Source organism: Acidovorax sp. GW101-11A03, from assembly GCF_059424825.1.
Window position 1 is genome coordinate 1 of sequence record NZ_JBWKZU010000036.1, and the last position, 55,658, is coordinate 55,658.

49 protein-coding genes (1 of these 49 running past the window's edge) are annotated in these 55,658 nt (G+C 67.2%); 18 read left to right on the forward strand and 31 right to left on the reverse strand.

The window, feature by feature from the left end; all coding sequences use genetic code 11:
* Positions 1–154 precede the first annotated feature (154 nt).
* A complete protein-coding gene (locus AC07Z7_RS15525) occupies positions 155–1,675 on the reverse strand; it encodes an AMP-binding protein (RefSeq protein ID WP_494766793.1) in 1,521 nt (506 codons plus the stop codon).
* A 258-nt stretch (positions 1,676–1,933) separates the two neighbouring features.
* On the opposite strand from AC07Z7_RS15525, the gene AC07Z7_RS15530 reads away from it, so the two are divergent.
* Positions 1,934–3,019: a DUF533 domain-containing protein gene (locus AC07Z7_RS15530; RefSeq protein ID WP_494766830.1), complete on the forward strand. Its 1,086-nt coding sequence runs from the start codon at positions 1,934–1,936 to the stop codon at positions 3,017–3,019.
* 258 nt (positions 3,020–3,277) lie between these two features.
* Positions 3,278–4,648 carry an SPOR domain-containing protein gene (locus AC07Z7_RS15535; protein WP_494766794.1) on the forward strand — a complete coding sequence of 457 codons (1,371 nt, stop codon included), beginning with the start codon at positions 3,278–3,280 and terminating at the stop codon, positions 4,646–4,648.
* On the opposite strand, the gene AC07Z7_RS15540 is transcribed toward AC07Z7_RS15535, so the two are convergent.
* Complete coding sequence (locus tag AC07Z7_RS15540) at positions 4,635–5,423, reverse strand: alpha/beta fold hydrolase (RefSeq protein ID WP_440112936.1); 789 nt, start codon at positions 5,421–5,423, stop codon at positions 4,635–4,637. The two genes, AC07Z7_RS15535 and AC07Z7_RS15540, sit on opposite strands and share 14 nt — an antisense overlap.
* A 16-nt stretch (positions 5,424–5,439) precedes the next feature.
* Complete coding sequence (locus tag AC07Z7_RS15545) at positions 5,440–6,444, reverse strand: M14 family zinc carboxypeptidase (protein WP_440112940.1); 1,005 nt, start codon at positions 6,442–6,444, stop codon at positions 5,440–5,442.
* 204 nt (positions 6,445–6,648) lie between these two features.
* Between AC07Z7_RS15545 and AC07Z7_RS15550 the strand changes: the two genes are divergently transcribed.
* On the forward strand, positions 6,649–6,792 hold the full coding sequence (locus AC07Z7_RS15550) for a hypothetical protein (protein WP_165773957.1): 144 nt from the start codon (positions 6,649–6,651) through the stop codon (positions 6,790–6,792).
* Positions 6,767–6,928, forward strand: a complete 162-nt coding sequence (locus AC07Z7_RS15555; RefSeq protein WP_291470747.1) for a hypothetical protein — start codon at positions 6,767–6,769, stop codon at positions 6,926–6,928. Before AC07Z7_RS15550 ends, AC07Z7_RS15555 begins: the two co-directional genes overlap by 26 nt.
* 30 nt (positions 6,929–6,958) lie before the next feature.
* Here the strand turns inward: AC07Z7_RS15555 and AC07Z7_RS15560 are convergent, their stop codons facing one another.
* Positions 6,959–8,707, reverse strand: coding sequence for a diguanylate cyclase (locus AC07Z7_RS15560; RefSeq protein WP_494766795.1), 1,749 nt, complete (start codon positions 8,705–8,707; stop codon positions 6,959–6,961).
* Between the two features lie 387 nt (positions 8,708–9,094).
* On the opposite strand from AC07Z7_RS15560, the gene AC07Z7_RS15565 reads away from it, so the two are divergent.
* Positions 9,095–9,550 carry an HU family DNA-binding protein gene (locus AC07Z7_RS15565; protein WP_094291543.1) on the forward strand — a complete coding sequence of 152 codons (456 nt, stop codon included), beginning with the start codon at positions 9,095–9,097 and terminating at the stop codon, positions 9,548–9,550.
* A gap of 94 nt (positions 9,551–9,644) precedes the next feature.
* Here AC07Z7_RS15565 and AC07Z7_RS15570 read toward each other — a convergent pair whose 3' ends face one another.
* The 3 genes from AC07Z7_RS15570 to AC07Z7_RS15580 are packed head-to-tail and all read right to left on the reverse strand — an operon-like array spanning position 9,645 to position 13,438.
* Complete coding sequence (locus AC07Z7_RS15570; RefSeq protein WP_494766796.1) at positions 9,645–11,444, reverse strand: feruloyl-CoA synthase; 1,800 nt, start codon at positions 11,442–11,444, stop codon at positions 9,645–9,647.
* 39 nt (positions 11,445–11,483) lie between these two features.
* A complete protein-coding gene (locus AC07Z7_RS15575; protein ID WP_494766797.1) occupies positions 11,484–12,425 on the reverse strand; it encodes a 3-hydroxyacyl-CoA dehydrogenase NAD-binding domain-containing protein in 942 nt (313 codons plus the stop codon).
* A gap of 20 nt (positions 12,426–12,445) precedes the next feature.
* Complete coding sequence (locus AC07Z7_RS15580; protein ID WP_494766831.1) at positions 12,446–13,438, reverse strand: Bug family tripartite tricarboxylate transporter substrate binding protein; 993 nt, start codon at positions 13,436–13,438, stop codon at positions 12,446–12,448.
* Between the two features lie 279 nt (positions 13,439–13,717).
* Here AC07Z7_RS15580 and AC07Z7_RS15585 point away from each other — a divergent pair, with 279 nt between their 5' ends.
* A complete protein-coding gene (locus AC07Z7_RS15585) occupies positions 13,718–14,410 on the forward strand; it encodes a Crp/Fnr family transcriptional regulator (protein ID WP_252659875.1) in 693 nt (230 codons plus the stop codon).
* A 37-nt stretch (positions 14,411–14,447) separates the two neighbouring features.
* On the opposite strand, the gene AC07Z7_RS15590 is transcribed toward AC07Z7_RS15585, so the two are convergent.
* The 4 genes from AC07Z7_RS15590 to AC07Z7_RS15605 all read right to left on the reverse strand — a co-directional run bounded on the left by AC07Z7_RS15590 (position 14,448) and on the right by AC07Z7_RS15605 (position 18,950).
* Positions 14,448–15,254: an alpha/beta fold hydrolase gene (locus AC07Z7_RS15590; protein WP_494766798.1), complete on the reverse strand. Its 807-nt coding sequence runs from the start codon at positions 15,252–15,254 to the stop codon at positions 14,448–14,450.
* On the reverse strand, positions 15,251–16,807 hold the full coding sequence (locus AC07Z7_RS15595; protein ID WP_494766799.1) for a benzoate-CoA ligase family protein: 1,557 nt from the start codon (positions 16,805–16,807) through the stop codon (positions 15,251–15,253). Before AC07Z7_RS15595 ends, AC07Z7_RS15590 begins: the two co-directional genes overlap by 4 nt.
* A 51-nt stretch (positions 16,808–16,858) precedes the next feature.
* Positions 16,859–18,421, reverse strand: a complete 1,563-nt coding sequence (locus AC07Z7_RS15600; RefSeq protein ID WP_494766800.1) for a 3,4-dehydroadipyl-CoA semialdehyde dehydrogenase — start codon at positions 18,419–18,421, stop codon at positions 16,859–16,861.
* Between the two features lie 61 nt (positions 18,422–18,482).
* Positions 18,483–18,950, reverse strand: a complete 468-nt coding sequence (locus AC07Z7_RS15605; RefSeq protein WP_494766801.1) for a DUF4863 family protein — start codon at positions 18,948–18,950, stop codon at positions 18,483–18,485.
* Between the two features lie 199 nt (positions 18,951–19,149).
* Here AC07Z7_RS15605 and AC07Z7_RS15610 point away from each other — a divergent pair, with 199 nt between their 5' ends.
* The 8 genes from AC07Z7_RS15610 (at position 19,150) to AC07Z7_RS15645 (ending at position 29,887) form a co-directional block, all read left to right on the forward strand.
* Positions 19,150–20,085: a helix-turn-helix transcriptional regulator gene (locus AC07Z7_RS15610; protein ID WP_094291550.1), complete on the forward strand. Its 936-nt coding sequence runs from the start codon at positions 19,150–19,152 to the stop codon at positions 20,083–20,085.
* A gap of 188 nt (positions 20,086–20,273) precedes the next feature.
* Entirely contained in the window at positions 20,274–21,944 is a 1,671-nt protein-coding gene (gene boxC / locus AC07Z7_RS15615) for a 2,3-epoxybenzoyl-CoA dihydrolase (RefSeq protein WP_494766802.1), read from the forward strand.
* Positions 21,945–21,988: 44 nt separating this feature from the next.
* Positions 21,989–23,416, forward strand: a complete 1,428-nt coding sequence (boxB, locus tag AC07Z7_RS15620; RefSeq protein WP_252659869.1) for a benzoyl-CoA 2,3-epoxidase subunit BoxB — start codon at positions 21,989–21,991, stop codon at positions 23,414–23,416.
* A gap of 145 nt (positions 23,417–23,561) precedes the next feature.
* A complete protein-coding gene (gene boxA / locus AC07Z7_RS15625) occupies positions 23,562–24,830 on the forward strand; it encodes a benzoyl-CoA 2,3-epoxidase subunit BoxA (RefSeq protein WP_252659868.1) in 1,269 nt (422 codons plus the stop codon).
* A 288-nt stretch (positions 24,831–25,118) separates the two neighbouring features.
* Positions 25,119–25,907, forward strand: a complete 789-nt coding sequence (locus tag AC07Z7_RS15630; protein ID WP_494766803.1) for a DUF3348 family protein — start codon at positions 25,119–25,121, stop codon at positions 25,905–25,907.
* Positions 25,904–28,609, forward strand: a complete 2,706-nt coding sequence (locus AC07Z7_RS15635) for a DUF802 domain-containing protein (RefSeq protein ID WP_494766804.1) — start codon at positions 25,904–25,906, stop codon at positions 28,607–28,609. Before AC07Z7_RS15630 ends, AC07Z7_RS15635 begins: the two co-directional genes overlap by 4 nt.
* Positions 28,606–29,265, forward strand: coding sequence for an OmpA family protein (locus tag AC07Z7_RS15640; protein WP_494766805.1), 660 nt, complete (start codon positions 28,606–28,608; stop codon positions 29,263–29,265). The genes AC07Z7_RS15635 and AC07Z7_RS15640 overlap by 4 nt, the downstream gene beginning before the upstream one ends.
* Positions 29,258–29,887 (forward strand): DUF2894 domain-containing protein, encoded by a 630-nt coding sequence (locus AC07Z7_RS15645; RefSeq protein ID WP_494766806.1) that lies wholly within the window; start codon positions 29,258–29,260, stop codon positions 29,885–29,887. Before AC07Z7_RS15640 ends, AC07Z7_RS15645 begins: the two co-directional genes overlap by 8 nt.
* Before the next feature lie 22 nt (positions 29,888–29,909).
* Here the strand turns inward: AC07Z7_RS15645 and AC07Z7_RS15650 are convergent, their stop codons facing one another.
* Both AC07Z7_RS15650 and AC07Z7_RS15655 read right to left on the reverse strand, forming a co-directional pair.
* Positions 29,910–31,943, reverse strand: coding sequence for a UvrD-helicase domain-containing protein (locus AC07Z7_RS15650; RefSeq protein WP_494766807.1), 2,034 nt, complete (start codon positions 31,941–31,943; stop codon positions 29,910–29,912).
* A 220-nt stretch (positions 31,944–32,163) separates the two neighbouring features.
* Positions 32,164–33,048, reverse strand: a complete 885-nt coding sequence (locus tag AC07Z7_RS15655; protein WP_494766808.1) for a LysR family transcriptional regulator — start codon at positions 33,046–33,048, stop codon at positions 32,164–32,166.
* Between the two features lie 169 nt (positions 33,049–33,217).
* Between AC07Z7_RS15655 and AC07Z7_RS15660 the strand changes: the two genes are divergently transcribed.
* The 3 genes from AC07Z7_RS15660 to AC07Z7_RS15670 all read left to right on the forward strand — a co-directional run bounded on the left by AC07Z7_RS15660 (position 33,218) and on the right by AC07Z7_RS15670 (position 35,305).
* Positions 33,218–33,724 carry a universal stress protein gene (locus tag AC07Z7_RS15660; RefSeq protein WP_094291705.1) on the forward strand — a complete coding sequence of 169 codons (507 nt, stop codon included), beginning with the start codon at positions 33,218–33,220 and terminating at the stop codon, positions 33,722–33,724.
* A gap of 88 nt (positions 33,725–33,812) precedes the next feature.
* Positions 33,813–34,787, forward strand: coding sequence for a TerC family protein (locus AC07Z7_RS15665; protein WP_494766809.1), 975 nt, complete (start codon positions 33,813–33,815; stop codon positions 34,785–34,787).
* A complete protein-coding gene (locus AC07Z7_RS15670; protein WP_494766810.1) occupies positions 34,784–35,305 on the forward strand; it encodes a universal stress protein in 522 nt (173 codons plus the stop codon). The genes AC07Z7_RS15665 and AC07Z7_RS15670 overlap by 4 nt, the downstream gene beginning before the upstream one ends.
* 265 nt (positions 35,306–35,570) lie before the next feature.
* On the opposite strand, the gene AC07Z7_RS15675 is transcribed toward AC07Z7_RS15670, so the two are convergent.
* From AC07Z7_RS15675 to AC07Z7_RS15755, 17 genes are all read right to left on the reverse strand, one after another.
* Positions 35,571–36,569 (reverse strand): NAD-dependent epimerase/dehydratase family protein, encoded by a 999-nt coding sequence (locus AC07Z7_RS15675; protein WP_494766811.1) that lies wholly within the window; start codon positions 36,567–36,569, stop codon positions 35,571–35,573.
* Positions 36,569–37,564 carry a fumarylacetoacetate hydrolase family protein gene (locus AC07Z7_RS15680; protein WP_494766812.1) on the reverse strand — a complete coding sequence of 332 codons (996 nt, stop codon included), beginning with the start codon at positions 37,562–37,564 and terminating at the stop codon, positions 36,569–36,571. The genes AC07Z7_RS15675 and AC07Z7_RS15680 overlap by 1 nt, the downstream gene beginning before the upstream one ends.
* Before the next feature lie 264 nt (positions 37,565–37,828).
* A complete protein-coding gene (locus AC07Z7_RS15685) occupies positions 37,829–38,575 on the reverse strand; it encodes an SDR family NAD(P)-dependent oxidoreductase (RefSeq protein WP_494766813.1) in 747 nt (248 codons plus the stop codon).
* Positions 38,572–39,543 carry a Bug family tripartite tricarboxylate transporter substrate binding protein gene (locus tag AC07Z7_RS15690; protein WP_494766814.1) on the reverse strand — a complete coding sequence of 324 codons (972 nt, stop codon included), beginning with the start codon at positions 39,541–39,543 and terminating at the stop codon, positions 38,572–38,574. The genes AC07Z7_RS15685 and AC07Z7_RS15690 overlap by 4 nt, the downstream gene beginning before the upstream one ends.
* Positions 39,540–40,121 carry a cupin domain-containing protein gene (locus tag AC07Z7_RS15695; protein ID WP_494766815.1) on the reverse strand — a complete coding sequence of 194 codons (582 nt, stop codon included), beginning with the start codon at positions 40,119–40,121 and terminating at the stop codon, positions 39,540–39,542. The genes AC07Z7_RS15690 and AC07Z7_RS15695 overlap by 4 nt, the downstream gene beginning before the upstream one ends.
* Positions 40,122–40,136: 15 nt before the next feature.
* Entirely contained in the window at positions 40,137–40,934 is a 798-nt protein-coding gene (locus AC07Z7_RS15700) for a cyclase family protein (RefSeq protein WP_494766816.1), read from the reverse strand.
* 17 nt (positions 40,935–40,951) lie between these two features.
* Positions 40,952–41,968, reverse strand: a complete 1,017-nt coding sequence (locus AC07Z7_RS15705) for a Bug family tripartite tricarboxylate transporter substrate binding protein (protein WP_494766817.1) — start codon at positions 41,966–41,968, stop codon at positions 40,952–40,954.
* Positions 41,965–43,125: an MFS transporter gene (locus tag AC07Z7_RS15710; protein ID WP_494766818.1), complete on the reverse strand. Its 1,161-nt coding sequence runs from the start codon at positions 43,123–43,125 to the stop codon at positions 41,965–41,967. Before AC07Z7_RS15710 ends, AC07Z7_RS15705 begins: the two co-directional genes overlap by 4 nt.
* Positions 43,126–43,137: 12 nt before the next feature.
* The gene (locus tag AC07Z7_RS15715) at positions 43,138–44,268 is read right to left on the reverse strand and encodes an FAD-dependent oxidoreductase (protein WP_494766819.1); all 1,131 of its coding nucleotides are present in this window, start codon (positions 44,266–44,268) and stop codon (positions 43,138–43,140) included.
* Positions 44,265–44,615, reverse strand: coding sequence for a Rieske (2Fe-2S) protein (locus tag AC07Z7_RS15720; protein WP_094291571.1), 351 nt, complete (start codon positions 44,613–44,615; stop codon positions 44,265–44,267). Before AC07Z7_RS15720 ends, AC07Z7_RS15715 begins: the two co-directional genes overlap by 4 nt.
* A 9-nt stretch (positions 44,616–44,624) precedes the next feature.
* Positions 44,625–45,566 (reverse strand): VOC family protein, encoded by a 942-nt coding sequence (locus AC07Z7_RS15725; RefSeq protein ID WP_494766820.1) that lies wholly within the window; start codon positions 45,564–45,566, stop codon positions 44,625–44,627.
* Between the two features lie 46 nt (positions 45,567–45,612).
* Positions 45,613–46,776 carry an alpha/beta hydrolase family protein gene (locus AC07Z7_RS15730; RefSeq protein WP_494766821.1) on the reverse strand — a complete coding sequence of 388 codons (1,164 nt, stop codon included), beginning with the start codon at positions 46,774–46,776 and terminating at the stop codon, positions 45,613–45,615.
* A 4-nt stretch (positions 46,777–46,780) separates the two neighbouring features.
* Positions 46,781–47,278, reverse strand: a complete 498-nt coding sequence (locus tag AC07Z7_RS15735) for a nuclear transport factor 2 family protein (protein ID WP_494766822.1) — start codon at positions 47,276–47,278, stop codon at positions 46,781–46,783.
* A gap of 19 nt (positions 47,279–47,297) precedes the next feature.
* Positions 47,298–49,697 (reverse strand): efflux RND transporter permease subunit, encoded by a 2,400-nt coding sequence (locus tag AC07Z7_RS15740; protein ID WP_494766823.1) that lies wholly within the window; start codon positions 49,695–49,697, stop codon positions 47,298–47,300.
* Positions 49,694–50,728: a WD40/YVTN/BNR-like repeat-containing protein gene (locus AC07Z7_RS15745; RefSeq protein ID WP_494766824.1), complete on the reverse strand. Its 1,035-nt coding sequence runs from the start codon at positions 50,726–50,728 to the stop codon at positions 49,694–49,696. Before AC07Z7_RS15745 ends, AC07Z7_RS15740 begins: the two co-directional genes overlap by 4 nt.
* 13 nt (positions 50,729–50,741) lie before the next feature.
* Positions 50,742–52,094: a DUF1329 domain-containing protein gene (locus AC07Z7_RS15750; protein WP_094291577.1), complete on the reverse strand. Its 1,353-nt coding sequence runs from the start codon at positions 52,092–52,094 to the stop codon at positions 50,742–50,744.
* A 14-nt stretch (positions 52,095–52,108) separates the two neighbouring features.
* Positions 52,109–53,773: a DUF1302 domain-containing protein gene (locus tag AC07Z7_RS15755; RefSeq protein WP_494766825.1), complete on the reverse strand. Its 1,665-nt coding sequence runs from the start codon at positions 53,771–53,773 to the stop codon at positions 52,109–52,111.
* Between the two features lie 154 nt (positions 53,774–53,927).
* On the opposite strand from AC07Z7_RS15755, the gene AC07Z7_RS15760 reads away from it, so the two are divergent.
* Entirely contained in the window at positions 53,928–54,839 is a 912-nt protein-coding gene (locus AC07Z7_RS15760; protein WP_494766826.1) for a LysR family transcriptional regulator, read from the forward strand.
* A 3-nt stretch (positions 54,840–54,842) separates the two neighbouring features.
* On the opposite strand, the gene glmS is transcribed toward AC07Z7_RS15760, so the two are convergent.
* On the reverse strand, positions 54,843–55,658 hold the final stretch of the coding sequence (glmS, locus tag AC07Z7_RS15765; protein WP_494766827.1) for a glutamine--fructose-6-phosphate transaminase (isomerizing). It continues 1,110 nt past the right edge of the window; 816 of the gene's 1,926 nt are visible here — the last part of the coding sequence; its start codon lies off the right edge, out of view; it ends in the stop codon at positions 54,843–54,845.

Below are 55,658 nucleotides of genomic sequence, written 5' to 3' on the forward strand. Positions count from 1 at the left end.
ACGTAAGATACTCATTCACCTTCGCCAAATCGGTGAAGGCTCAGTGAGCCTCACACACGGAAACTCGGACAGGCCCGGCGAGCCTAGTAGATGAGCGCTAGCTCATCCAGCGAATGGGTGATTTCCAGCCTTCAGCCTTCAAGCGACTCTAGTGCTAGACGTTAGCCCCCATCCCCCGCAGCTCCGTCTTCAACACCTTCCCATAACTGTTCTTCGGCAGCGCATCCACCCACCAGTATTCCTTAGGCCGCTTGAACCGCGCAATGTGATCCGTGCACAGGGCATCCAGCACCACATCGGCCACCGCCCCGCCCTCCCCCGCGACCAGGTAGGCCACCACAACCTCGCCCCACTCCGCATCGCGCTGGCCCACCACGGCGACCTCGCGCACCTGGGGGTGGAGCAGCAGCACCTCTTCCACCTCGCGCGGGTAGATGTTGGAGCCGCCGGAGATGATCACGTCCTTGGACCGGTCCTTGAGCGTGAGAAAACCATCGGCATCCAGCGCACCCATGTCACCGGTGTAGAGCCAGCCATCGCGCAGCGTCTGCGCCGTGGCTTCGGGGTTGTTCCAGTAGCCGGGCATCACGGTATCGCCGCGCACCACCACCTCGCCGGTTTCGCCCGGGGGCAGGGGCTGGCCTGTGGCATCGACCACACGCACTTCCACCAGCGACTGCGCCACACCGACAGATACCATGCGCTCGGCCCAGCGGGGGTGGTTGCGGTCGGCCAGCTGGGCGCGCTGCAGGGCGGTGATGGTCATGGGGCTTTCGCCCTGGCCGTAGATTTGTACAAAGCGGTTGCCCATCACGGCCAGGGCGTTGCGCAGGTCGTCGGCGTACATGGGGCCACCGCCGTAGACGATGGTCTTGAAGCCGCTCGCATCGGCGCCCGTGGCACGCACATGGTCCACCAGGCGGTGCACCATGGTGGGCGCGGCAAACAGGGTGAGCTGGCCCACGCAGGCCGCCAACTGCACCAACTCGGCAGGCTCGAACCCGCCCGACCGCGGCACCACATGCCGGCCGCCGCGCAGCACCTGGGCGTAGTTGTACAGGCCCGCGCCGTGCGACATGGGCGCGGCGTAGACCATGGCGTCGCCAGGCAGCACGTCGTCCACATCGGTGAAGTAGCAGGCCGTCATGGCCAGCAGGTTGCGGTGGGTCTGCATCACACCCTTGGGGCGGCCGGTGGTGCCCGAGGTGTAGAACAGCGAGGCTAGGTCGTCCGGCGCGCGGTCGCACACGGGCATGGGGGCGTGCGACACGGCGGCCTGGTAGGCCTCGGAGCCCAGCACCAGCGTGTGGGCGGGGTCGGCACCGGCCTCGTGTGCGGCGGCCAACAAGGCCTCAGACACCAGCACCACGCGTGCGCCCGAGTCGGCCAGCACATAGGCCAGCTCCTTGGCATGCAGCTTGTAGTTGACGGGCACGGACACGGCGCCCGCCCACAGAACAGCGTGCAGCGCCTCCAGATACCCCGGCGCATTGGCGGCGTAGATCGCCACGCGGTCGCCGGGCAGCACGCCGTGGCGCTCGCGCAGGCAGGCGGCCAGTGCGGCGGTGCGGGCGCCGAGCGCCTGGTAGGTAAACAGAAGCTGGTCGCCGTGCAGCACGGCGGGCTGGTCGGGATAGAGCTGAGCGCTGCGGCGCAGCAGGTGGGCGATGTTCATCGTGTGTCCCCCATCGGGGCAAAGTTGCCCGCCCCCATCCCTGTCGCCGCCAGCCGCATGCCGTGTCTCCTTGTTGCAATGAGGCAACCACTGTATGCAAACCCGGCAGCGCCGCACAGTCGATCAACTACGCAAGGAGAAACCCGCATCGGCTGCGCCCCCCGGCGCAGGCGCGATACAGCGGGTTACCAGATTCCTGCAATTCCCCACACGCTGTGGCGTTGAAAGCCTGCGGCCTAGACTGCATCTGACCAAAACATCCGCCCCGCAGCACACAACGGCCATCGCGCCGCCTGCGGAACCGCTTCTTTCCACCGGCCCCCAGGCCCACACCGCATGAACTCCGAACAGCAAAAATCGATTCTCACCATTGCCTTGCTAGCCGCTTTTGCAGACGGCACCAAGGACGATGCCGAGCGCGAGGAGATCCGCCGCATCGCCCAGTCGCTGGCGGGCGACAGTGGCATGGCCGACCTGCCGCGCATCTACCAGGATGTGCTGCTCAAGCGCACCAGCGTGCAGGCCGCTGCCGCTGCGCTGAGCGACCCGGCCCACCGCCAGCTGGCTTACGAGATGGCCGTGTGCGTGTGTGATGTGGATGGGCGGCAGACAGCGGCGGAGGCGCAGTTTCTGGCCGCGCTGAAGGCCGCGCTGCAGCTGGGTGCGCAGCAGACGGCGGCGTTTGAGCACGATGCCGATGCGCTGGTGGATGTGGTGGAAAAATCCGCCCCCTCGGCCACGCCCTGGGGGGCGGCGGGCGCTGCGGCCTACGCCGCTGCGGCACCAACCCCTGCAGCCACCCAGGCCACGACAACGCCCCCCGGCCCGGCCGATGCCGAGCTGGACAAGTCCATCCTCAACTACGCGCTGCTCAACGGCGCGCTGGAGCTGCTGCCCCAGTCCTGGGCGTCCATGGCCATCATTCCGCTGCAGGTGAAGATGGTGTACGGCATTGGCAAGGCGCATGGGGTGGAGCTGGACCAGGGCCATATCAAGGAGTTCATCGCCGCTGCCGGGGTGGGCATGACGTCCCAATACCTGGAGCAGTTTGGCCGCAAGCTGCTGGGCGGCCTGCTGGGCAAGGCGGCGGGCCGGACGATTGGCGGGCTGGGCAGTGCGGCCACGGGCATGGCGTTTTCGTTTGCCACCACCTATGCACTGGGCCAGGTGGCCAAGCGCTACTACGCCGGGGGCCGCGTGATGAGCACGGCCATGCTGCGCGATACCTTCCAGAACCTGCTGGGGCCCGCCAAGCAGATGCAGTCGCAGTACCTGCCGCAGATCCAGCAGAAGGCCGCCACGCTGGACGCGGCCAAGGTCATGGCCATGGTGCGGGGCGGCTGAGCGGGGCCGTGCGCGTGGCTTCAATACTATATTTTTGATAGCAAACAATCGATACTGGATGCGCGGAAGCGGCCTATTTTTCCAATATTCCGGCGCTGAAACAGGATAGAAACCCCGGCCACACGCCCACCGCACCTGCCGGGCGGCGGGCGCGGTCGGCGCGCGGCGGCGGGGCCCCTGTGCGGCGGGGCCGCAACAGCGGAGCGACTTGCACCCCACACCGGTGGCGTGCGCGGCGGTGCGTGACAGAATCGGCCCATGCTCGACCACACGGACCCTGTCGCCTCCATCATTCCGGCCATGTCGCTCGATTCCCCGTCCGACAACGCCATGACCGCGCTGTCCCGCCTGGCGCTGGGGCCCGTCAACACCGACTACTACCTGGCCGTCTTCGAACGCTTTGACAGCACCGGCCGCACGACCACTACCTGGAACTGGGCCGCCTGCCTGGCCACGCTGAACTGGATGGTGTTCCGCCAGCTCTGGGGCGCCGCCCTGGTGTATGTGGCGGCGGCCGAGGGGCTGGCGCTGATCGTGTTTGGCATTGGCAGGTCTTTTCTGAACTGGCCACCGGGCGTGGAGCTGGGCGTGCTGGGCGCGTTTGCGGTGCTGGCCTTTGCGGTGCCGGGGCTGTATGGCAATGCCATTTTGTATGCCGACATCCGCAAGCGCATCGCCCGCGCGCTGGCCGCATCGCGCACTGTGCCCGAGGCCTGCGCGCTGCTGGAGAAGCAGGCCAGCTCGCGCAAGCGCCTGCAGATGGTGGTGCTGGCCAACGTGGTGCTGGGCGTGGCCGCATTGATCGCTTACCTGGTCTGGTCGCCTTCAGACACCAAACCCCTGGCGCTGGAGCCCGCAGTGACCGTGGCCCAGGCCACCGCAGCGGCCACGGCAGCTTCGACCACCACACCAGCTTCACCGGCCAAGGCCACGGGCCAAGCTGCATCCACGACAGCCCCCATGCCAGAAGCAGCCCCCGAACCAGCCCCTGTGGCAGAGTCGCGCCTCGCACCCGCACCCGCACCCGCACCCGCATCGCCCCCGGCACCGGCAGCCGCAGCAGTCAAGGCATCTGCAGCCCCCAAAGCCTCGACCCCCAACGTGCCGCCCGCCACGGTGCTCCCGCCACCGGCCGAGCCCGCCCCGTCAGCACGGCCTGCTTCAGCCCCTGCCAGCAAGGCGGCCGCGTCGGCACCGGCACCAGCCAAGACGGCCACACCTGCAGCATCCACCCGCGCATCGGCCACCACCAGCCCGACAGCCTCGGCCGCCAGCACGCCCGCCCCCCGGCGCGAGGCCGCCGCCAGCCGCGCCAGTGCCGCCACCAAGCCCAAGGCACCTGCGTCGGCACCAGCCGCTGCCGCTGCCGACAAACCGCTGCCCACCGTAGGCACGGCGGCGGGCTACTACATCAACGTGGGCCTGTTTGCCGAAGAGGCCAATGCGCGCAAGGCCCAGGCGCGGCTGCTCAACGAGGGCCTGCCCGCCTTCCGCCAGGAGCTGGACGGCGCCAAGGGGCGGCGCATCCGTGTGCGCGTGGGCCCCTACGACACGCGCGCGCAGGCCGATGCCGCGGCAGAAAGCATCCGCGCCATGGCCCTGGAAGCCGTGGTATTCAAGCAGCCGTAACCGGCGCGCCGCCCGATGGGTGCGACCCATGTGTTGCCCACTGCCGCACCTGCTCCACCACCCAGGCCGGGTCGTCCAGCGGCAGGTCGTGGCCTGCAAAGGGGTGCATCACCAGCGGCAGGTTCCACGCAGCGGCCAGCGCTTGCGAACACGCGCTGGCCACCAACTGGTCGTGGCGGCTGGCCAGCAGCAGCAAGGGGGGCAGCGGTGCGGTGGCCGGAGCCCGGTAGCGCGCGGCGGCCAGCAATTGGCGCAGCGCGTTGCGGCCCGACACCGGCCGCTGCCTGCGCACGGTGGCCCAGTGCGCCAACACCGGGGCGCGCGCTGCGGCCAGGTTGCTGGTCATCGCCAGCACCTGCTGCTCCACCGCTTCGGCCGGGCGGGCCAACAGCACCAGGCGCAGCAGGGCGCCGTAGTTCTGCGGGCGCAGCCGGTGGTAGAACGGGCTGAACGGCCGCAGGCTGGTGTTGACCAGCACGCCACTCGCGATCTCCTCCGGCGCCCCCTGCGCCCATTCCACCGCCACCATGGCGCCCAGCGACATGGCCAACAGGTGGTAGGGCGGCACCAGCCCGCGTGCCGCCAGATCGGCGCGGCAGGCCTGCACCATGCCCTGCACCGTGGTGGGCGAGGGCCTGTGGTGCCAGCAGCCGTTGCCGGGCAGGTCCACGGCCAGCACGGCATCGCCGGGCAGCGCCTGCTGGAGGTCGGCCACCAGCCCGCCCCAGTGGGCGGTTTCGCGGGTCAGACCGCGCAACAGGATCCATTGGCGCATGGTGCAGCGCTCCGTTTCAGTACCAGGCCGCGAGCGCGTCGGCGCGGCGTTGTGCGCGCTGATCGGGCGCGGGCACCCAGCGTGCATGACTGCAGGCCGCACGCGCCAGAAAGTCGAGCAGCGACAGGTGCCGCCGTAGCACGCGCTGCTGGCGGTGGTTGATGAGCGGGTTGAAGATGCCGTTGCGCGAGAACAGCTGGCGGGGGTTCTTCTTGATCCACAGCCACGAGCCCATCTCCAGCGTGAGCGGCAGGAAGGTGTGTGTGGGCAGGGTCTGGCAGGCTTGCAGGTACAGGTGGTCCCACAGGTCGCCATGCGCCAGGTACTGCGTGCTTTGCGGTTCGATGATGTACTGGTGGTGGCTGTGAGCCTGCAAAAAGATCTCTTGCAGCGCATGCAGCTCGGCCAGGTGCGCAATGGGTTTGCGCGTGTGCGCAAACGGAAACCACAGCCGGTCCTTCACGCCAAAGCCCGAGTGGCAGTCCAGCGCCATGCTGAAGGGGCGCGCCAGCAGCTGGGCCGTGGCCACCTCGCACAGCGCCTGGCTCTCGGCCTCCATGGGGTCGCCCAGGCGCCCCCGGTACCAGGGCAGGCCCGCGCTCACCCGCTGCCCGCCCACCCACAGCGGCACGCGGTCCACGGCGTCCACCGGGGCGTTGCGCATCAGGTCCACCCCGCGCGGGTTGGCCCGCGTGGCCGACCACATGCCGCCCGGGTTGACGATGGGCATGAAGACCAGGCGCACCTGCTCCAGCTGCCGGTGCAGGGTGGTGTCCCATTGAAGGCGCATGACCACGTTCTGCAGGTAGGCGATGACCACCTCGGCCCCGATGCGCTCCAGCCCGTGCACGCCGCCAAAAAAGCCCACCGCAGGCACATCCAGCGCCGGGTTGCCCACACCAATGGCGTAGACCGGAAACCGCTCGCCGGTGGCCACCTGCACCTGCCGCACCACCTGCACATCGAGATGGGGCGCGCCCTGCTCCAGGATTTTTTCCAGTGCCAGAAGCTCGGGCAGCATGTGCAGAGGGGTTTTTCAGGAGGGATGGCAAGGACTCACCGCAAGAGGATAGCGCCCGCCAGCACGCCCGGGTGGGCAAACAGGCGCGTGGCGGGGCCGCTGTTGGGTTCATGCGAACCGACGCAAAACCGTCACACAACGGCGGTAACTTGCCCTGCAGATCGCCACGGTCTTCCTTCAACCTCCCTACGAAAGAGGCGCACCATGCTCTGGAAATTGCTCGGATTGCAGCGGCTGCTGGATCAGCTGTTCGATGAAGGGGGCTGGCTGAGCTTTGACCTGCCCCGCACCCACGAATGGGCGTGCGACGGAGCCTTTGACGATGCACCGGCCGCCGCGCAGGACTGAGGCCTACCGCTGGGCCGTGGGCCGGGGCATGCTGGTGTGCGCCCTGGCCTGGGGGTTGGTGGAGCTGCTGGCGCTGCAGCGCTCGCGCTTTCAGCAGTGGCGCCAGCGGCAGCAGGCCGCCATCCACCACCACTGAGCGGGCCAGGCAGAAAGCCGGGCAAGGCGCTCAGTCTGGCGACACTGAAGCTGCCACGGCCCGGTTGCGCCCCGCATTCTTGGCCTGGTACATCGCCGCATCGGCGGCGGACAACAGGGCATCCAGCCCCCAGCCCCCGTGGGCCGAGTCCGCAATCCCCAGGCTCACCGTCACGCGCACCTCGGGGTCGGCCGTGCCCATCACCTGCGCTGCGGCCACCTTCTCACGCAGGCGATTGGCAAACTGCAGGCCCTGCTCCCGGTTGCAGTGGCTGAGCAGCAGCACAAACTCCTCGCCCCCAAAACGCGCCGCCAGATCGCCCTCGCGCAGTTCGGCGCGCACCACATCGGCCACCGCCAGCAGCGCCTTGTCGCCCGCGGCGTGGCCCAGGCTGTCGTTGAGCTGCTTGAACCAGTCCACATCCAGCACCAGCACAGCCATGTCAACGCCGTAGCGCGTGGCTTGCGCCAGGGCGGTGCGCGCCTGGGTGATGAAGGCACGGCGGTTGGGCAGGCCCGTGAGGTAGTCGGTTTCGGACTGCTCCCTGAGCTGCTCGATGAGCAGGTCGCGCTCGCGCTCCAGGTCCTGGCGCCGGCGGGTCTGGCCCTGCAGCGCGCGCACCGCACCGATGACCGCCGACATCTCGTCGTCGGCCAGGGGGACGGGCAAAGGCGCCTGCAGGTCGTTGTTGGCCAGCGCTTTCAGGGCCCGCGTGGTCTTGGCCAAGGGCTGCAGCACGCGGTGCTGGATCACATACAGCGCGCCGCCCAGCACCAGCAGCAGCGCCCCGGAGCCCGCCAGCGCCCAGACCAGCACCCGCAGCGCGCGCCGGTGTTCCTGCTGCGCGCGGTCGCGGGCCTGGGCCAGCAGCGCATCGCGCAGCGCCAGGATGGGGTTCATCTCGGGCACATACAGGGCCGCGAACTCGGCGGCCGACAGGCCGTAGTGGCCCTCCCCATCGCCCTGCGCCAGCACCTGGCCCAGCAGCTCCTGCGCCACACCAAAGTACCTCGCCTCCACCGTGCTCCACGCCTGCGACACCGCTTGGGCCTCATCCGGCAGCTGCAGCCGCAGCTCTACCAGCGTGCGCAACTGCGCAATGCGCCCCCGCGTCTCGTCAATGGCTCGGCGCTCGGCCGCAGAAAACGGCTGCGCCTTGACCAAGGCCGCTGTGAAATGGGAACCCAGCAGGCCTGCGTATTCGCGCAGCGCTGCGGCCAGGCGCGCGCCCTGCACATCGTCGCCCAGTGCGGGGTAGGCGTGCTGGGCGGCACTGGCCAGTGGGTTGGTCACCGGCGACAGCAGGGGCACCACGGCCACCATGCCCTGCACAGCGTCGCGGATGGCCTCGGCCGAGCGCTGCGCTTGCGGCAGCGCCAGCACCTGGTCCACATCTGCGCGGGCCTGTACCAGCGCACTGCGCGCGGTCTGCAGACTCTGCACCAAGTGGATGCCGTCGGCGGTGGAACGGGGTGCGGCCGCCACGGCCTGCCGCAGGGCCTCGAACGCCTGGTCAGTGCGCGCCCGCGCCTCCTGCAACGCCTGGACGCGCGGCTGCGCCATGGGCAAAGCATCGCCCAGCGCGCCATTGGTGGGCCCACGTTCGCGCGACACCATCTCCACCGCCACCAGCCCGCGTCGCAGCTGCTCCAGCAAGCGCAGGCTTTCCGACGCCTTGTGCACCGATTGCCATTCGGTGGTGGCCAGGCGCCCCACCAGCACCATCGTGGCCACCAGAACCAGGGCCCCCAGCAGGTGGAGCATTCGACTGAGTTGCATGAACAAACAAGCGCTTTGCGGGCACCACACCAGAAAAGGAAAACTGCACCAGGCAGCGCAGGAAAGGCCGCCCCTGCGCGCTGCGGCCTGCCAGGATTGTATGAAGGCTGGTCGGGGAGACCTTTCCCGGGCGGCCGTGGACTGCTGTGGCCCGACCCACCAGGCGCTCCGAGGCATCTGCTTGTGTGCGTTCAACACACCTCGGCACTGCCCCCCAACCCCCCAGTGCGGCCCACACCATGCCCCACGGCACAGGGCCATGCAGAAGCCTCAGACACCGGCAGGACATGCCCTCTATCGGTCTGGGCGTTCTCGCACCTAAAATCACGCAGGCTCTCGACAAATCGGAGAGGGCTGATCGCAATCCAAACCAACGAAGAAACAATCATGGCAACTGCAAAGAAAGCTCCAGCACCCGCAAAGAAAGCCGCCGTCAAGGCCGCAGCACCCGCAGCCAAAAAGGCTGCTCCCGCCAAGAAGGCCGCAGCCCCCGCTGCCAAGCCTGCAGCAGCGGCCCCCGCAGCGCTCAAGCCCATCAAGACGGCTTTCAACAAGACCACGCTGGTGGCCCATCTGGCCGAGCAATCGGGCGTGGAACCCAAGGCCGCCAAGGCTGTGCTGGCAGCCCTCGAAGCCGCCATCCTGGGCTCGGTGCACAAGAAGGGCTCTGGCGAATTCACGCTGCCCGGCGTGCTGAAGATCGGCCTGCAGCAAGTGCCTGCCAAGAAGAAGCGCTTCGGCAAGGACCCCTTCACCGGTGAAGAGCGCTGGTTCCCCGCCAAGCCCGCATCGGTCAAGATCAAGACCCGCGCGCTGAAGAAGCTCAAGGACGCAACGGCCTGATCAGGCCTTTGGTTCTTGCAGGCCGTACCGGCCTGCGTGCATGGGCCCTGCCCCATGCACGCCCCCCGCCCCCCCCGCCCCTCTCCCCGGACAGTCAGCCGGTGATCACACCCGCAGCAGCGGGTTCGGCGTAGAGCGCAGCCACCGCTGCTGCGCGGCGTGACAACACAGCCCCCTGGTTGATATAGCCCTTGTCGGTGATTTCCCCCGCGTCAGCATCGGGCGGCTCCCGCATCACCAGCGCCCGTGTGGGGCATTGTGAAGACCCCGCGCCCGCATTGCGCCGCGCATGCATCAGCGCGCGCAAGGCCGCTTCCAGCCTGCCCGTATCGGCCACACCTGCTGCCGATGGGAACACCAGCATCCCCACCTCGTCGCGGTTGTGGCCCGTGAGCACGATGTCCTGCACCAGCGGCGCAAGCTGCGACACCAGCTCCACCCGCAATGTGCCCACCGACACCCAGCTGCCGCTGGACAGCTTGAAATCTTCGGCCACGCGCCCGTTGAACACCACGCCCCGCTCGGGCCGGTCGGCGTCGGCCAGATAGCCTGCGTCGCCAATGCGGTAGAAGCCCTCGCTGTCGAAAGCAGCGGCAGTTTCGCTGGGCGCGTTGCGGTAGCCCGCAAACACCGAAACACCTTTGACCCGCATCTCCAGCTTGCCGCCGTTGGGCACCAGCTTGAGTTCCAGCCCTGGCAGCGGCGCGCCAATGCAGCCCGCACCCTCCAGGCGCCAGTGGGCGGTGGTCACGGCGGGTGCGGTTTCGGTGGCACCCCACGAGGTAGTCAGCCACAGGGGCCGTGCCGGACGCACCCGGTGGGCCAGCGCCTCCAGCCGCTGCCAGGTGGAGGGGGCCAGTGCGGCCGCCGCATAAAAGGCCAGACGCACACGCGCCAGCACCTGCGCGGCCAGGGCGTCATCGGCCTCCAGAAACGGCAGCAGCATGTCGAAACCCCGGGGCACATTGAAGAGCATGGTGGGCTGCACGTCGCGCAGGTTGCGCACGGTTTTGTCGATGAGCCCCGGCACCGGTCGGCCTTCGTCAATGTAGAGCGTGCCACCGTGGCACAGCACCATGTTCAGGTTGTGATTGCCACCGAAGGTATGGCTCCAGGGCAGCCAATCGACCAGCACCGGCTTTTCGTGGGCCAGAAAGCGCCAGGTCTGGGCCATCATCTGCTGGTTGGCACACAGCATGCGGTGGGTGTTGATGACCACCTTGGGCCGCCCGGTGGAGCCGGAAGTCAGCAGGTACTTGGCATGGCCATCGGCGTCCAGCGCTTCAAACGCCTCGCGCACGGCAGGTGTCTCCTGCCCGCGCTGCAGCTGCTCAAACGCCAGCGCGCCTGCACAGCGGTCGGCATGGCGGCTGAAGACCTTCACCACCTCACCGCCGTAACCGGCCAGCGCTGACGCGTAGACCTGCGCATCGGAGGCGTAGACCAGGCTGGGCTCCAGCACCGCCAGCATGCTGTGCAGGCGGCTAGGGTCCTGGGAGCGCGCGTAGGCGCTGGACATGGAGCAGGGTGTGATGCCCACATGCATGGCCGCCAGCATGAGCACCGCATGGTCCACCGCGTTGTCGGACAGGATGGCAATGGGGCGCCCGGCGGGCAGCTTCAGGTCCAGCAGCGACTGGGCCACCGCACCCACTTCGCGGCGCAGTTGTGCGTAGCTCAGGCCACGCCATTGCTCGCCGCCCGCATCGCGCTCGGCCAGGGCCAGCGTGTCGGGCGTCTCCTGCGCCCAGCGTTCCAGCCATTCGCCCACGCAGCGGGCATAGGGGCGCAGGGCCTCGGGGGAGCGCAGCGTGAACGCGCCATCGTCCAGGGACCGGCGCAGCGTGCGCGGCGGCGCGATCTGATCTTCGTCGTCAAGGAATGCAGGGTGCATGGTGTTGTCTCGCAGGATTTTTTCTGTGTGCAGGGCGCATCAGTCCAGCGCACCCGACGATTGCTTGGCGCGCAGCAGGTCGATCAGCAGCGCATCGCGCGCGCGGGCCAGCTCAGTGGCTTGCCGCGTGCCCAACGCCTGCGCCACCCCATCGACCACCTGGTGTTGCAGGGCCGCATCCATGGACGGGGCCCCCAGGTCGCGCCACCAGTCCTCGATGGGCCCGCCCAGGTGGGCCAGCAGGTGCGCAATGCCGCCCTCGCCGCCCGACAGGTGCAGATTCATGAACGGCCCCATCAGCGCCCACCGCAGGCCGGGGCCCTGGGCGATGGCGGTGTCGATGTCGCTGACGGTGGCTACGCCCTCGTTCACGAGGTGAAAGGCTTCGCGCCAGAGCGCGGCCTGGAGGCGGTTGGCAATGTGCCCCTTGATCTCGCGCCGCACATGGATGGGGCGCTTGCCAATGTGGGCGTAGAACGCCATCGCCTGCACCACAGCCTCGGGCTCCGTTTGCTGGCCCCCGCCTACCTCCACCAGCGGAATCAGGTGCGGCGGGTTGAACGGGTGGCCCAGCACCACCCGCTCAGGCCGCGCGCAGGCTTGCTGGATGTCGCTGATGGCCAGGCCCGAGGTGCTGGATGCCAGGATCGCGTGGGCAGGCGCTGCCGCATCCATGCGGCGAAACAGCTCCACCTTGGCGTCCAGCCGCTCCGGCCCGTTCTCCTGCACAAAGTCGGCCTGCGCCAGCGCGTCCTCCAGCCGGTCATGCCAACGCAGGCGATCCAGGTGGGCTCCGTCCGCCAGCCCCTGGCGCGACAAAGCCTCCCAGTGCGCGGCCACAGCCGCACGCAGGCGCTCCTGCGCGCCTGGCGACGGGTCCCAGGCATCCACGTCCAGACCACGCGCCAAGAAGTACGCAGCCCAGCTCGCGCCGATGACACCGGTGGCCACCACGGCCACGCGCTTCACAGTCAGGTCCATGCGATGGGTTCCTCGTGCGATCAAGACTCAGCCGTGAAGCCGACCTTCTTGACAAGCGGGCCCCAGCGCTCGAACTCGGCTTGCTGCGATGCCTGCATCTCGCCGGGGGTGGAACCCTTGGCGATCAGCCCCACCACGGCCAGGCTGTCGATGACGGCCTTTTCCTTGATGGCAGCGTTGATGGCCGCGTTGGCGGCCGCCACCACGGCAGCGGGCGTGCGGGCCGGGGCGTAGAAGCCAAACCATTCCTCGGTCGTGAGCTCTGGAAAGCCCTGCTCGGCAAACGTGGGCACCTCGGGTGAGAACGGGGAGCGCGCCTGGCCCGAAGTCGCAATCAGCCGCAGTTTGCCGGCCTTGTGGTTGGGGATGAAATCGCCGCTGGGCGTGACCATGGAGGCGATCTGCCCACCCACCACATCCGTGACGCCCGGGATGGAGCCCCGGTAAGGCACATGCTTGAGTTCCACCCCGTTGTTCAGCCCCAGCAGAGCGCCAATGAAGTGCGGCGTGGAGCCTGCTGCGGGCGAGCCGTAGTTGGCCAGCACCGGGTTGGCCTTGGCCCAGGCCAGGAAGTCCCTCACCGTTTTGACCGACGCTGGCACCAGCGGCCCCACAGCCAGACCATGGTGCATCACCGCAGCAATCGACACCGGCACGAAGTCCTTCACGGGGTCGTAGCTCAGCTTGCTGTAGATGTGGGGATAGATCGATGTACACGAGAACGGCGAGAGCGTAAGCACAGAGCCGTCCGCAGGAGCCCCCTTGAGCGACTCCAGCGCAATGCGTCCACCTGCGCCGGGCTTGTTCTCCACCACAGCAGGGTTGCGCGTGTAGGGCGAGCCTGCCAGCTTCTCGCCCACCCGGCGCGCCACGCTGTCCCCTGCACTGCCCGCCGGAAATCCGTAGAGGACCTTGACCTGATCCAGCGCCTGGGCCTGCGCAGCGAGGGGCGACAGGGCTGCCAGCGCCGCTGCGCTGCCCATTTGGTTCATGAAGTGGCGGCGTGTGTACATCATCCTGTGTCTCCTGCGGGTGGTTTGTTGTGGCGATGAAAAGAGGTGCGGCTCAGTGGTGCACCAACGCGGATCTGGCGGCCGACAGGCCACGCCCTGAGCCAAGGGCTGTGGTGTCAAAGACCTTGCGTTGGGTCATCACGGTGCGTAACGGAAAATGCCAGTGCTGCAGATTATTTTTTCCCGACCCCGCCCATTCAGTCATCCCGACGACATTTGGACTCAGGGTATACGTGGGTCTGTCTTTTGAACGGTGCAGCAAGCAGGAGAATGCCCACCATGTTGGTCAAAGTGACGCCCCCCACCATGGACGATCTGCTCGCAGCGTCTGCCTGGTTTCCTCTGCTGGACAGCGGCGCGCAGGCGCGTGTGCGTGATGAGCTGCGCGAGGTGGATGTGCCACAGGGGGGCGCGCTGTGCCGACGCGGCGAAAAGCCCGTGCACTGGTACGGCGCCATCGAGGGCTTGCTCAAGTGGACGGTGACCTCGGGCGACGGCCGCTCGGTCACACTGGGCGGGCTGTCGGCGGGCAGCTGGTTTGGCGAAGGCACGCTGCTGCGCGGCAGCCCGCGCACGGCCGACATCATTGCGCTGCGCCCCAGCCGCGTTGCGCTGATGCCGGTGGAGACCTTCGAGTGGCTGCACGCCACCGAGCGCAGTTTCGACCACTTTCTGCTGCGCCAGATCAACGAGCGCATGCACTGGTTCCTGGGCAACTTCACGGCCCACCACCTGCTCGACACCGACAGCCAGGTGGCCCGGGCGCTGGCGGGCCTGTTCCACCCCTGGCTGCACCCGGGCAGCGATACGCACCTGCAAGTCTCGCAAGAGGAAATCGCCAACCTCTCGGGCGTGTCACGCCAGCGCTGCAACGCGGCATTGAAACGCCTGCAAGCGGCGGGCCTGCTGGAGATCGAATACGGCGGCATCACGGTCACCAACCTGGAGGGCCTGCGCCGCCGGGTGGAGTAGCCGCGCCGCTACAACGGCTTGCAGCGTGGGATGCGCTTCACGAATCAGAGGCCGCGATGAAGGCCACGGTGGCCGCGATCACCGCCTCGGGCTGATCCCGGTGCGGGGAATGCGCGCAGTCAGGCAGCTCCAGCAACCGGGTGCCCGGTACCTGCCGTGCAATGCCGCGTATCTGCGCCAGCGTGCCGTACTCGTCGTCCAGCCCCTGGATGGCCAGCACGGGCGCACGGATGGCGGTGATCTCGGCCTCGATGTTCCAGGCGCGGAACGCAGGGTCCAGCCAGATGCGGTTCCAGCCCCAGAAGGCCGAGTTCGGGTCGTCGTGGTAGCGGCCCAGCTTCTGCGCCAGGTCGGTATGCAGGTAGGCATGCTTCGCACGCTCGATGTTCTCCACCGTCACGCCTTCCACAAAGATATGCGGGGCCAGCAGCACCAGGCCGCGTGTGCGCTCCGGACACCGCGCAGCGAACAGCAACGCGATGGAGGCACCGTCGCTGTGGCCGAACATCCAAGGCGCTTCCCGCACACCCAGCACATCCAGAAAGGCGGGGATCACCTCGTGCGCCTGCTGGTGCATGAAGTCCACGCCCCACACCTCGTCCGCCGCGCGCGGGGTGGACTGGCCGTAGGCGGGGCGCGAGAAGACGAGCCCCCGGAATCCCCCCGCTTCGCACAGCCGCTGCGGGAAGTCCTTCCACATCGCCACCGATCCCAGACCCTCATGGAGGAACACCACCAGCGGGGCCGCCGTGCGCTCGGGCGCGATCCACGCGTACTCCATCTCCACCGTGCGCTGCCGCCAGGTCACAGAGACCTTGCGCGGAGCATCCACCACGGCCGTCATGGCTGCGGCCCCTGCTCGCGCTCGCGCAGCCGAAAGCGCTGGATCTTGCCCGTCGCGGTCTTGGGCAGTTCGGGTACGAACTCGATGAGGCGTGGGTACTTGTAGGGAGCCAGACGTTCCTTCACAAAGGCCTTGAGGTCGTCTGGCGTGGCCGTTTGCCCTTCCTTGAGCACCACGAAGGCTTTGGTCTTGGTCAGACCATCGGCGTCCTGCGTACCGATCACGGCGGCCTCCAGCACCGCCTGGTGCTGCATCAGCGTAGCCTCCACCTCGAACGGCGAGACATAGATGCCGCTGACCTTGAGCATGTCGTCACTGCGCCCGGCGTAGGTGTAGTAACCCTCGGCATCGCGCACATACTTGTCGCCGCTCTTGGTCCATGTGCCCTGGAAGGTTTCGCGCGTCTTCTCGCGGTTGTTCCAGTACAGCAGCGCTGCGCTGGGGCCCTGGATGTACAGGTCGCCAATCTCGCCATCTGGCACCTCGCTCCCATCTTCACCACGCAGCGAGACCTCGTACCCTGGCACGGGCTTGCCCGTGGTGCCGTAGCGCACATCCCCCGGACGGTTGGACAGGAAGATGTGCAGCATCTCGGTGGAGCCAATGCCGTCGATGATGTCGCAGCCAAAGTGGGCCTTGAAGCGCTGCGCGATCTCGGCGGGCAGGGCCTCGCCCGCCGATGAACACATGCGCAGTGACACCGCGCTGCGTGGTGGCAGGCGGGGCGAGGCCAGCATGCCTGCAAAACCCGTGGGGGCCCCAAAGAACACGGTGGGCTGGTGCCGCGCCCAGCGCTCGAAGGTGGCATCGGGCGTGGGGCGTTCGGCCATCAGCACCACCGTGGCCCCCACCGACAAGGGGAAGGTGAGGCTGTTGCCCAGACCATAGGCAAAGTAGAGTTTGGCGGCCGAGAAGCACCGGTCCTGCTCGGTGAGGCCCAGCACCGGCTTGCCATACAGCTCGGCCGTCCACCACAGGTTGCCGTGGGTGTGGACCGTGCCTTTGGGCTTGCCTGTGGAGCCCGATGAGTACAGCCAGAAACCCGGCGCATCCGGCCCCGTGGCAGCGGGCGCCGACAGGGGCGCCACAGCAGTGATGGCAGCCCGCATGTCCAGCGCACCGCCGGGCAACGGCCCCTGCGGCTGCGACACCACCTGCAGGGCCACCTCGTTCGGCTGTCGGTGCATGGCGTCGTTCAGCACAGGCAGCAACACCCCCGACACCAGCACTGCCCGCGCGCGGCAGTGGGACAGCATGTAGGCATAGTCCTCCGGCTTGAGCAAGGTGTTGACGGCCACAGGCAGCACACCGGCGTACAGGCAGCCCAGAAAGGCCACGGGCCAGTCGCAGGTGTCGAGCATCAGCAGCAGCACCCGCTCCTCGCGCCGCACACCGGCCCCCGCCAGCACCGCCGCCAAGCGGCGCGCACGGTCCTCCAGGGCGCCATAGCTCAGGGTTTCATGGTCGTCGATGTAGGCAATGCGGTCGCCGCGCGCGCGGTTCAGCGCAAACAGGTGCTCCGCAAAGTTGAAATGCTCTGGCAGGCGGGTCATGGGGATGTCTCCGAGGTTCTTGTAGGGAAAGGGCCTGCGCAAAAAAAGGGGCTACGCCAGATCGGGCACACCCAGTGCCGCCAGCACTGCGGGGCTGGCCTGCACGGCGCTGCGCTGGTGGTAGAAGTCCAGCGCACGCAGCCCGCCCAGCTCGGCACCACCACCCGCACGGCCCGGGCCGCCGTGCTGCGACATGGGCATCACATTGCCATGGCCACTGTGGGCCTGCGCCACATCGGGCGTGACCACATGCACGCGGCCATGGCTGGCAGCCACGGCCAGTGCGGTCTGTGCCAGTGCGGATTCGTCACTGCCATAGAGCGAGGTGACCAGCGAGCCCTGGCCCCGGTGCGCCAGCGCGATGGCGTGCGCGCTGTCTCGGTAGGGCAGCAGCGTGGCCACGGGGCCGAAGACCTCCACGTCGTGCACTGATTGCGCGGCGTCGGCATCGCGTGCGCCCAGCAGCACCGGGCCGATGCAGGCGGCCACGGCCGGGTCGGCGTCCACCAGCGGCCGGTCGCGGCCATCGTGCAGCATTGTTGCCTGCGCCTGCAGCGCGGCCAGGCCTTCGCGCACAGCAGCCAGCTGGGCGCGGCTCACGAGCGATCCCATGCGCACGCCCTCGTTGCGCGGGTTGCCCACGCTGATACCGGCAAGCTTGGCACCAATGGCCTCGGCCGCCGCGTCGTACACCTCGGCGGGCACGAGGATGCGGCGGATCGCCGTGCACTTCTGGCCCGACTTCACGGTCATCTCGCGCACCACCTCGCGCACCAGCAGGTTGAAGGCCTCGCTGCCCGGCGCCTCGCCGGGCAGCAGCACGGCGCTGTTGAGGCTGTCGGCCTCGATGTTGGCGCGCACCGAGCGCTGGGCCACGGCCGGGTGCGAGCGGATCACGCAGGCCGTTTCGGCCGAACCGGTGAACGACACCACGTCGAAGGGCTGCAGCTCGTCCATCAACCCGGCAGAGCCGCCAGCGATGACCGACAGCGCGCCTGCGGGCAGCACACCGGCATCCACCACATCCTTGACCATGCGCTGGGTGAGCCAGGCGGTGGCCGTGGCCGGCTTGACGATGACAGGCACACCCGAGAGCAGGGCCGGAGCGGCCTTTTCCCACAGCCCCCAGGCCGGGAAGTTGAACGCATTGATGAACAGTGCCACGCCCTGCCGGGGCACCTGCAGATGCTGCGACTGGAAGACAGTCTCCTTGCCCAGCTTCACCGCGTCTCCGTCGCGCAGGGCACGCACATCGCCCAGTGCATCGCCCCATCGGGCGTATTGGCCCAGGGTGAAGATGGCGCCATCGATGTCCACGGCCGAGTCGTTCTTGACGGTACCGGCATTGGCCGTAGCGATCTCGTAGTAGCTGTCGCGATGGGACTGCAACACCTTCACCACAGCCGCCAGCATCGCGGCGCGCTCGCGGTAGGTGGCTGCGCGCAAGGCCGTGCCACCGGTATAACGCGCAAACGCAAATGCCTCGGCCAGGTCCAGCCCTGCCGCATCCACCCGCACCAGCGCGGTGCCCAGCACAGGGTCCCGCAACGCGGCGCCCGGCCCGGTTCCGTGTTGCCAGCGCCCTGCGGCATAGTTGGGGAGCAGTTCAGTCATGCGGGGCTTTCTTCAAGTAGGGGAAAGGAGTCGGCAACAGGTCGTCAGGCCAGCGTGGCGCCTACCGGGTGAAGTGGATCTGCCCCTCGGGCAGGAGGTAGAGCACGAGGGCGCGGCCCTGTGCCACCGTGGGGTGGTGCGCACTGCCGGGCGGGTAGACACACCAGCCAGCAGGGTGGCCATCAAAAGTCGCGCCCCGCGTGAGCGGCATGATCAAATCGATCTCGCCGTTCGGGTGCGTGTGGTGCGGGCCCGCCAGGTCCTGCATGTCCACCACATCCACCGAGAAGCGGTGCAAGGCGTCCTCGGGCTTGAAAACCCGGCCGTAGCGGATGCCACCGCCCTCCCGCTCGCACAACCAGCCTTCACGCACCCCCACCGTGCACGCGTCCTTGAGCCGCTCGTACACATCGCTCCCGGGGCCGTGGTTCTGGTTGAGCCAGCCCGCCAGCGCCGCATCCAGCGGCTGTCCAGCGATCTGGCCCGTCAACGTGGCAAGGGTCTGGTGAAATACGGCTTTGGTGGACATGGGTGTCTCAGGTGAGGGCATCAGGGGCGAAAGTGCAAAGGCAATGGTTTGATCCATGTCCTTGCGCCACCCCGAAACATGCAGTATGTTGCGCCACACGAACAATAGTTTCTGATTCAGTCAGCGTCAAGCACTATAGTGCATATTCGGTATTTTCCCTGAGCAAATACAGGGCGGCAATTGGCGCACAAGGATGGGTATGAACGAACAAGAAGAGGCAGGGACGGGTTTGCCAACGATTGCCACGGCCGCAACCACGACCGAGGAACCCAAGAACCCCGTGCTGGTGGCGCTGGGGGAGCGGGTGCGCAACCTGCGCGCGCAGCGGGGGTTGACCCGCAAGGCCGTGGCCGTGGCGGCCGACGTGTCCGAGCGGCACCTGGCCAACCTGGAGTACGGCACGGGCAATGCGTCCATCTTGGTGCTGCAGCAGGTGGCGGGCGCCTTGCACTGCTCGCTGGCCGAACTGATGGGCGATTTCACGACAAGCTCGCCCGAATGGCTGCTGATCCGCGAGCTGCTGGAGCATCGCAGCGAGCCCGAGCTGCGCCGCGTGCGCCTGGCCCTGCATGAGCTGCTGAGCGGCGGCAGCAATGACACAGCCCGGCACGGGCGCATCGCCCTGGTGGGCCTGCGGGGTGCAGGCAAGTCCACCCTGGGGCCCTTGCTGGCGCGTGCACTCGACGTGCCCTTCATCGAACTGAGCCGCGAGATCGAAAGCCTGGCGGGCTGCAGCGTGCGCGAGATCCACGACCTGTATGGCACCACGGCCTATCGCCGCTATGAACGCAGGGCGCTCGAAGAAACCATCCAGATCCACAGCGAGGTTGTGATCGCCACACCGGGCGGGATTGTGTCGGACCCCGCCACCTTCAACGAGTTGCTGGCGCACTGCACCACCGTCTGGCTGCGCGCAGCACCCGAAGAACACATGGGCCGCGTGGTAGCCCAGGGCGACATGCGCCCCATGGCGGCCAGCAGGGAAGCCATGGACGACCTCAAGCGCATTCTGGACGGGCGCGCCGCCTTCTACTCCAAGGCCGACATCACGATCGACACCTCGGGCCAGACGCCCGAGCAAAGCCTGGCCGCCCTGCACGCGGGCGTGCGCAAGGCTACAGCCCGGGCGGCCTGAGCCCCACACCTGCCACGCCCCACACAGGGTGTGGCCCTGTCCGCCCAGCGCCGCCCTTTCCACCACGCGCCACCTCCTGACGAATCACCGCACAAACATGCATTGACTTGCCTGTTGATATGCATCATGATGCATATCAACAGGCAAAACATGCATTATTTTGCACAAACCCATTCCAAGGAGACACCATGACCCACCCTGTGCAGCCCCCGTCCCGCGTGGACTACCGGACCGACCCCACGCAGTACCGCCACTGGAAGCTGGCCGTGGACGGCGCAGTGGCACGCCTGTCGCTCGACATTGCCGAAGACGGCGGCATCCGCCCCGGCTACAAGCTCAAGCTCAACAGCTACGACCTGGGGGTGGATATCGAGCTGCACGATGCCCTCAACCGCATCCGCTTCGAGCATCCACAGGTGCGCTCGGTCATCGTCACCAGCGCCCGGGACCGCATCTTCTGCTCGGGCGCCAACATCTTCATGCTGGGCGTCTCCAGCCACGCCTGGAAGGTGAATTTCTGCAAGTTCACCAACGAGACGCGCAATGGCATCGAGGATTCTTCGAAGCACTCGGGCCTCAAGTTCGTGGCCGCCGTGAATGGCGCCTGCGCAGGCGGCGGTTACGAGCTGGCTCTGGCCTGTGACGAGATCGTGCTGGTGGACGACCGGTCATCCGCCGTGTCCTTGCCCGAAGTGCCGCTTTTGGGCGTGCTGCCCGGCACCGGCGGCCTGACGCGCGTGACCGACAAGCGCCACGTGCGCCACGACCTGGCCGACATCTTCTGCACCAGCGTGGAGGGCGTGCGCGGCCAACGCGCGGTGGACTGGCGCCTGGTGGACCGCATTGCCAAGCCCGCCCAGTTCGCAGCCACGGTCAATGAAACCGCAGCGCGGCTGGCCGAAGGCAGCCACCGCCCCGCCAGCGCACAGGGCGTGGCGCTGACCCGGGTGGAGCGTGAAGAGAGCGCCGACAGCCTGCGCTACGCCCACGTGGGCGTGAACATCGACCGCACCCGCCGCACAGCCACCATCACGCTGAAGGCCCCCACTGGCGTGCAGCCTACGGACATCGCCAGCATCAAAGCCGCAGGGGCCGCCTGGTGGCCCCTGGCCCTGGCGCGCCAGCTGGACGATGCCATCCTGAACCTGCGCACCAACGAGCTGGACATCGGCACCTGGCTGCTCAAGACCGAAGGCGACGCACAGGCGGTGCTGGCCAGCGACGCCACGCTGATAACGCACCAGGACCACTGGCTGGTACGCGAAACCATCGGCGCGCTGCGCCGCACCTTCGCGCGGCTCGATGTGTCGTCGCGCAGCCTGTTCGCGCTGGTGGAGCCCGGCTCGGCCTTTGCGGGCTCCCTGGCCGAGCTGGCTTTTGCCGCCGATCGCACCTACATGCTGGCCCTGCCCGACGACACGGAACGCGCACCCAATATCACGCTCAACGAGTTCAACTTCGGCCTGCTGCCGATGGTGAACGACCAAAGCCGCCTGCAACGCCGCTTCTACGAAGAAGCCGCGCCACTGGAGGCCGCCCGCGCAGCCGTCGGCAAGGCTCTGGATGCCGACGCTGCGCTGGCGCTGGGCCTGGTGACTGCAGCCCCGGACGATATCGACTGGGACGACGAAATCCGCATCGCCATCGAGGAGCGCGCCGCCATGTCGCCCGACGCGCTCACAGGGCTGGAGGCCAACCTGCGTTTTGCGAGCAAGGAGAACATGGCCACTCGCATCTTTGGCCGCCTCACCGCCTGGCAGAACTGGATCTTCAACCGCCCCAACGCCGTGGGCGACAAAGGTGCGCTCAAGGTCTACGGCACCGGCCAGAAAGCTGGCTTTGATCTGAACCGCGTCTAGCCCCACCCCAACCGTTCGGTTTTCCATCCCGCGAGGAGACATCCATGAGCACCATCAACTACAGCGAGAAGATCCCCAACAACGTCAACCTGAGCGAAGACCGCACGCTGCAGCGCGCCCTGGAAGGCTGGCAGCCCAACTTCATCAACTGGTGGGACGACGTGGGCCCCGAGGGTTCGACCAACCATGAGGTCTATCTGCGCACCGCCGTGAGCGTGGACCCGAATGGCTGGGCACAGTTTGGCCACGTGAAGATGCGCGACTACCGCTGGGGCATCTTCCTGAACCCCGGCGATACCAACCGAGAGATCCACTTTGGCGACCACAAGGGAGAAAAAGCCTGGCAGGACGTGCCCGGCGAGCACCGCGCCAATCTGCGCCGCATCATCGTGACGCAGGGCGACACCGAGCCTGCATCGGTCGAGCAGCAGCGCCACCTGGGGCTCACCGCGCCCAGCATGTACGACCTGCGCAACCTCTTCCAGATCAACGTGGAAGAGGGCCGCCACCTGTGGGCCATGGTCTACCTGCTGCACAAGCACTTCGGCCGCGACGGCCGCGAAGAGGCCGAGGCGCTGCTGCAGCGCACCTCGGGCGACCAGGACAACCCGCGCATCCTGGGCGCGTTCAACGAGAAGACGCCCGACTGGCTCGCGTTCTTCATGTTCACCTACTTCACCGACCGCGATGGCAAGTTCCAGCTGTCGGCCCTGGCTGAGAGCGCGTTTGACCCGCTGGCACGCACCACCAAGTTCATGCTGACCGAGGAGGCCCACCACATGTTCGTGGGCGAGAGCGGCGTCTCGCGCGTGCTGTCGCGCACCGCGCAGGTGATGAACGACCTCAAGACCGACGACCCGGCCCAGGTGCGCGCAGCAGGCGCCATCGACCTCGGCACCATCCAGCGCTATCTCAACTTCCACTACAGCGTGACCATCGATCTGTTCGGTGCCGACCAGTCGAGCAACGCCGCCACCTTCTACAGCTCGGGCCTCAAGGGCCGCTACGAAGAAGGCAAGCGAGGTGACGACCACATCCTCAAAGGCCAGACCTACAAGGTGCTGGAAGTGGTCAACGGCCAGCTGCAGGAGAAGGACGTGCCCATGCTCAACGCCTTGAACGAGGTGCTGCGCGACGACTTCATCAAGGACTCGATGGCCGGGGTGGGCCGCTGGAACAAGGTGCTGGAGAAAGCCGGCATCCCCACGCGCCTGGTCGTACCACACAAGGCCTTCAACCGCCAGATCGGCGCCCTCGCGGGCATCAAGATGTCGCCCGATGGCCGCGTGGTGAGCGAAGCGGAATGGACGGCGCGCAAGGCCGAATGGCTGCCCACGCCGGAGGACTTTGCCTTTGTGGCCTCGCTGATGGGGCGTGTGGTCGAGCCTGGCAAATTTGCGGGCTGGATTGCTCCCCCGGTGATGGGCATCAACCGCCAACCCGTGGACTTTGAATACGTCCGGTTCGGCTGACCCACCCACACACCAGCGTTGCCCCGTTGCCCATACCAGGAAGCAGGGCAACATGGGCCGGGGCCCCACGTTTTTGCCGATAGCGCACCCCGCCCGCCTCCCGGTACAACCCCATACCGACCGCGAGGCCTTCAGGAGAACAACCATGGATATGGCCGTCCAGACCGCCGTCATCAAGCAGCACCTGATCGACCCCGAGATCTGCATCCGCTGCAACACCTGCGAGGCCACCTGCCCGGTAGGTGCCATCACACACGACGACAACAACTACGTCGTGCGGGCCGATGTGTGCAACGGCTGCATGGCCTGCATCTCGCCCTGCCCCACAGGCTCCATCGACAACTGGCGCACCATGCCCCTGGCGCGCGCATACACGATTGAGGAGCAGTTCACCTGGGAAGAGCTGCCGCCCGAACTCCCGCCCGATGCGCTGGCCGCCGAAGGTGTTGTGCCGCCCGTGGATGCCGTACCTACCTCCGGCCCTGTCGCGCCCGTGGAGCCGGGCACGCAAGCGTTCCGCTCGGCCCAGTACGGCGCCACGGTGCCGCCCTGGTCGGCTGCCCACCCTTACACCAACCTGTTCCCGCCCAAAAGCCCTACCGAAGCCACCGTGGTCGGCAACTTCAACTGCACCGAGACGGGCTTCGAGAACGAGACCCACCACGTGGTGCTGGACTTTGGCAGCATGCCGTTCCCGGTGCTGGAGGGGCAGTCCATTGGCATCATCCCACCCGGCACCGATGCACTGGGCAAGGCGCACCACGCGCGCCAATACTCCATCGCCAGCCCGCGCAACGGCGAGCGGCCCGGGTACAACAACCTGGCCCTGACGGTGAAGCGCGTGACGCAGGACCATGACGGCCACCCTGTGCAGGGGATCGCCTCCAACTACATCTGCGACCTGAAGGTGGGCGACAAGGTGCAGGTGGTGGGGCCGTTTGGCAGCTCCTTCCTCATGCCCAACCACCCCCGCTCGCACATCGTGATGATCTGCACCGGCACCGGCAGCGCCCCCATGCGCGCCATGACCGAGTGGCGGCGGCGCCTGCGCAACAGCGGCAAGTTCGAGGGCGGCAAGCTGATGCTGTTTTTCGGAGCCCGCACGCAGCAGGAGCTGCCGTACTTTGGCCCGCTGCAGAACCTGCCCAAGGATTTCATCGACATCAACCTGGCGTTCTCACGCACCGCCGGGCAGCCCAAGCGCTATGTGCAGGACCTGATGCGCGAGCGCGCCGCCGACCTGGCCGCGCTGCTGCGGGACGGCAGCAGCCACTTCTATGTGTGTGGCCTGAAAAGCATGGAAGAAGGCGTGGTGATGGCCCTGCGCGACATTGCCAGTGAAGCCGGGCTGGACTGGGACACGGTGGGCGCGGCCCTGCAGCGCGAGGGCCGCCTGCACCTGGAAACCTACTGAGCCCCTGCCCCTTGGCGGGACCGTCAGCACTGCTGGCCAAGGCCCGCCAGCCCTCCCAGGGTCATAGCGCCCCCGGTGCAAGGATCCCGCCGCAACGCTGCGCCATTTTCCCCTCTTTCCAAGGGGTTCCGGACATGTAACACCTGCAACGCCCTCCCAGCCCGGGCGGGCCGGTTCGGCGTTCCTGCGAAAATAGCGGGCTTTGCCCACTGGGGACCCGTTCCCTGATGCCCCCGCACCCGGAGCGATCCGGTGCGGGGTGCCAGCACAGTGAATGGCCTCCACGGGATGTACCTGCACCACCGACTCAACAGCTCACGCCTTGTTGTCCTGCTCCAACAATGGGCGCGGGACGATGGCGCGCGGGCAACGCAGTTACCGCAGCCCGATGTGGCGCACACGCTGAGCCAGTGGCTGGGCACGGTGGACGCCGTACAGCTCAGCCGGGCGCTGCATGCCATCGAATCCTTGCCAGAGGCAGGACGCACAGGGGCAGAACCCGGCATGGCCATCGACCTGGCCGCACTGGACCGTTTTGTCCAGAAAGCCCAGGCGGACCTGTCCGCACTGCTCACGGCCCGGGCCGCAGCCCCCAAGCCCCTGCGCGCACGGGCCGACAACACCCCCGTGGCGCTGCCCGACCCCGAAGCCGATGCAGACTTTGGTGCCCATGCCCCCCGCTACCTGGAGCTGCAGCGGCAGATGGACACGCGCCTGCTGGCCTTGCGGGCCCAGGTGCGCCATGCCATCGCCAAGGGCCGCCCCGCCCTGCGGCAGCTGGCGGCCCTGGATGCCGTCATGGAGCAGATGCTGGGCGCGCGCGAGCAGCGGCTGTGGGCGTCGTTGCCCAGCCACCTGGAGCGCCGCCTGGCCTACCGCCACCAGGCGCACCAGCAGGCGCTGCAGGCCCGGGGCCTGGCCGATGAGCCGCACCGCTGGCGCCAGCCAGGCGGCTGGCTGTGGGCTTTTGAACAAGACATGCAGGCGCTGCTGCTGGCCGAGATGCAAGTGCGCCTGCTACCCATCACGGGGCTGCTGGAAGCCGCCCACAACGAGAAAACAGGACAACAGGAATGAACAAGAGTGTGATGCCCGCCGTCTTCGCCGTGGGCCTGGCGGCCGTGGGCTGGGTGGGCTGGGGCTTTGTCGGAACCAGCCCCCTGGCGCTGGCCATGACGGCGGTGATTGGCGCGGTCTATGTGCTGGGGGCCTATGAGCTGTGGCAATTCCGCGCCGCCACCCAGTCCCTGGGGCGCGCGCTGACCGACGGCACGGCAGGACCAGCACCGCTGGCCGACCTGAACGGCTGGCTGGGCCGCCTGGCCCCCGCGCTGCGCCACCCCGTGCGCCAGCGCATCGAAGGCGAGCGTGTGGCACTGCCAGGCCCCGCCCTCACGCCCTACCTGGTGGGCCTGCTGGTCATGCTGGGCATGCTGGGCACCTTCCTCGGCATGGTGATCACCTTCAGCGGCACCATGTCTGCGCTGGAAACCTCGTCCAGCCTGGAGTCGATCCGCGCCGCGCTGTCGGCGCCCATCAAGGGGCTGGGCCTGTCGTTTGGCACCTCGGTGGCCGGTGTGGCCGCCTCGGCCATGCTGGGCCTGCTGTCGGCGCTGAGCCGCCGCGAGCGGCTGGCGGCCGTGCGCCTGCTGGATGCCCACATCCCCACCCTGTTCCGCCCCTTCTCGCCCGCCCATCGGCGTGACGAGATGCTGCACGCCCTGCAGACACAGGCCCAGGCCCTGCCCCTGATCGCTGAGCGCCTGCAGGGCCTGGCGGAAGGGCTGGAGCGGCGCAACGAACAGCTGGGCACCCAGCTGGTGACGCAGCAGCAAGAATTTCACCGCGAAGCCGCTGCCGCCTACACCCAGCTGGCCAGCGCCGTGGGCACCTCGCTGCAAGACAGCCTGGGCGCCAGTGCACGCCAGGCCGGAGAGGCCATCCGCCCCGTGGTGGAGCAAGCCATGGCCACCCTGGCCCAGGAGGCCCAGCGCTCGCACGACCGCCTGCGCGCCACCACCGATGCGCAGATGCAGGCGCTGTCGGGCCAATGGGAGGGCACGGCCCGCCAGGTGGCCGACACCTGGACCACCGCCTTGCAAAGCCACAGCCAGACCCAATCCACGCTGGTGGCCCAGCTGGAGCAGTCCCTGCAGACCGTGACCCAGGCGTTTGACCAGCGCTCCAGCGCCCTGCTGGCCTCGCTGCAGGCATCGGCCACCCAGTTGCAAGCCACCCAGGCCGCCGCCGACGCGCAGCGCCTGGAAGGCTGGCGCGACGCCTTGAACGGCATGGCCACCACACTCGCCGCCGAATGGCAGCAGGCCAGCGCTCAGACGGTGGCACAGCAGCAGGGCGTGGGCCAGGCGCTGGAGGGCGCTGCCGCGCAGATCGGCCACACCCTGCACAGCGCCACCCAGGCGTTCGACCAGCGCGCAGACGCCCTGCTCGCCGCCCTGCAAGACACCGTGGCCCAATCGCACGCGGCCCAGCTGGCGGCCGACCAGCAGCGCACGGAGGGCTGGAGCCGCACCATGGAAGGCCTGGCCAGCACCCTCAGCGCCGAATGGCAGCAGGTGGGCGCACACACCGTGGCGCAGCAGCAGGCAGCCTGCCAGGCACTCGAAGGCACGGCCACCCAGATCGGCCACACGCTGCAAACCGCCAGCCAGGCACTCGACCAGCGCTCCAGCGCCTGGCTGGAGGCCCTGAACAACACCGTGGCCCAATCGCACACCACCCAGCTCGCCGCCGACCAGCAGCGGCTGGAGGCCTGGAGCCGCTCCATGGACGGCATGGCAGGCGCCCTGACGGCCGAGTGGCAGCGTGTGGGCGAGCAAGCGGTGGCCCAGCAGCAGGGCGTGTGCCAGGCGCTGGAGGCCACCGCCACCCAGGTCACCGAGCGCATGACCGAGCAGGTGGCGCGCACCCTGGGCAGCACGGCGGCGCTGATGGAGCAGTCGGACACCCTGCTGCGCACGCGCCTTGCCACCGAGGCCCAGTGGGTGCAGGCCCAGGGCCAGCGCATGGACGAACTCACCAGCGTGTGGCGCACCGAGCTGCAGGCCCTGCGCGATGCCGAAGCCCAGCGCGGCCAGGCCGCCGTGGAGCGGCTCGACACGCTGCAGGCCGCCGTCGCACAGCACCTGGCCACGCTCGGGTCGGCGCTGGAGGCGCCGCTCACGCGCCTGCTGCAGACCGCATCCGACGTGCCGCAGGCGGCGGCCGAGGTCATCACCCAGCTGCGCCAGGAAATGGCGCGCATGAGCGAGCGCGATAACACCGCGCTGGCCGAGCGCACCGCCATGGTGGAGCAGCTGGGCACCCTGCTGCACGCGGTGAACGATGCCGCCGTGCAGCAGCGCGCGGCCATCGACGCCCTGGTCGGCTCCGCCGCCCGGGTACTGGAACAGGCGGGCGACCAGTTTGCCCAGGCGCTGGGCGCACAGGCTGGCAAGGTGGACGAAGTGGCCGCCCATGTGGCTGCCAGCGCGGTGGAGCTGTCCAGCCTGGGCGAGGCTTTCGGCCATGGCGTGGGCCTGTTCAGCGCCAGCAACGACAAGCTGGTGGAAGGCCTGCAGAGCATCGAGGGCGCCATCAGCCAGTCGATGAACCGCAGCGACGAGCAACTGGCCTACTACGTGGCCCAGGCGCGCGAGGTGATTGACCTGAGCATCAGCGCCCAGCAGGGCATTGTGGAAGACCTGCGCAGGCTGCATGGCAACGCGGGCCGACCTGCCAGCGTGGCCGCAGCCGCTGTTGAGGGAGCCGCCGCGTGACCGGCCTGGACGACACCCTGGATGACAGCGCCGAGCAAACGGCCCCCGTGTGGGCCGTGTTCGGCGACCTCATGGCCGGTTTGCTGGGCGCGTTCGTGCTGATCCTGGCCGGGGTGCTGGTGGTGCAGATCGACCTGGTGGCCAGCCTCAAGCAGGAGGTGGAAAAGCGCCAGCAGGAGGAACAGCGCCGCATGGCGCTGGAGAAAGCCCTGGCCATTCCGCTGGCCAGCGGCCGCGTCACGGTGAACAACGGCCGCATCGGCATCAGCGGCAGCGTGCTGTTTGCCACGGGCTCCGACGAGCTGCGCCCCGAAGGCCGCCAGCTGCTCAAGAGCCTGGTGCAGCCCCTGCAGGTCTACCTGCGCGAGCGCGATGAAATGCTGATGGTGAGCGGCTTCACCGACAACACCACGCTGCTGCGCGGCCCCCACCAGCGTTTTGCCGACAACCTGGAGCTGTCGGCCCAGCGGGCCCTCACGGTGGCCCGCGCGCTCATCGACGAGGGCATGCCCTCGTCCCAGGTGTTTGCCGCCGCCTTTGGCGCCGAGCAGCCCGTGGCCGACAACGCCGATGAAAAGGGTCGCGCACAGAACCGGCGCGTGGAAATGGCCCCGGTGCCCAAGGCCTCGAACACACCAGCCCCGCACCATGAATGAACAGCCCGGCGAGGCCATGCTGGAGACGCTGCGCGCCGAAGGCTTACAGCGCCACAACCCGGCCCGCTTCCACTACCTGGAGGTGTTGGCGCAGCGCCTGCCGGGCCAGCCCGCAGCCGTGCAGCAGGTGCTGGCGCAGCGGCTGGAGCAGGCCGTGGCCACCTATGCCTGCGAGGCCCGGTCTGCCGCCACCGCAGCGGCGGCACCCGGCACGGGGGCGACCCCGGCAACCGCTGCGCCATCCCCCCTGGCCCGGCTCAACCGCGAGCTGATGGCCCGCGCATCGGCCGAGCCCCATGCCGCCGCCACCGACCCCTTGCACGCCAGCGCAGGCACACACCTGCCCGACATGAAAAGCGTGCGCCAGTTCAGCGAGGTCTGGTCCAAGATCTCGGCCGAGCAGCAGGTGGTGCAGGCCCTGCACCGGGGGCCCGAAAACGCGGGCCCGCTGAACTCGCACAAGCTGGTGCTGCGCTCGCTGAGCCTGATGCGCGCGCTGTCGCCCGACTACCTGCGGCGCTTCATGTCCCAGATGGACGCCCTGCTGTGGCTCGACCAGGCAGGCACCCGGGCGCCCGCACAGGCCGCGCGCGCCCCGCGCAAGGGGCGCGGCAAGGTCTAAGCCCCCTCCCTGGCAGCCCTGGCTACACCGGCCCCGGGCTCACCGGCCGCGCAGCACTCTCCAGCAGCCACAGCGCCGTGCGCGCACGGGTCATGGCCACGTACAGCATGTTGCGCTCGCGGTAGGCCTCTGCATGCGAGGCCGGGCCCGGAAACCGCCCGCGCTCCACAAACGGCACGGCCACAAACATGAACTCGCGCCCCTTGCACGCCTCGACGCTCAGCAGGCGCAGGGTGACGGGCTCCTTGGCCTGGTACATCGCAATGCTGGTGGTGGCCATGAGCGTGAGGCGGCCCAGGAACTCGGTTGCAGGCATGCCCTGCGCCAGCCGTGCCAATTGCTCCAGGCTGGCCAGGCAGGCCTGCCGCTCCACGCCATGGATGGCGGCATCGTCAAAGATGCGGCGCACCAGCGCATGGCTGAAGAACGCGCCCGCATCGGCCAGCACTTCCGGCCCCAGCGCCATGGCCTGGGCACAGGCGTCTGCGAGCGCCGGGGCATTGCGGTCCAGCGTGCCGTGCACGATGTAGCGCTGCATCAGCGGCGCATTGCCATGCAGGGTCGCGGCCAGCTGCTGGCTTTCGCTGGCCCCCGGACCCACGCTCCAGCCTGCATCGTCAAACTGGCCCTGGGCCAGCACGTCGGGGTCCACCGCATCGGGCCGGGCGTTGCGGCGGCCATAGTGCAGCAGCCCCTGGATGGCGGCGGCCACGATCCCCGGGGTCAGGGGTCGCTCTGCGGCGCTGTCGCCGTCCAGCGCCCACATCAGGCCCAGCACCAGGGCCACTTCGCGGCGCAGGTAGAAGGCGCCCATCCCCTGGCAGCCGTAGTGCACGCCTTCGTGCCCAAACACCCACTCCAGCAGGATGCTGTCCTGCGGGTTGCGCAGCACCACGTTCAGCGCGCTGTGCGCGCCTTTGTCGGCCTTGTCGGATGTGTCAGCCCGCAGGCCGCCCCAGCCCTGAACAATCTGGGTGTGCAGCTCCACCAGCTGCTGCGCGCAGTGCGCGTCGGTGTCGTAGCCCAGGTGCACGAACGAGTCTGAACTCTGCGCAGCACACGCAAACTCCACCCCGAACAAGGGATTGAGGGCCGCACATATCTCCGCGCCAAAGCGGCGTGTGGTGTGAATGCGCAGGACTTCCGTGCCCGCAGGCAGGCTGCCCAGCATGTGCTGCAGCGCGCCGCCAAACACCGAGAAAGCGCCCTCATGGATGTGCTGGTTGAAGTCGCCCGCGCCCACAAACACGCCGTTGTGGCTTTGCACCAGCTTGCGCAAAATCGTCAGCGCGCCTTCGTCCAGGTCGTGCAGTTCATCAAACAGCACCGCGCCATAGCGCCCCATCAGCGGCTCGCAGGGCTCATCCCAGCCCAGCAGGTCGAGCTGGCGGCACAGCTCGAAGCTGCAGTCGCCCTCGGCATAGAAGCGGGGTTCGTGGTCCATGCCCACGCGCATGCGCTCGTAGTGCCGCAGCAGGCGGTACAGGCCGTAGTCCAGGTCCTGCGCTTCACAGAAATCCCGCAAGGTGCCGCCATGGTCCTCACACTGCTTGTCCAGCTGCCGTTTCTTGGCCAGGGCTTCGAAGGCCAGAAAAGCGTCGATGTCCACGTCATGCGCCAGCACGGCGTCGGCATCCGGGTCCGGGCTGCGCGCCAGTTCCTGGCGCAACGCCTGCTGGGCCTGCAGGATCAAAAAGCGCCGCTGCACCGGGTCATCGAGCTTGACCACCGGATCGCCCTGGGCCTTGAGCACCTGTTCGCTGAGCTGCTCGATCGTCAGGATCTCCAGGCTGGCGGGCACGGCGCCGTGGAGTTTGAGAAACCGGTCGCGCAGCGCCGTCACACCGGCGCGGGAATAGGCCAGCACCAGGATGCGCCCCTGCGGCCCCACGCCCGCCAGCAGCTGGCAGGCCTTCATGCACAGCGTGGTGGTTTTGCCCGTGCCCGCCAGCGCACTGATGATGAGGGCGGGTGCGCTGGACTGCAGCACCTGCTGCTGTTCGCCGGTGGGCACGAACCACTGGCTGTTCCAGCTCCTGGCGGGGGGATGTGTCATTTCTTGGGGGCCATGTGGCAGACGGGGGCGCTATTGTCACCGGCCCTGGCCCACCGCGCCTGGCGGCGGCGCTGGAAACACCTGCGTTGCCCAAGGCGCTGAAAATTCAAACAAAAACCGGCCTCTGCGCGCGTTCAATATGGACTTTTAGCTATATATTCGATAGCAATTGACCACCCCGGGGTCCGTATGCACTGCGCCACCCAAGTGCGACGGGCTGCTAGTGTCCGGCCGACAGCCACCGCTCCACCAGCGGGTGCAGCACTTTCTTGCGCGCACCTATTGCAAAGAAGTGCTCCTCCACCCCTTCGCACGCGCCCACCCGCTTCACGCCATACCGGGCCGTCAGGTCGTCGTGCACCAGGCCCGCCATCGGAAACACCCCCATGCCCGCCGCGCCAAAGGTCTTGAGCAGGGCGCTGTCCTCGAACTCGCCCACCACCTGCGGCCGGATGGCCATGCGCTCGAACCACTGGTCGATGCGGGCGCGCACTGCGGCATGGTGGGTGGGCAGCAGCACCGGCACCTGGGACAGGGACTGCGGAAACCCCCGCCGTGCGGCCGTCTGCAAGGGCGCTGGCGCGTACCAGGCCAAGGGCGATGTGTCCAGCAGATGGCTGTAGACCTTCAGGTTGGGGTTGGGCGGCGCAGCGCGGTCGGCCAGCACCACGTCAAGCCGATGCAGTGCGAGGTCGCCCAGCAGGTCCTCGAACTCGTCCACCAGGCACAGCAGCCGCAGGTTGGGCTCCTGCATCACCGGCTGCATGAGGCTGTGCACGGCCAGCTTGGGCAGGTCGTCGGAGATCCCCACCACCAGGCGCACCACGGGGGCGCCCACGGCATCCCGCACGGCCGCGGGCAATTGTTCCCCCAGCTGAAAAATCTGCTCGGCCTGCCGCATCGCGGCAAACCCGGCATCGGTGAGCGCCACTCCGCGCCCTACGGGCTTGAGCAGGGCATAACCCAAAGAGCGCTCCAGCTCGCGCACCTGCGTGCTCACGGTCTGCACGGCCATGCCCAGGCGTTCGGCGGCGCGCGCAACCCCTCCTTCCTTGGCCACCACCCAGAAGTAGTAGAGATGCCGATAGCTGAAGTCGGGCCCCATGGTTCGGTACCTTCCCGGTGTTCTCCGGTGTCTCTCCGGTTTTTCAGAACTGTTGCTTCTCAATTATCTGCTTTTACAAACCGGCTGCGCGGCTATCGTGGGGCCTCGTCGAGGCGCCTGGCGCGGGGCGCATGGCACCGCCACACCGATGCATGTGAAGGAGACCACCATGTTGAAAGTCCTTGTCCCCACCGATGGCTCACCCAAATCACAACACGGCATACGCCACGTGATCAGCGAGTTCGAGAAGAACCCCAGCCTGGAGGTCCATGTCCTCAACGTACAGCCACCGTTCTCCAAGCATGTGAGCGACTTCACCAACAAAAGCGATCGGGCCGACTTCCACCGCGAGCAAGCCGACCTCGCGCTTGCGCCTGTGCGGCAGGCCCTGGATGCGGCCGGAGTTCCTTACACCGTCCACTACGAGGTCGGCGACAAGGCTGACTGCATCGTGGCCGTGGCGCGCCGGCTGGCGTGCGACTGCATCCTGATGAGCACCGCACGCAAGAGTTCGCTGGTGCGCCTGGTGGAGCACTCCATCACCAACCAGGTGATCGAACGCAGCACCGTGCCGGTGGAAGTGATTGCTGGCGAACCCGCCTCGAAGCTCGAACGCTTTGGCATACCCGCAGGGGTAGGGGCGGGCATCCTGGTGCTGTGGATGGCTGCCAGCTGAGGCACCACGGCGGGGCCGCCAGACCGACCGCGCCACCCCTCTCCACCGCCACACAGCACGGCGAGCCACGCCGCCCCAGGGGCTACAGATGCACACCATCGAATCCTTGGCCACCGCCCCGATGTGGGCCGGGTTCATCGCCTTTGTGCTGGTCATGCTGGCGCTGGACCTGTTCGTGCTCGGTGGCAACAAGGCCCACCGCGTATCGGCGAAAGAAGCTGCGAGCTGGGCCACGGCCTGGGTGGCCATGGCCAGCACGTTTGGCGCCCTGTTGTGGTGGTACCTGGATGGCGCCGTCGGCCGCGAGATCGCCAACCGCAAGGCGCTGGAGTTTTTCACCGGCTACCTGATCGAACAGGCCCTGTCGGTGGACAACATGTTCGTGTTTGTGATGATCTTCACCTACTTCTCCGTCCCGCCCGAGTTGCAGCGCCGCGTGCTGTTGTATGGCGTGCTGGGGGCCATCGCCATGCGCGCAGTCATGATCCTGGGCGGCGTCTGGCTGGTGTCTGAATTCGCCTGGGTGCTGTATGTGTTCGGCCTGTTTCTCGTGGTGACCGGCATCAAGATGCTGGTCATGGCCGACCAGAAGCCCGACCTGGACCAGAACCCGCTGCTGCGCTGGCTGCGCGGCCACATGCGCATCACGCCCGGCTTTCATGGCCAGGCTTTTTTTGTGAACATCAATGGGTTGCGGTATGCCACCCCCATGTTCCTGGTGCTGGTGATGATCGAGGCCAGCGACCTGGTCTTTGCGGTGGACAGCATTCCGGCGATCTTTGCCGTGACCACCGATCCGTTCATCGTGTTCACCTCCAACATCTTCGCCGTGATGGGGCTGAGGGCGCTGTACTTTCTGCTGGCCGACATGGCCGAGCGTTTTCACCTGCTCAAGTACGGCCTGGCCCTGGTGCTGATCTACATCGGCGGCAAGATGCTGGCCATGCCCTGGTTCCACATGCCGGTGCAGTGGTCGCTGCCGATCGTGGGCGCGATCATCCTGATTTCTGTGGTGCTCAGCCTGAAGTTCTCAGGCCACCGGCCACCCCGGAGCGCATCATGACCACCACGGCCCTGCCAGACGCCCTGCCCGCGCCCGACCTGGCGCGGCGCGACAGCATGGGCCGCCTGGTTGCCGCGACCTGGCACAGCACGGGCTCAAGCCCGGTGGGCACGGGCCGTGCACGCTGGCTGGTGGCGGTAGATGGCTCGGCCTGCGCACTGCGCGCCGCCGCGATGGCTGCACGCCTGGCGGCACTCGCGCCCCACGCCGAGGTGGATCTGGTGCATGTAGAGCCCTGGCTGAGCCTAGAGGCCGCCGAAACCGAACTGGTGCAACGCGGCTGGACCGCCATGGCCCCCGCCCGCGAGCTGCTGGAGGCCGCCGCCCTGCACTGGCACCTGCATGCCCTCATGGGGAGCGACGCCGCAACAGAGATCGTGGGCCTGGCCCATGCCCTCGGCAGCTGCGGCATCGCCATCGGCTCGCAGGGCCTGACCGCTGCCGAGTCCCTGTTCATGGGTTCAGTGGCGTACAAGATCTTGCACTTGGCCAGGGGGCCGACCCTGGTGGTCCGCTGAGGCCGACAAGCATCGCGCCCAATGACAAGCCCCTCCATGCTCACTTTGGGCGTCGCCCCCACCCGTGGCGCGGTGTCTGCCAACCGGCAAAGGTTCGCTCGGATGCAAGGAAGTCACGCCATCTCCGTCAGAAAATCATCGCCGGGCATGCAAAGCCAGCTGTTGACCTGCCCCACCAGTTGCAGCACAACAGTTCGCCTGCCGCCCGGCGACGCCCCCCCTCTACATCCAGGCAGCCGTGCCGGCAACGACCAGAGCACCTTGGCTAACCATGCAAGAGCGCTGCCTGCTCCGCAATGCCCAAGTGGCGCATCACTCGCTCCACCAGTGCCTCAACCGACCCATCGTGCGCAAACCCGGCGGCTTCAGCCTGGGGAGTTTGCATGGTCGGCAACCGGCCAAACAACGCCTCGATGTGTGGGTCGGGTGCGTAGCGGATACCCGCTTGCGCATCTTGGCCGAGGGACTGCGCCATGGCCTGGACCACCGCCCCGACCGAAGCCTGCAGCACAGGCGGCTGCCAGCACCGGGACAATGGAATGGTGGTTGCCGGAAGCTGTGCGGCGTGCAGCAGGTTGTCCAGGCAACGCTCCAGCGACATCCACCAGGCCGTGGCCTGGGGCGACACCGGGCAGGTGTAGGACTGTCCGGAGCGCAGCGCATGAAAGATCTGGCTCATGAATGCCGAGCCGTGACCGGTTTCAGCAGACGGGCGGGCCACCACACCGGGCAAGCGCAGGCTGCAGGCGTCCAGTTCACCATGGCGGCTGTAGTCAGCCAGCAGCAACTCCGTCGCCCATTTGTGGGTGCCATAACTCAACAAGGGCTGGGGCGCCTGCGACTCGGACACAGGGGATGGTCCGACCGCCCCATACACCGCAACAGAACTCGCAAACACCACGCGTGGAGCGCTGCCACCGCCCTCGCGCACTCCACCGGCCAGCGCCTCCAGCAAGGCCACGGTATCGAGCAAGTTGGCCTGCACACCCAGCGACGGGTCACGCTCTGCCAGCGCACCGGGCACGCTGGCAAGGTGGAACACGCAGCCTGGAGGGTCCTCGCGCATGGCCTGCAGAAGTGCGGGGGCGGCAAAACTGCCCGCATGCCAGCGCACACTGGGCGGCGGCACCTGGGCGGGGGCCATCCGGTCCACCAGGGTCAAGCGCACAGGCCGCTGACCCGCCAGCATCGGGGACGGCCCCAGCAGGCGCCGCGCCAGGGCGGCCCCTACAAAACCCCCGGCGCCCGTGATGAGGACATGCATCAGCGCTGCTCCGAACCGGGTGGCACCACGCGCTGGCTCACGACACCAAACGGCCCCTCGCGGCCATCGGGCCAACGCGCCTGCATCTGCACGGTGTCGCCGTAGTGCATGAACGGTGTCTTGGCCGCACCTTCGTCCAGTATCTCGATCACGCGCCGCTCGGCCAGGCAAGCAGAGCCTGCATCGCGCCCCTGGTTGGACACCGTGCCCGAACCGATGATGGTGCCCGCCGTGAGTCGCCGTGTGCGGGCCGCGTGGGCAATCAGCTGGCCAAAGCTGAAACTCATCTCGCCCCCATGGGGGTGGCCAAACCACTGGCTGTTGGAATCCACATGCAGCCGCAGATGCACCCGCCCCCCTTGCCAGGCGTCGCCCAGCTCATCAGGGGTCACTGCGACCGGGGCAAAGCTGGTGGAGGGTTTGGCTTGCAAAAAGCCAAAGCCCGTCTTCATTTCGTGCGGGCCCAGCGCGCGCAGGCTCCAGTCGTTGATCTGCACGACCAGACGCACGCAGCCCAATGCCGCTTCAGGCGTCACGCCCATGGGTACCGGGCCACAGATGACGCCGAACTCGCCTTCGAAATCGATGCCGTCGGCCTCGCTGGGCATTGGTACATCATCGTGCGGGCCCAGAAAGTCGTCGCTCGCGCCCTGGTACATGACCGGGATGGTGTCGAAATGCGGGATGGGTGGCGTGTTGAAGGCGCGCTCCATCAAGCGTCCATGGTTGAGGAACGCAGATGCATCGAGCCACTGCGGGCTGCGTGGCAACGGCGCGCTGCAGGCGGCGGGATCGAACGCAAAGATGCCGGTTGCGGTGCCCGCCTCCAGCGCTGCCGTGCGCTCACGCAAAGCGGGTTCCAAAGCGTCCCAGTTCTGCAAGGCCCCCAGCAGGCTCGCAGCTATTGGAGCGGCATCGACGGCCTGCAGACCGTTGGATGAAACCAGTACCAGGCGGCCGTCCAAGCTGCCGTCTTTCAAAGTTGCAAATCGCATCGCCAGTCCTATCAAGAAGAAGGTGTTTCCATTCGCAGCCCCGCCGCCCGGATCACGCGGGCATAGCGGTCGGTCTCTGCGGTCAGAAATGTGCCGAAATCGCGCGCGGTTTGGTTGGGAGCACCCGGTGGTGCACACCTGGCCAAACCAGCCGATAACCTGGAAGTCCGCCAGGCCCGGCATTTCGGCAACGGAGAGCAAAACGGCGGACAAGGCGGGCGAGCGTTGTACGCCGATCTGCAGCTCAGCATGTGGTACATGTTTTCAACTCCCATCGCTGATGGTGGTGCCGCCATCGACCACCAGGTTGTGTCCAGTCACAAAGGCCCCGGCCGGGCTGGCCAGCATGGCGACCACACCAGCCACTTCCTCGGGTTCTCCAGCGCGCCGCAGTGGCGTGGCCTGCACACGCCTGACCATGAAGGCTTCATCAGCCATGAGCTGCTCGGCCAGCGGCGTGCGGATGAGGCCGGGCGACACGGCATTGACCCGCACACCCGCTGGGCCCCACTCCACGGCCAGGTTGCGCGCCAGCTGGGCCAGGGCCGCCTTGGTCAGACCGTACAGGCCAATCGAACGGTTGCCGCGCAGGCCCGCAATGCTGGAGATGAGCACGGCACTGCCACCGCCCCGCGCCGCCATGCCAGGCAACGCCAGTGCACACAGCCGCGCTGCGGACCGCAGGTTGATGTCAAACACCTGATGCCAGTCGGCATCGCTGGCATCAGCCAGAGGGCCGGCCGGCCCCTGAATGCCGGCGTTGCATACGAGGATGTCCAAGGGCCCGGCGCGCTCCACCAGCGCAGCGATGTCAGCTGGCGCGGCCATGTCGGCAGCAACACCGATGGCGTTCGGCAACGATGCAGCCACCTGTTCGCAGGCGAGTGCATAGCGGTCGGAGACCACCACCCGGGCGCCCTGCTCGGCCAGGGTGCGCGCAATCGCCAGACCCAAGCCCTGGGTGGCCCCCGTGACCAGGGCGGTGCGGCCCTGCAGGTCAAAGAGGCTCATTCGACCTTGATCCCGGCCTGGCGAATGGCCAAACCCCACCGCTGCGATTCGCTCTGGATGAACTCGCCGAATGCAGCTGGCGTGAGTGGTGCAGGCTCCAGGCCCAGCGGGCGGTAGCGGCCCAGCACCTCGGGCGATTCCAGCGCGGCCACCACGGCCTTGTGCAGCACCTCGACCACCGGCGCAGGCGTGCCCGCGCGCACCATCACACCGTTCCAGCCCGGAATATCGAGGTCCGCATGCCCGGCCTCGGTCAGGGTAGGCACCTGGGGGAGCACCTGCAGGCGCTGCTCGCTGCCCACGCTGACCAGCGCGCGCAGCTTGCCTTCGCGCACCAGCGGCAGGCTCGAAGCCACCACATCGCACATGAAGTCCAGGCGCCCGGCCATCAGGTCCTGCAGCGCGGGCGCTGCGCCTTGGTAGGGCACATGGGTCATGCGCGAACGCGTATTGATGCGCAGCTGCTCGGTCCACACATGGGGCTGGCTGCCCTGCCCGTACGAGCCATAGTTGAGGCCATCCCCCGCAGCGGCTGCACGCAACAGGTCGGCCAGTGTCTGGAACGGACTGCCCGCAGGCACGACCACGACCAGCGGCGACCTGAACAACCGCGTCAGGGGCGCAAAGTCCTTGAGTGGGCTGAAGCTCAGCTTGGCGTACAGCGCCGGGTACATGGCCAGCGGGCCGATGTCTGCGTACAGCAGGGTGTGGCCATCGGCAGGCTGCTGCTTGACGTGCTGCGCCGCCAGTTGCGCCGCACCGCCGGGTTTGTTCTCCACCACCACGGCTTGCTGCATGCGCTCTCCCAGCTTCTGCACCAGCAGACGCGACATCGCGTCGCCAAAGCCCCCCGCCGGGTAAGGCACCACCCAGCTCAACGGCCGCGCGGGATACGAGGCCAGCGCCCACGCCCAGGGGACCACCGCTGCGGACGCTGCAGCGCCCAGACATTGACGACGCGTGCTCATGGCTGCTCCTTGGCAGGTGCGGCCACCGACGCATCAAAGCGCCCGTCCACCAGCACAAACAGCATGCGGCACGGAGCGCCCGAACGGTTGGCCCAGGCGTGGTTGGTACCCCGCTGCACCACCACGCTGCCGGGGCGCAGTGGCACTTCGCCTTCGTCCAGCACCAGCGTCAGTTCGCCTTCAATCACCACGCCGTAGTCCACCGATTCGGTGCGGTGCATCAGCGGGTGGGGGGAGTCGGTTTTCACCGTGGAGGCGGCCGCATCGCCAATCTGGCTGAAGGCGTCATGCATGCGCTCGGCACCCCGTGCGAGGAACTCGGGCGTATCGGGCGGAATGTCCACGAACCGGATGCGCGTGCCACCCTGCGGGGGCGGCAGCACCAGCGGACCGAGCGTAGGGTCCGGGCCGTTGTCCACGACGGCGGGCGACTGCGAAGTGCTCCAGACCTCATGGAACACCGTACCGGGAATGGCCGCAATCTCGACCACGGTGGGTAGCGGCCCCTGGCTGGCGACCACGGCCCGGGCTTGAGTGTTGTGGCCGGTGACCACGCGGTGGATGGATGGAAAACCCATGAACGGACTCCTGACTCAATCTTCAAAAATGGCGACCGCGCGCGTCCAGCCTGCCGAGGCGCCGCGGATCTTGTGGGGGAAACAGCTGATCGTGAAACCGGTGGGCGGCAGCGCCTCCAGGTTGTGCAGCTTCTCCAGATGGCAGTAGCCGATGTCGCGGCCCGCCTTGTGGCCTTCCCAGATCAGGGCCTTGTTGCCCGTTTCGGCCACGCGCTGGGCGGTGTATGAAAACGGCGCATCCCAGCTCCAGGCGTCGGTGCCGGTCAGCCGCACACCGCGTTCCAGCAGGTACATGGTGGCCTCGTAGCCCATACCGCAACCGGCGCCCAGGTAGTCCTTGTGCCCGTAGCGCGACCCAGCGCGGGTGTTGACCACCACGATGTCGAGCGGCTGCAGCGTGTGCCCGATGCGGGCCAGCTCGGCCTCCACATCGGCGGCGGTGGCCACATAGCCATCCGGCAGGTGGCGGAAGTCCAGCTTCACGCCCGGCTGAAAGCACCACTCCAGCGGCACCTCGTCAATGGTGATGGAGGGGCGGGCACCGCCGTTCTTTGCATCCTGCGTGGAATGAAAATGCCACGGCGCATCCAGGTGGGTGCCGTTGTGCGTGGTGAGCGTCACCCACTCGGCCGCTGCGGCTTCGCCATCGGGGTAGTCCTCAGGCTGGGTGCCCGGGATCATGGCCATGAACTCGGGCAGCGTGTCGGCGTGCTTCTGGTACGTGATCTTGGGCGCCAGGGGGGGCGGGTCGGAGAGGACATCGTTTTCCAGATAAATGGAAAGGTCCACAAAGCGGCGTGGGGGTTTGGTCATGGCAGTGGGTACAAGGCTCACTCGGGCACCACGCCCACGGTGCGGGCGAGGGCATGGTGGATCTGGATTTCGGATTGGTAAAACTTGTCGAGGGCGGGCAGCGACAGCGGTTCCTGGGGCTCGGTGCCATTGGCGCGCAGAAAGCTCTGGACCTTGGGGTCGCGCAGGCCCACACCGAAGGCCTGGTGCAGGCGATGCACCGCCGCATCGGGGGTATGGCGCGCCACCAGCAGCGCACCCCAGGCGGTGTATTCAAAGCCCTTGAGCGCTGCAGACTGCTGGCTCAGCGGTGCGACGTGCGGCAGCAGCGAAGGCGCCTTGGCGGCGGTGCAGCCGAAGGCACGCAGCTTGCCCGTCTCCAGCATGTTCAGCGCCGCGCCCCCCAGTGGCACAAAGGACAGATCGATCTGATTGCCCATGAGGTCCTGCACCACCGGTGGCACGCCCCGGTACGGCACATGCACCAGCGGCACGCCACACAGGCGTGCCCACTGGGTCCCCATCAGGTGGATCATCGAGCCTTGCCCAATGTGCCCGAAAGTCAGTGGCTTGCCAGCAGCAGCCGCTTGCCGCGCCATGTCCAGCAACTGCGCATGGGTGGTGGCGGGCATGTCGGCCCGGCCTGCCAGCACGTAGCTGGTGCGCCCCAGTGTGCCGATGGCGCGCATCTGCTCGGGCTTGTAGCGCGCGCTGGCCAGCGACAACGGGGTGAGGATGGGCTCGGTCTGCGAAACCACCACCACCGTCGCACCATCGGCAGGCGCGTTCAGCATGCGCTGTACACCGATGGAGCCACCGGCGCCCGGCAGGTTCTCGATGACGATGGTCTGACCCAGTTCGCGCTGCATCACCGTCTGGAGCTTGCGAGCGAACACATCACTGGGGTTACCCGCAGGCTGGGGAACGATGAAGGTGATGTGCCGACCCGGCTGCGCTTGGACCCACGGCGCAGCCATGCCCGCTGCAGTCGCTACCAGGCAGGCACGGCGGCTGAGCCGGGGCTGCGTCTGCGCAAAGGCAACGGGGCTGCTCATGCCATGCCTTTCACTGCGCCTGCAGTACCCGGGGCACGGTGGATGCGTGCAAATGCATAGACCGCCACCGCGTCTATCACCAAAGCCGCAACCCCCAGGCTGCCATAGCCCCAGGCCTTGACCAAGGTGCCGCCGAGGATGGGCCCAATGGCCGCACCGAACATGAGCATGGCGGGGGTGGCGGCCAAGGCTCGGCCGCTGGGGTCCAGCCGCGCCAGCACGCCAAAGGCAAAGGTGTGCGTGAAGATCATCACGGCCGCAAACACGGCGGCGGCTGCGGCATAGGGCGCAAACACGGGCGAGTTCATGATCACCACCACCAGCAAGGCCTGGAGCGCAGGTCCCGACAGCAGAACGCTGCGGGCAGCCCAGCGCTTTTCCAGCACAGCGGCCAACGCTGCGGGAAAGAGGTTGACGACGCCCAGGGCAATCAGCACGCCGGTGACGGCCTGAAGTCCGTAGCCCCGGTCACTGCCCACGCGCTCCAGAAAGCTGAAGGTCATGGACTGCACCAGGCCCAGCGCCGCAATGCCCAACACGCCCCACCAGACCGCAGCGGGCAGAGGCGCAGCCGGAGCCCGCGAAGTGGCCGCGCCGCCTACGCTGTCGGCCTCGGGAAACGCCAGAGCCGCCACCACCGCGCCCACTGCCATGACGCCGGCAAAGACCTGGAACAACGCGGGTCCACCCAGCTTGGCCACCAGCACGGGGGTGCCCCCCAGGAACGCGATGGCAAATACCCCCAGTGCCATGCCCACCAGGGCGAACATGCGGTGGGGGTTGGGGCTGCGGGCAATGGTGCCATGGGTAACGCTCAGGGCCGTGCCCGCAGCAATACCTGCCCCCGCATGCAGCAGCGCCAACAAGGCGAACTGGGTGGTGGTGGACGCCACGGCAAACGCCACGGCCGCGCCGGCAAAGCCGCAGGTCGCCACGGTGCGCCCGCGCAACAACTGAAAGAACGGCGCTAACACCAGGCTGGCGGCCACCGCTCCAGCCAAAAACAGCGTCGCCAGCAAGCCGGCCTGCTGCGGGTCGAAGCGGTACACCGATATCAGCGTGCCCACCCAGACGGGCAAGGCCACCAGATCCACCATGCCTGCGCAGTGGCCCACCATCAGGGCCACCCGGCCCCGCAGCGATTGGGTTGTGATCATGCGCACCTCGCCTCAGATGGGTTGGGACAACGCCATGAGGGACTCGCGCATGATGCGCGAGTGCTCCTCCTTGTCGCCGCCTTCGATCTCGATCTCACCCAGTCGGGCGGAGTTTTCGACCACCATGCGGCAACGCTCCCAGCGGCGGGCTTCGAAGGCCGACAACGCAGTCGGCACATCGCCCGCCTCCGCCAGTTCATCGGCCAGCACCAAGGCGTCCTCGATCCCGATGCAGGCCCCGGACGCCAGATGCGGCGTGGTGGCGTGCACCGTGTCACCAATCAGCACCACCCGGCCGCGCGACCACGGGCGTGGCATGAGCAGGCCTTCGAGCGGACGAAAAACGATCTGTGAGTCCGGTCCGATCTGGCTGCGGATGGACTGCAGCGTGGGTGCGGAAAACCCGTCGAGCAATGCGCGCAAACGGTCCGCAAAGGTGGCCGGATCAACATGGTCGTTGGTCGGGCGCGGCTCGGTGACAAAGAGGTACATCTCGGTCTTGGAGACAGGGTTCACGCCGGGTTTGATCTTCGGGCCCATCCACATCGTGGCGGTGTCGATCTCTGGCGGCCTGGGCAGGACGGCGCGCCATACGGCCTGGCCGCTGTAGCGCGGCTGGGGGGCGTTTTCAAACACCGCTTCACGCACCTTGGAGTACAGACCGTCGGCACCAATCACCAAGTCATAGCGCTGGCGCTGTCCGTCGGTGAAAGTGACCTGCACGCCGTTGGCCTCTTGCTCAATGGCAGAGAAGGTGCAGCCGAGGCGGACGTTGGTGCCCGCCGCGCGGGTGGCCTCGGCCAGGATGCGGGCCAGCACCGGGCGCATGATGGCGCCGCCGCCTGGAACATCGCCCCCCGCAATGCGGGGCGTGGGCAAGGTGGCCACCAGAGGGCCGTGGGGCAGGTGCAGATTCACGCCGTCCGAGGCGTTGCCCTGCGCCAGAAACGCTTCGAGAATTCCCAGGCGCCGAAACGCCCGCAGCGTGGCGCCCCCCAGGCTGATGCCCGCACCGTAGCTGCGCCAGCCGGGGTCGATCTCTACCAGGTCCACCTGGGCACCCTGCTTGCGCAGTTCGATGGCGGCAGCCATGCCGGAAAAGCCCCCGCCGATGATCAAAATGCGTTGGTGAGAAAGGCTCATGGGTTTGTCTCCTTGTGATTGGTAGGGGCGATGTGGATCTCGCCGTTCGCTTGTACTGTCAATGGCACGGGCACCAAGGCGTCGCCCAGGCACGGGCCCAAGGTACACAGCCCATTGGTGATGTCAAATAGCGCGCCGTGTGCCGCGCAGACGATGCGATCGCCTGCTGCATTCAGGTACTTGTCCTTGCGCCATGCCATGGGGGTGTCCAGGTGGGGGCACAGATCGGCATAGGCGTACAGCCGCTCGCCCTGGCGCACGATGAGCACCGTGTCCTGCCCACGGCCTGCGGGGTCAAAGCCCCGCGACTCACCATCGGGCAGATCGTTCCAGTGGCAGAGCTTCATGGTCGGCTCTCAGTGCGGTGCACCCGCAGGTGGCGGGCCCGAAGGCGCCCACTTCTCGCGGTGTTGAAAGAGGAAGAGCTGCGAAGCATCGGCACTCATCGGCACTTCGCGCGCGGCCCAGGTGTCGTCATGCTGGTCCATGTCGGCGTCGTACTCCACATGGCAACCCAGGGGCGAGTTGAAGTACCAGAACCAGTTGCTGCCAAACTTGTGGCGCCCCGGCCCCCAGAAGCTCTGGTAGCCCTTTTCGACAAAGCGGGTGCCCGCCAGCAATACATCGGTGGGGCCACCCATGTGGAAGGTGAAGTGTTCGCAGCCCTTCATGAACGGCGGTGTCTGGATCATGAACAAGGTGTGGTGGTCTTGCGTGCCCGCAGGGCGCAAGAACGGTCCCACACCCGTGAAGCGATCGGTGCACACAAAGCCCAGTCGGACGTAGAACGCCTCGGCCTTGGCCGCGTCGGGCACGAAATACACCACATGCGACAGCGAACGGGGCCGCGCCGCCATGTCGGGCGACAGGCCCAGGGCGTTGGGCCCACGCTGCGGGACGGCACCGGGCGCGTTCACGGCCTCGGCAGGCAATGCCAGCGGCTTGCGCACCGTGACCTGGAAAGCGAGGGCAAAGCCCAAGTCATCGATGGTCCGCAGCACGCCGCCCTGGCGCACCACGGCGCGGTCGCGCGCCAGCTCGGCTTCGATGGCGTCGAGCGTGGCCGCATCTGCGACCCCGTAGACCGTTTCGCGCAACATGCTGGCAGTGCCCAGCGCGGGTGGCAGAGAAGGGTCGCCCTGAGAGCGGATCTCCACGCATGTGCCGTCCAGCGCTTCAAAGCGCCCACCAGCAGCGGTGACGCCCACGGGAGTGAGTCCGTAGTCGGTGAGGTACTGGGCGCAGGCAGCGACGTCGTCCACGCCAAAAACGAGCGCGTCGGGTCCAATGATGTTCATCTGTTGATCCTTGGTGGTAGAGGTTGTCAGGGCAGGTCCGGGGCTCTCAGGCGGTATGACCACCCAGGATCTGGGCCACCCAGTCGGCGATGTAGTGGCCGGCGTTGATGCTGTTGTCAAAGCTGGCGTGCTGCACGCCGCCTTCACGGTCGGTGAAGATCTTGAGTTCGCGCTTCGGGCTGTTGACCAGCTGCTCATAGGTGCGGTGCGCCCACTTGAGCGGGATCTGCGAGTCGCGCTCGCCGTGCGTGACCAGGAAAGGCACCTTGATCTTCTCGACCACGCCATCGAGGTGCACGTTTTCAGCGATGTGCATGAATTCGTCCACGTCCTTGGCGCCCCAGACCCAGCACACGTGAGCCCAGTAGTGCGGCACGGGGAAGTCGCCTTCCTTCTCCAACCGGCGCTTTTGCACATCACGCCAGTCGTGGTTGGCGCCCCAGGCTACGCCGCAGGCAAAACGCGGCTCCATGGCCACGGCGCGCGGGCAGTAGTAGCCGCCCAGCGAAACGCCCTCGCAGCCGATGCGCTTCGGGTCCACGTCGGGGTGCTGCTCCAGCCAGTCCACCACGCGGCTCGCCCAGTGTTCGGTGTCGTACCGTGCCGTCAGCCCGTGCAGCCGCAGCGCCTCGCCGGTACCCGGCTGGTCCACTACCAGAGAGGACACACCACGTTGGGCTAGCCATGCTGGCAACCCGACCAGATACTTCATTTCCTTGGTCGAATCCAGGCCGTTTAGCTGCACGAGCAATGGCGCCCGCTCCCCCGATTTCAGACCATGGGCCGGGTAGTACAGCGCCGACAGGTGCTTGCCTTCATAGGGAATCTCCACACGCTGCACCCGATCGCCCAGCAGGCGTGAGCCCTTGAGGAACAGCTCCAGCTCGCGCTCGTAAATGGCCAGTCGGCCCGGAGCGCTGTGCGCCTGCAGGCGCTCTGCGGTGATGAGATAGCTGGAGGCGCGGCGGTATTTCTCGCCAGCTGAATACAGCCAGCCGCGCGCTTCATCTTCTTCGGCCAAGCCGCAGAGCTTGTCCGCCATGCGCACCCAGGTTTCACGGAAGGCCTGCGTGCCAGCGGCATCGGGCGCCTTGGCGGCCTCTTGCAGCGGAGCGCACATCTCCTCGATTTCACCGATGCGTGCGCCCATCTCGATGGCCAGATCGACCGAGAGGTTCCAGACGTAGTTGGTAGGAAAGTACTTGAACATAGGATCACTTTGCGGGGGCTTGGGAGGCACGCGGGCCAATGCCCAGCGTGCCAAAAAAGACGGCCGTGGGCGCGTCGGAAAAGTCGGGGACAAAGTGGAAGGACTGGATCCGTCCATCGGTCACACGGAGCACATCGCGGCCCACGATGCGTTCCACACCGGCGCGGCGATACAGCTCGCTGCGCACCTCCAGCAGTGCAGACACCCGGTCCCCATCCACCTCGGTGCTCAGCAGAGACAAGCGGGCCTGCGGCCAAACCACCGTGGCGTCGATGTAGTGCGCCAGGCAGCTGGGGTTGTCCATGGACGGGGTGCAGCCGGGAAAGTCCGATCGCTCCACCTCCGGCGCGATGAGCGCGCGCACGGCGGCCATGTCACCCGCGTGCACTGCGGCGATATAGCGATCCAGCACTGCGGCCGGTTGGGGGCTGGGCTGGGCCTGCGCGTTGACGCATGCCAGCAACAGACCGGCAGCAACGCACATCGTGTGGGTCGTGGTCATGGTTCGTCCTCGTTGTCAGTCAATGAGCGCCCTGCGGCACCCCGTGCACACCGCGCCCAGTCGCGCGGACGTTGGCGATGGGCGTCGCAGGCTTCAGTAAAAAGTGGGCTAGTGCGGGCAACAACACCAGCGCCCCCAGCATGTTCCAGAGGAACATGAACGCCAGCAGCAAGCCCATGTCGGCCTGGAACTTGATCGGGCTCGCCACCCAGGTGATCACGCCCACAGCCAGCGTGACGCCCGTCAGCATCACGACCTTGCCGGTGAACAGCAGGGCGCGGTAGTACGCCTCCGACAGGCTCTTGCCTTCGCGCAGTTGCGACAGCGTTATGGACAGGATGTAGAGCGCGTAGTCCACGCCGATGCCCACGCCCAGCGCAATCACCGGCAGCGTGGCGACCTTTACGCCCATGCCCAACGCCACCATCAACGCTTCGGCCAGGAAGGACGTGACCACCAGCGGCAGCACGGCCACCACCACCGCCTTCCACGAGCGGAAGGTCACAAAACACAGCACGACCACCGCCCCGTACACCATGAGCAGCATGGTTCGCCACGCGTCCTTGACCACGATGTTGGTGGCCGCCTCAATGCCCGCAGACCCGGCGGCCAGCAGAAACTTGGTGTCTGCCGTGTTGTTGCGCTGGGCAAAGGCCTCGATGTGGCCCACGACGCGCGCCAGGGTGTCGGCCTTGTGGTCGCGCAGATAGACGTACACCGTCAACAACCCACAGGCATCGTTGTAGAGCCCACGGGGCGCGCTGGCCGTCACGGTGTTGAGCATGTCCTGGTTGGGCAAGAACTCGTACCACCGTGGGTTGCCTTCGTTGAGGCCCGACAGCACCCGGCGGTTGAGCAGGGAGAGCGAGTTGGTGCTCTCGACGCCGTCGATCTGGCGCAGCTCCCATTCGAGCGCATCGACCTTGTTCAGCGCATCGAAGTGGGAGCACTGGCCCTCAGGCGTCTTGACCATCACCGCCAGCACGTCACTGCCTGCGCCATAGGCTGCGTTCATGAATCCCACATCGCGGTTGTAGCGGCTGTCTGCGCGCAACTCGGGCGCCCCCGGGTCCAGGTCGCCAATCTTGAGCTGCGTGCTGACAAGAAAGCCCCCCACCCCCATGACCAGCCCGGCGGCCACGGCCACCGTGGCCCAGGGCCGCTGGGTGAAGCGGTCGAGCAGAGCCCACAGCGGGTGTTTGGCAGCGCCTGCCGCATCGGCCTGCTCGGCGCGCAGGCTGCGCTCGGCAGCCACCGCACTGACACCGGTGTAGCTCAACATGATGGGCAGCAGGATCAGGTTGGTGAAGATCAGCACGGCTACGCCAATCGACGCGGCAATGGCCAGTTCACGGATCACCTGGATGTCGATGACCAGCAGCACGGCAAACCCCACCGCGTCTGCCAGCAGTGCCGTCAAGCCCGCGAGGAACAGGCGCCGGAAGGTGAACCGCGCCGCCACCAGTTTGTCCACGCCCCGTCCCACGTCCTGCATGATGCCGTTCATCTTTTGCGCACCATGGCTCATGCCAATGGCAAACACCAGAAACGGCACCAGGATGGAATACGGGTCGAGTGCATACCCCAGCAAAGGCAGCAGGCCCAGCTGCCACACCACGGCCACCAGCGACGCCAGCACCACCAGCAGCGTGGAACGGATGCAGCGCGTGTACCAGAACACCATGGCCGTGGCGATGGCCACCGCGATGGCAAAGAACACCAGCACGGCACGCACACCATCAATCAGGTCGCCCACGATCTTGGCAAAGCCGGTGATGTGGATCGCCACGCCTTCGGCCTCGTACTTGACACGCAACGTCTCCAGCTGCCGCGACAGCAGGGCGTAGTCGAGCGACTGGCCCTGGGCATCCTTGGCCAGCAGGGGCACAAAGATCACGGTCGATGCGGCATCGCGCGCCACCGTCTGGCCGATCTCTCCGGAGCGTGCCACGTTCGCCGCCAGTTGCTGCAGCTTGGCTGACGATCCATCAAAACCATCGGGGATGACCGGCCCGCCTTCCAGCCCATCTTCGGTGACACCCACCCAGCGTGTGGTGGGGGTCCACAGCGACTTCATCCGCGTACGGTCCACACCCGGCAGCAAGAAGACTTCGTCAGACAGGCGGCGCAGGGTGTCCAGGTACTGCGCGTCATAGATGTTGCCCTGGGGGCGGGCAACGGCCACGCGCACCGCATTGCCCAGGCCACTGAGCTCCGACTGGTAGGCCAGAAAATTCTGGATGTAGGGGTGGCTAGCGGGAATGGTTTTCTCAAAACTCGCATTGAGCTGCAGCCGCGTGGCCTGCCAGCCCAGCAGGGCAGTGACCAGGGCACACAACAGCACCACCACGGCGCGGTGGTTGAACAGCGCCCGCTCGATCAGCGAGCCCGATCGGGTATCGAAGGACGGCGTGCTCATGGCTGCGCCCCCTGTGTCACCACGGGCACCACACCGGCTACGCCCAGCGCGAGCAAAGAACCCTCGCGCTGCGGCAGCAGTGCAGACGGCATGGGCACGGGCGCAGCGTTCAGCGGCACCAGTGCATCGCCCTGCTGGCGCAGCACAGCGCCCGCCTGGGTGGCAAACCACAGACCGCCCTTGCCGTCGTCGGCCACGGCAGTGATCGTGCTCTGCGTGGGCGAAACCAGCTGCGACCAAGTGTTGCCCGCGTCGCCCGTGCGCCAGGCGTTACCCCGCAGGCCCGCCAGGACCGCGTGCCCGTTGGCTTGCAGCTCGCCCGCAAACCAGCTGCCCTTGTAGGGCGATGGCAAGGCCTCGAACGTAGCGCCGCCGTCGCTAGAGCGGGCGAGCAGCCCCTGCTCACCCGCCAGCAGCAGGGTATTACCCTGGCGTCGCGCCACATACCAGTGCAGGGCCTTGGGATTGGGCAACCTGCCCATCCAGGGCGCCCAGGTCTGTCCACCATCGGCGGTGTAGAAGGCCAAGCCATAAGCGCCCACCGCCAGCATGCGCTGGGCGTCCCACACCACCACATCCATGAAGGGCTTGTCCGGGCCATCGGCCACCAGGCGCTCTGCATCCTGCTGCGCCTGGGGCGTGGTGGCTGCCGCTTTGGCCAGTATGGCCAAGCGGCGACCGTCCAGCCGCAGCACCCAGCTGGCTCCCGCATCGGCCGTGGTCAGCACCGTGCCGCCATGGCCCACGGCCACACCGTGGCGCTCGTCCGCAAAACGCACCATCGTCAGGCTGACGCTGACCGGGCAGGCCGCCTGGCGCCAGGTCGCGCCCCGGTCGTCGGACAGCACGACCACCCCGCGCTCGCCCACCGCCACCAGCCGCTGCCCCGCAGTGGCCGCCGCCAGCAACACGGCACGCTGAGGTGCCTTCACACTCAGTGCAGGGCGCTGGAGAGCATCCCCCACCTGTGCGAAGGCGCAGCCCGCCCCCGCCGCAGCGATGGCTGCAGCTACACAGATCGCAATACGCATGGTTTCGTCCCGCTCAGCGGACGCCCTCGCCTGCCATGGCATCGGGCGAGAAGAAGCTGTCCGGGCGGCGCGGCACGATCTTGTAGTGCTGGTTCCGCTCGTTGACCACGCCGCTGGCATACCAGGCACCGGAGATCAGATCGTTGAAGCCCCACTGCTGCTGCGGCGTGGTGGCAGGAAGGTCAGGCATCACCACCGGGTGGGACCAGATGGTCTTCCACAGCTGGCCCTTGGCATCCCAGCGGTCGCCCAGCACGGCCACCCAGGTGTCTTCGTCCACGTAGTAGCGGCTCTTGGGTGCCTGGTGGCGCTGGCCGGGCTTGAGGGTGGCCTCCACCACCCACACGCGGTGCAGCTCCCAGCGCACGTGGTCGGGGTTCAGGTGATTGGCCAATAGCACATCGCTGTCCTTGGTGGGCGTATGCAGGCGGTTGCTGTTGTAGGGGATCAGCATCTCCTGCTTGCCCACGACCTTCCAGTCAAAGCGGTCGTTGCGCCCGGCAAAGACGTCGATTTCGTCGAAACTTGCCACGCCTGCGGTGGCAGGCGTGGGCGTGTCGCAGCAGGCATTGGGCAGCTTGCGCACACGGCGCTGCCCCGTCAGGTACACCCACGACGCGCTCTTGTCCTGGTCCAGGTGCGACCGGCCCGTGATGGCCTCGCCCGCACGCACCGGTGGGCCGCTGTTGACCAGGCGGATGGTCCAGTACTCGCCCGTGAACTTGTCGTGCTGGCCTTGGGCGTAGTAGGGCATCTGGAAGTCGCCACGCCCCTCCACCGACAGCACGCGCTGGCCGTTGGCCGTGCCCAGATAGCCCCGGAAGTCGGCCTGCCAGGCCTCTCCACGCCAGTGCAGTTCGTGGTTGGCCATGATCTCCTCGCCCGTCTTGGGGATGGGGAAGGGAATGCCTCCGTAGGCACCCGTCACCTTTTCGCCATCCAGCTTGGCCTGCGTGGCATTCTTGGCCGTGTAGTCATACACCCACTGCGGCGCGGCGGCAGTGCGATGCGTCTTGTACACATCCACCCGGAAGGTCTGCGGGTACTTCTTGAGCAGCGCCTGCGTGCCTTCGGTCAGCTTGCTCGCATGTTCGGCCATGTTGGCGGCGGTGACGCTGTACAGCGGCTTTTCGCCCGCAAACGGATCGCCCCGGCGCCCGCCATTCTGAAACCCCGCGATGGGGGTGGTATAGCCACCACTCCATGCCGGAATGGTCCCCTCCTTGTTGCCAGCGCGCTCGGCCCCCAGGGGGGTCAGCTCGGTTTTGAGTTTGGCGGCTTCCTCGGCGCTCACGGCGGCGTGTGCAGCGCCCAGGGCCACAGACGACAGCAGGCAGGCGCCCGCGATGTGCAGGTAGTGCTTCATGACAGAGTTCCAGATCAGAAGGTGGTGCGGACCGAGAGCGTCAGCGAGTTGCGGTCTTTGAGCGCTTGCTTGTATTGCGCGTTGTTGGCGGCATCGAGCGTGGGCGCGGCCTTGCCCAGGTAATGCACATAGTTCAGCGACACGTTCCATGTGCCCAGGTACACCCCGGCCAGACCGAGGTTGATGTCGCCGCCCTTGTCCACCCCAAACCCCGGGCCGACGGCTGACGAGGCGCCGAGCGTGTAGCCCATGCCGATGGAGGGGGTGAGATCCAGACCCGGCAGCACCTGCCGGTAGCTGGGCGAATACACCATGCGCACGCCAGTGGCCGATTTGTCGGCATTGGGGTTGAGCATCTGCGCATTGCGTGTGACCTTGGTGCGCTGGTTCCAGGCCACCTCGCCCACAAAGGACGCTTCGCGCGAAATCCACGAAGGGCCCAGCGATGCGATCCAGGACACTTGCGCGTGCGCGGTCTCGCCCACCGCGTAGCCCGGGTTGCTGTTGTTGTTGAGGCCCGCATTCACGCCAATGGTGGCCAGGGTGGACTGCCCAGAGCTGGCCAGGGGCGCGTTGTGGCGCACCGAGACTTCCCCAGCCAGTCCCCAGTTATCAATCGTTTTGGAGAAGCTGGCGCCATAGGCACGCACGCCCTCGTGGTACATCCAGCGGTAGCTGCTGGCCCTCAGCGCGGGGGGCAGGCCTACCAGCACGTTGTTGATGTTGCTGGGGGTGGTGGCGTGGTAGCGGATGGCATAGAAACCCAGATCGGTGTCGATGGACTCGACCCGCCAGCGCAGCTGCAAGCCGCCCTGGCCCGAGTTTTTGGCATCCAGGTCTGCCTGCCGGATGAACGTGCCCGTGGGCCCCGCATTGATGCGCTCTGCACCCGGGCCCAGCGAATCACTGGTCGAGAGGTAGGCCCCCACGGGCATCAGCCGGGTCTTCTCCCACTCGTAGTTCACATACGCGCCCACCGTCACCTCGGACGACAGCTGCACCTGCCCCGAGACCTTGCCGGTCGGCCGGGCCACTTCCTTGAAGGTGGAGTTGGGTACCGACAGCAGCTTGATCAGGTCCAGCGGGGCCTGGCCGCCCGCGATGCCGTTGGCGCCAAAGAACAGGCTCTCTCCCCACAACAGGGTGTGGCGGCCCAGGCGCACCGTGGCGGGCTTGTCGGCCACATCAAAGCGCCCGTACACAAAGGCGTCCAGCAGTTCGGCCTTGCGCCCCATGAGCTTGCGGGTCTCCGCCGGAAACTCGCTCGCAGGGCTGTGGTTGGACGTGAGGCTGGTGTTGTCCGTATGGCTGTTGTAGGCCTGGTCATACCAGGCCGCCGCACTCAGGCGCGCACCGTAGCGAGGGCCGGTCAGATCCAGCTCGCTGAGCAGGTCCACACGATTGGACACCACGCCGCGCTTGAAATTGTTGTTGCCATCGTTCTGGTTGGCCGTCACGGGCAACACGGAAGACAACTCAGGCAAGGCCGTGTTGAGGCGTCGGGTGAGGCTGTATTTGACGGTGTTGTCCCAGCGCAGCTTCCAGTCGGGGTTGCCAGTGTCCAGCTCGATGGCAGAAACACAGGGGGTAACAGCCAGAGTGGCAAGGGCCAGCGTGAGGCGGCTTCTGCGGCTTTGGGCAGCACCCCGCCGCACTGCGCCTGATGGGCAGTGTTTCATCATTTGTCTCCGTTCTGTTTATTTGGGAATCTGATGACCAAAGGGGCTGGACATCGGTTCGGTGGTTACTGTAGGGAGTAAGCTCACATTCGAAAAATGGATTTTTCAGATTCCATCAATTGATATCGCGGATATCAACGTTTACCCGTAGCCCATGCGATTCAACAAACTCGACCTGAACCTGCTGGTGGCGCTGGACGCGCTGCTGACCGAACGCAACATCAGCCGCGCGGGTGAGCGCATCCACTTGAGCCAGCCCGCCACCAGCAATGCGCTGGCGCGGCTGCGTACTTATTTCGACGATGAGTTGCTGGTGCCGCAGGGCCGTCAGATGGTGCTCACGCCCCGCGCTGAGGCGCTGCTGGACCCGGTGCGTGAAGTGCTGATGCGCATCGACAGCACCATCGCTGAGAAGCCCCGCTTTGACCCCTCTACCGACACCCGGAGCTTCACGCTGCTGGTGTCAGACTTCACCACCACCGTGTTCATGCAGCCGCTGATCGAGAGGCTGTTTCACGAAGCGCCCGGGGTCCAGGTGCATCTGCGGGCGCAAAACGCCCGCCCCGTGGAACAGCTGGAGGAGTACGGGGCCGACATGCTCATCATCCCCGAGCAATATGTGTCGGCCAAACACCCGAGCATGACGCTGTTCGAGGAGACATACATGTGCGTCACCTGGACGGGCAACCCGCACATCCAAGGCCAGCTCAGCTTTGACGACTACCTGGCGGCGGGACATGTGGTGGCCGACTACTCCGGCGCGCGGCAGATCCCCGCGTTCGATGGCTGGTTTCTGGAGCGCTTCGGCGTCAAGCGCCGCATCGAAGTCACCGCGCCCACCCTCGCATCCCTGCCCAGCCTGGTGATCGGCACGGCACGCATTGCCACCGTGCACAAGCGCCTTGCCCAGCGCGCACTGCAGTACGGGCTGCCCATTCAGGTGTGGGAGCCCCCACTGGAGATTCCCGTCATGCGCCAGACCTTACAATGGCACCGCCACCGTGACAAGGATCTGGCTTTGCAATGGCTGCGCGAACGGGCTGTGGAGGTCGCAGCCACTATCTGACGCTCACTCCACTGTGACGCTTTTGGCCAGGTTGCGGGGCTTATCGACATCCGTTCCCCGCGCACATGCCGTGTGGTACGCCAGCAGCTGCAGCGGCACCACGTGCAGCAGCGGGCTCAGCGGACCGTAGTGTTCCGGCATGCGGATCACGTGGATGCCTTCGCTGCTTTCGATGTGGGTGTCGCCATCGGCCAGCACATACAGCACGCCAGCGCGGGCGCGCACTTCCTGCATGTTGCTCTTGAGCTTTTCGAGCAGCGCGTCATTGGGCGCCACCGTCACCACCGGCATGGCGCTGGTCACCAGGGCCAGGGGGCCATGCTTGAGTTCGCCGGCCGGGTAGGCCTCGGCATGGATGTAGCTGATCTCCTTGAGCTTCAAGGCACCTTCCAGCGCGATGGGGTAGTGCAGGCCCCGGCCCAGGAAGAGTGCGTTTTCCATGCGGGCGAAGTCTTCGGCCCAGCTGATGAGCTGGGGTTCCAGTGCCAGCACGGCCTGCAGGGCCACGGGCAGGTGGCGCATGGCCTTGAGGTGGGCGGCTTCCTGTTCTTCGCTCAGGCGGCCCTTGCTTTGCGCCAGCGCGAGCGTCAGCAAGAACAGGCCCGCCAGTTGCGTGGTGAAGGCCTTGGTGCTGGCCACGCCGATCTCGACGCCAGCGCGCGTGATGTAAGCCAGCTTGCATTCGCGCACCATGGCGCTGGTGGCTACGTTGCAGATGGTCAGTGTGTGCTGCATGCCCAGAGACTGCGCGTGGCGCAGCGCGGCCAGGGTGTCGGCGGTTTCACCGCTCTGGGTGATGGTGACCACCAGGGTGCGCGG

What these genes read in the sequence shown, in the direction of transcription:
- AC07Z7_RS15525 (WP_494766793.1), bottom strand. Translation starts at nt 1,675, where the DNA reads ATGAACATCGCCCACCTGCTGCGCCGCAGCGCTCAGCTCTATCCCGAC.
- AC07Z7_RS15535 (WP_494766794.1), top strand. Translation starts at nt 3,278, where the DNA reads ATGCTCGACCACACGGACCCTGTCGCCTCCATCATTCCGGCCATGTCG.
- AC07Z7_RS15540 (WP_440112936.1), bottom strand. Translation starts at nt 5,423, where the DNA reads ATGCGCCAATGGATCCTGTTGCGCGGTCTGACCCGCGAAACCGCCCAC.
- AC07Z7_RS15545 (WP_440112940.1), bottom strand. Translation starts at nt 6,444, where the DNA reads ATGCTGCCCGAGCTTCTGGCACTGGAAAAAATCCTGGAGCAGGGCGCG.
- AC07Z7_RS15550 (WP_165773957.1), top strand. Translation starts at nt 6,649, where the DNA reads ATGCTCTGGAAATTGCTCGGATTGCAGCGGCTGCTGGATCAGCTGTTC.
- AC07Z7_RS15555 (WP_291470747.1), top strand. Translation starts at nt 6,767, where the DNA reads ATGCACCGGCCGCCGCGCAGGACTGAGGCCTACCGCTGGGCCGTGGGC.
- AC07Z7_RS15560 (WP_494766795.1), bottom strand. Translation starts at nt 8,707, where the DNA reads ATGCAACTCAGTCGAATGCTCCACCTGCTGGGGGCCCTGGTTCTGGTG.
- AC07Z7_RS15565 (WP_094291543.1), top strand. Translation starts at nt 9,095, where the DNA reads ATGGCAACTGCAAAGAAAGCTCCAGCACCCGCAAAGAAAGCCGCCGTC.
- AC07Z7_RS15570 (WP_494766796.1), bottom strand. Translation starts at nt 11,444, where the DNA reads ATGCACCCTGCATTCCTTGACGACGAAGATCAGATCGCGCCGCCGCGC.
- AC07Z7_RS15575 (WP_494766797.1), bottom strand. Translation starts at nt 12,425, where the DNA reads ATGGACCTGACTGTGAAGCGCGTGGCCGTGGTGGCCACCGGTGTCATC.
- AC07Z7_RS15580 (WP_494766831.1), bottom strand. Translation starts at nt 13,438, where the DNA reads ATGTACACACGCCGCCACTTCATGAACCAAATGGGCAGCGCAGCGGCG.
- AC07Z7_RS15585 (WP_252659875.1), top strand. Translation starts at nt 13,718, where the DNA reads ATGTTGGTCAAAGTGACGCCCCCCACCATGGACGATCTGCTCGCAGCG.
- AC07Z7_RS15590 (WP_494766798.1), bottom strand. Translation starts at nt 15,254, where the DNA reads ATGACGGCCGTGGTGGATGCTCCGCGCAAGGTCTCTGTGACCTGGCGG.
- AC07Z7_RS15595 (WP_494766799.1), bottom strand. Translation starts at nt 16,807, where the DNA reads ATGACCCGCCTGCCAGAGCATTTCAACTTTGCGGAGCACCTGTTTGCG.
- AC07Z7_RS15600 (WP_494766800.1), bottom strand. Translation starts at nt 18,421, where the DNA reads ATGACTGAACTGCTCCCCAACTATGCCGCAGGGCGCTGGCAACACGGA.
- AC07Z7_RS15605 (WP_494766801.1), bottom strand. Translation starts at nt 18,950, where the DNA reads ATGTCCACCAAAGCCGTATTTCACCAGACCCTTGCCACGTTGACGGGC.
- AC07Z7_RS15610 (WP_094291550.1), top strand. Translation starts at nt 19,150, where the DNA reads ATGAACGAACAAGAAGAGGCAGGGACGGGTTTGCCAACGATTGCCACG.
- boxC (WP_494766802.1), top strand. Translation starts at nt 20,274, where the DNA reads ATGACCCACCCTGTGCAGCCCCCGTCCCGCGTGGACTACCGGACCGAC.
- boxB (WP_252659869.1), top strand. Translation starts at nt 21,989, where the DNA reads ATGAGCACCATCAACTACAGCGAGAAGATCCCCAACAACGTCAACCTG.
- boxA (WP_252659868.1), top strand. Translation starts at nt 23,562, where the DNA reads ATGGATATGGCCGTCCAGACCGCCGTCATCAAGCAGCACCTGATCGAC.
- AC07Z7_RS15630 (WP_494766803.1), top strand. Translation starts at nt 25,119, where the DNA reads ATGTACCTGCACCACCGACTCAACAGCTCACGCCTTGTTGTCCTGCTC.
- AC07Z7_RS15635 (WP_494766804.1), top strand. Translation starts at nt 25,904, where the DNA reads ATGAACAAGAGTGTGATGCCCGCCGTCTTCGCCGTGGGCCTGGCGGCC.
- AC07Z7_RS15645 (WP_494766806.1), top strand. Translation starts at nt 29,258, where the DNA reads ATGAATGAACAGCCCGGCGAGGCCATGCTGGAGACGCTGCGCGCCGAA.
- AC07Z7_RS15650 (WP_494766807.1), bottom strand. Translation starts at nt 31,943, where the DNA reads ATGACACATCCCCCCGCCAGGAGCTGGAACAGCCAGTGGTTCGTGCCC.
- AC07Z7_RS15655 (WP_494766808.1), bottom strand. Translation starts at nt 33,048, where the DNA reads ATGGGGCCCGACTTCAGCTATCGGCATCTCTACTACTTCTGGGTGGTG.
- AC07Z7_RS15660 (WP_094291705.1), top strand. Translation starts at nt 33,218, where the DNA reads ATGTTGAAAGTCCTTGTCCCCACCGATGGCTCACCCAAATCACAACAC.
- AC07Z7_RS15665 (WP_494766809.1), top strand. Translation starts at nt 33,813, where the DNA reads ATGCACACCATCGAATCCTTGGCCACCGCCCCGATGTGGGCCGGGTTC.
- AC07Z7_RS15670 (WP_494766810.1), top strand. Translation starts at nt 34,784, where the DNA reads ATGACCACCACGGCCCTGCCAGACGCCCTGCCCGCGCCCGACCTGGCG.
- AC07Z7_RS15675 (WP_494766811.1), bottom strand. Translation starts at nt 36,569, where the DNA reads ATGCATGTCCTCATCACGGGCGCCGGGGGTTTTGTAGGGGCCGCCCTG.
- AC07Z7_RS15680 (WP_494766812.1), bottom strand. Translation starts at nt 37,564, where the DNA reads ATGCGATTTGCAACTTTGAAAGACGGCAGCTTGGACGGCCGCCTGGTA.
- AC07Z7_RS15685 (WP_494766813.1), bottom strand. Translation starts at nt 38,575, where the DNA reads ATGAGCCTCTTTGACCTGCAGGGCCGCACCGCCCTGGTCACGGGGGCC.
- AC07Z7_RS15690 (WP_494766814.1), bottom strand. Translation starts at nt 39,543, where the DNA reads ATGAGCACGCGTCGTCAATGTCTGGGCGCTGCAGCGTCCGCAGCGGTG.
- AC07Z7_RS15695 (WP_494766815.1), bottom strand. Translation starts at nt 40,121, where the DNA reads ATGGGTTTTCCATCCATCCACCGCGTGGTCACCGGCCACAACACTCAA.
- AC07Z7_RS15700 (WP_494766816.1), bottom strand. Translation starts at nt 40,934, where the DNA reads ATGACCAAACCCCCACGCCGCTTTGTGGACCTTTCCATTTATCTGGAA.
- AC07Z7_RS15705 (WP_494766817.1), bottom strand. Translation starts at nt 41,968, where the DNA reads ATGAGCAGCCCCGTTGCCTTTGCGCAGACGCAGCCCCGGCTCAGCCGC.
- AC07Z7_RS15710 (WP_494766818.1), bottom strand. Translation starts at nt 43,125, where the DNA reads ATGATCACAACCCAATCGCTGCGGGGCCGGGTGGCCCTGATGGTGGGC.
- AC07Z7_RS15715 (WP_494766819.1), bottom strand. Translation starts at nt 44,268, where the DNA reads ATGAGCCTTTCTCACCAACGCATTTTGATCATCGGCGGGGGCTTTTCC.
- AC07Z7_RS15720 (WP_094291571.1), bottom strand. Translation starts at nt 44,615, where the DNA reads ATGAAGCTCTGCCACTGGAACGATCTGCCCGATGGTGAGTCGCGGGGC.
- AC07Z7_RS15725 (WP_494766820.1), bottom strand. Translation starts at nt 45,566, where the DNA reads ATGAACATCATTGGACCCGACGCGCTCGTTTTTGGCGTGGACGACGTC.
- AC07Z7_RS15730 (WP_494766821.1), bottom strand. Translation starts at nt 46,776, where the DNA reads ATGTTCAAGTACTTTCCTACCAACTACGTCTGGAACCTCTCGGTCGAT.
- AC07Z7_RS15735 (WP_494766822.1), bottom strand. Translation starts at nt 47,278, where the DNA reads ATGACCACGACCCACACGATGTGCGTTGCTGCCGGTCTGTTGCTGGCA.
- AC07Z7_RS15740 (WP_494766823.1), bottom strand. Translation starts at nt 49,697, where the DNA reads ATGAGCACGCCGTCCTTCGATACCCGATCGGGCTCGCTGATCGAGCGG.
- AC07Z7_RS15745 (WP_494766824.1), bottom strand. Translation starts at nt 50,728, where the DNA reads ATGCGTATTGCGATCTGTGTAGCTGCAGCCATCGCTGCGGCGGGGGCG.
- AC07Z7_RS15750 (WP_094291577.1), bottom strand. Translation starts at nt 52,094, where the DNA reads ATGAAGCACTACCTGCACATCGCGGGCGCCTGCCTGCTGTCGTCTGTG.
- AC07Z7_RS15755 (WP_494766825.1), bottom strand. Translation starts at nt 53,773, where the DNA reads ATGAAACACTGCCCATCAGGCGCAGTGCGGCGGGGTGCTGCCCAAAGC.
- AC07Z7_RS15760 (WP_494766826.1), top strand. Translation starts at nt 53,928, where the DNA reads ATGCGATTCAACAAACTCGACCTGAACCTGCTGGTGGCGCTGGACGCG.